Here is a 55,001-nt window from a genome sequence, read left to right as displayed (position 1 = left end):
GGCCCATGGCACGAAGATGTGGTCGTGGTGGAAGCCGGCGACCACGTTGGCGCTGATGCCCTCGTCCGCGAGCGCACGCGCGAAGGCCGCGGTGAGCCCGACCGCCTCGAGCGCGGACAGCACCTCGAGGGTGATGCGCGCCGAGCGGAACTCGTAGGCGAGACCCAGGGCGTCCGCCTGCGCCTCGGGCAGCACCACCGTCATGCCCTCCGACTCGCGGACCGTGACCACCGGATCCCAGCCCTCGGGGACCGTCGGCACGGACGCCCACACGTAGGCCTCGGGATCGAGACGCGCGCTCAGGCCGGCGATGAGCTCGGCGAGGTCGGTGACTGCCATGGGGTCAGCGTAGGGCGGTGCCCCGCGTCACGCGCCCGCGAGCGCGAGCCGCGCTCCCCCGTCGCGCAGGATCGCGGCGGTGACGGCGCCCGGCCCTCCGTGCAGGTGCTCGAAGGCGGCGTTGTAGCACGCGAGCCACGCGGACGCCGCCCACGCGACCTCTCCCTCCTCGCGCGTGAGGGCGCGCCCGCGGGCCGCCTCGTATGCGGCGAGGAGGCGCTCGCCCGTCGCGATGTCCGCGATCGCGCCCGCATCCGGGGCGGCGACGTGGTCGGTGGCGAGCACGCCCGCGAGCACCGCCTCGGGAACGGCGGTGATCGAGTCCCAGTCGTGGACGATCGGCGAGCCGCCCACCCAGCGGACGTTCATCCCGTTGAGGTCCGCGTGCCCCAGCACCGGCGGCAGGGCGCTCGCCCGCAGCCGCGCGCGGGCGGCCCGGGCCATGTCCACGAGCGCGGGCGGCAGGTCCGCCTCGATGCGGTGCGGATCCCACCGGTCCGAGCCCGGCGGCGGCCACACGCGGTCCTCGGCGCCGTGGGCGTAGGCGGTCCACGGCGTCGGCTCGAGCCCCGCGTGCTCGACCCCCGCGAGCGCGGCGACGATGCGCGCCAGCAGCCGCGCGAAGGCCTCCGGCGCGTCGCCCTGCGGCGTCAGGGCGCCCTCCGGACGCCAGTCCTCGGCGGTGAGCCACGCATCGTCCCCCACGCGGTCCGGGCCGGCCAGGAGGGCGGGCGTGTCGATCCCGGCCCGGGCGGCGGCGCGATGCGCGCGTGCCGCGATCGCGAGCCGCGCTCCCCCGTCGCGCCGCTTGACCGCGACGCGGCGGCCGTCGGCGAGCGCGACGCCCCACACCTCGGACATCGAGCGAGCCACGAAGAACGCCTCGCCGGGCGGCGACCCGAGGCGCGCGGCGACCCACGCGGCCACGCCAGGCTCGAGGGTCATGAGCGCACCGTACGCCCCGGCGATCAGCGCGGGTAGGCCGCGATCACGCCCGCGTAGGGGCCGAGGTACGGCGTGGGGTCGGGCTCGCCCGCCACCCACAGCTGCGAGATCTGGCCGTCGAGGTAGAGGGCGTCGTGGACCCCGAGCTCGTCGCGGAACATCGTCGCGAAGTCCCACAGGGTGACGTAGGTGCGCGTGATGACCAGGTAGACGGTGCGCCCGTCGGGGCTGACGCCGACGCCGCTGCGCAGCGCCGTGTTGGTGCTGTGCTCGTTGAACTGCGGGTGGATCTGCCCGTCGAGCAGCAGGGCCGGGCCCGACTGGGTCGCCTGCGCGACGCCCGCCGGGTCGTAGCGGGTGGAGTCGACGACCGCGGCGGTGCCGTCGTCGCGGATCTCGAACACCGCGTTGGGCTTGAGGTGGAAGTTGCCATAGCCGTCCGCGAGGTTGAGCGCGCGCAGCTCCGTGCCGTCCGCGACGAGCAGCCCGCCCGGCGTGAGGTCGTCGGAGAAGATCCCCGCGTTGGTGAGGACCGCGATGCCCGGATGGTGCGCGATATAGGACGCCATATCGGTGCCGTCGGCGCGGCGGGGCCAGTCGACGCGCACGTCCCAGTCCGCGAGGTCGAGCGTCACCACGCCGTACGAGCCGTGCTCGCCGCGGTCGATGATCCGTGTGGGCACGTCGACGCTCGGGGCGGACGATGCGTCGGTCGGGCCGGGCGTGCCGGTCGCGTCCGCCGCGGCGGGCGGGGCCGGCGACGCCCCCGCGTCCGAGGGCGAGGCGCCGTCGGAGGGCAGCAGCGCGCAGCCCGCGAGCAGGAGCGCCGCGAGGGCGGACAGCGAGGCGCGGGCGAGTTCCACGGGTCGAGCGTACTGAGGGAAGCGGACGCGCGGCTCGCACGTTCTCCCTTCGACCATCCACCATCCGAGGAGCGTTCATGTCCGAGACCGCCGCACCCGAGGGCGCATCCCGCCCGCTCACCGTCGCCGTGCTCGGCATGGGCATCATGGGGGCCGCGATGGCGCGGAACCTCGTGCGGGCGGGCCACCACGTGCGGGTCTGGAACCGCACGCACGCGGCCGCGGCCGCGCTCGCCGCGGACGGAGCGACGCCGACGGTCACGCCGGCCGAGGCCGTCGCGGAGGCCGACGTCATGCTGACCATGCTCCACGACGGACCGGTCACGCTCGACGTGGTCCGTCAGGCGGCGCCCGGGCTGCGTCCGGGAACCGTGTGGGTGCAGTGCGCCACGGTCGGCCTCGACCTGCACGCACAGGTCGCCGCCCTCGCGGCGGAGCTCGAGCTCACGCTCGTCGACGCTCCGGTGCTCGGCACGCGCGAGCCCGCCGAGGCCGGGCAGCTCACCGTCCTCGCGGCGGCCTCCGAGGAGACCCGCGAGACGGCCGCCGCGCTGTTCGACGCGGTCGGCTCCCGCACGGTGTGGACGGGCGACGACGCGTCCGCCGGGTCGGCGCAGCGCCTCAAGCTGGTCGCCAACACCTGGGTCCTCGCGGTCAACAACGCGACCGGTGAGGTGATCTCGCTCGCCGAGGGCCTGGGAGTCGAGCCCCGCCAGTTCCTTGAGATCGTCGCCGGGGGCGGGCTCGACATGGGCTACCTGCGCGCCAAGGCGTCGCTCATCCTCGAGGAGCGGCTGTCGCCCGCGTCGTTCGCCGCGGCGACCGCAGCGAAGGACGCCGGGCTGATCCTCGACGCCGCGCGCGGCGCGGGCCTCCACCTCGACGGGCTCGAGGGCGCGCGGGCGCGGCTCGAGCGCGCGACCGGCTCCGGGCACGGGTCCGAGGACATGGCCGCGGCATACTTCGCGTCGTTCGAGCGCTGAGCGGCCCTACCCGGCGATCTGCGCGAGCGCCCACGCCCCCCAAGCCACGGTGCCGAGCGCGACGGTCCACACGAGGCCGCCCGCGGCGACGCCGACCGCGCGTGGCGGCGGCGTCCGGCTGACCCACCGCGCCCCGGCTGCGTATGCCGTCACCACGATGCCGAGGCCCACGAAGGACAGCAGCCCCTCGACGGCACCCGCGACGAGCGCGACCATCGCGGTGACGGCGCCGACCACCACGCACAGCGCGACCGGGATCGCGAGCGACCAGCGCACGTCGGAGCGAGAGAACGCCTGCGCGAGCCCGTTCGCCATCGCGAACAAGACCTGGACGAGCAGGATCCACCGCACGGAGTACACGACGCCGATCGGACCGGGCAGCCAGGCCGCGTCCACGCCGAGCCACGGCGCGAGCACCAGGCCGACGAGCAGCCAGGCGACCCACGTGGCGACGACCGTGACGACCACGAGGATGTGGAGCTCGCCAGCGATCGACAGCCGCCGCGTCGCGGTGCCGGGCACAGCCGCCATGACTCCCCCTCGTCGATGTCGCCCCAGGTATAGCAGCGGTGATGCGCCAGGTGCCACCCCCAGTTGTGGGGGTGCGCGCTACAGGGCGAGCGACAGCAGCGGGCGCAGCAGCCACACCGCGACGAGTCCGACGACGACCGCGAGCGCGAGCACCCCGGATCGCGCCAAACGCACCCGGACCGCCGCCGCGGCTGACACACCGAAGAGCGCCACGACGCACGCGGACGCGATCGCGACGAGCGGGCCGAGCGCCGCGTCGTCCGCGGCGGCGAGGCCGGCGACCACCAGCCCGAGCGCGGCCGGAGGCCAGAAGACGACCCACACCGACCAGCGACGCCCGGTGCGCAGCGCGACCGCGCCACGCAGCGCGAGCACCGCGCCGAGCAGCAGGCCCTGCAGCGCCGTGACTGCCATCGCGATCACGACGTAGCCGAGCGCGACCCACGCCTCCGGGTTCACGCCCATCACCCGTCGAGCATCGCGGCGGCGACGAGCCACCACGCGACGAACGCGGCCCCCAGCAGCCCGAGCGCGAGCACCACCGCCTGCGAGCCCAGCGTGGGCTCGGGGTGAGGCGCGGGGACGAGCCCAACCGGCGCATCGTCGCTCATGACACCCAGCCTGCCCCACACCAGGGGCGACGGTCTACAGCACGTGCGAGAGGAAGTCCCGGGTGCGCTCCTCGCGCGGCGCGTCCAGGACGGCGGCGGGTGCGCCCTCCTCGACCACGACGCCCTCGTCCATGAACACCACGTGGTCGGCGACCTCGCGCGCGAACCCGATCTCGTGGGTGACGACGACCATCGTCATGCCGCCCCGGGCGAGGTCCTTCATCACCGCGAGCACCTCGCCGACGAGCTCGGGGTCGAGCGCGGACGTGGGCTCGTCGAAGAGCATGAGCTCGGGGTCCATCGCGAGCGCGCGGGCGATCGCGACGCGCTGCTGCTGGCCGCCCGACAGCTGCGCGGGGTAGTGGCCCATGCGGTCGGCCAGGCCCACGCGCTCGAGCAGCTCCGTGGCCGTGGCGCGTGCCTCGGCCTTCGAGCGCCCGAGGACCTGGACCGGCGCCTCCATGACGTTCTCGAGGGCGGTCATGTGCGGGAACAGGTGGAAGCGCTGGAACACCATGCCGATCTTCGCGCGCTGCCTGGCGATCGCCGTCGGGTGGAGGCGGTGCAGCCTGCCGGACTCGTCCTCGCGGTACCCGAGCAGCTCGCCGTCGATGCGGACCGAGCCTCCCGTGAGCACCTCGAGCTCGTTGAGGCAGCGCAGCAGAGTCGACTTGCCCGAGCCGGAGGGGCCGAGCACCACGCACACCTCGCCGGAGCGGACCGTGAGGTCCACACCCTTGAGCACGTGCAGGTCGCCGAACATCTTGTGCGCCTGGCGCACGTCGACCATGGGGGTCGAGTGGGGGGCGGCGGTCACGGGGTCACCTCCAGGAAGGGGTCGTCCTTGGTCGTGCCGCCGGCCTTGATGGCCGCCTGACGGCCGAGCCGGGGCCGGCGTGGGCCGCCGCGGCGGGGGCGCTCGGAGCCGGAGCCGCGGCCGTAGTACTGCTCGAGGTAGTGCTGGCCGACCATGAGGATCGACGTGATGAGCAGGTACCAGAACGCCGACACCACGAGCAGCGGGATCGGCATGAAGATGCGGTTGCCGATCGCGTTGGTCGCGAACGTGAGGTCCAGGGTGAACGGCACGGCGAGCACGAGCGACGTGGTCTTGAGCATCGAGATCGTCTCGTTGCCCGTCGGCGGCACGATCACGCGCATCGCCTGAGGGATGACGATCCGGCGCAGGATGGTCGACTCCTTCATGCCGAGCGCGCGGGCCGCCTCCTCCTGGCCCTTGTCGACCGAGCCGAGGCCGGCCCGCACGATCTCCGCGAGGTAGGCCGCCTCGTTGAGCCCCAGACCCAGCAGCGCCGCCCAGAACGCGGTGATGACGGTCGCCGTGTCGAACGTGAGGAACTCCGGGCCGAACGGGATGCCGAGGCTGAGCTTCGGGTACAGCACCGAGATGAGCCCCCAGAACACCAGCTGCGTGTAGACCGGGGTGCCGCGGAACAGCCAGATGTAGAACCAGCTGACCGACTGCAGGACCGGGTTGTCGGAGCGGCGCATGATCGCGAGCGCGATCGCGAGCACCACGCCGATGAGCATCGAGCCGAACGTCAGCACGAGCGTCCAGCCCACGCCGCGGATCACCGTGACGTCGCGGACATACGTGAAGAACACGTCCCAGTGGAAGTTCGGGTTGGTCACCAGCCCGTGCACGGCCATCGCGGCCAGCACGGCGAGGATCGCGGCGGCGATCCAGCGGCCGGGGCGCGGGACGGGGCGGGCGTGGATGCGGTTCGGGACCGGGTCGTGGCCGGTGGCGCTCATCGCTCTCTCCAGGTGTCGTACGCGAGGCGACCGGCGCATCGTCCTCCGTGGGAGGGACGATGCGCCGGCCGACGCCGCTTAGGAGGCCGGGTTGACCTCGGCGGTGGTGAGCATGTCGTCGGACGCGCCCCAGCCGTCGAGGATCTCCTTCAGGGTGCCATCGTCCATGAGGCCCTGCAGGGCGGTGGCGATCGCCTGGGTGGTCGCCGAGCCCTGCGCGGTGACGATGCCCTGCGACGCGGTCGCGAAGGCGTCGCCGAGCTGCTCGAGCTGGCCGCCGGTCTGGGTCACGGCGTAGCCGATGATCGGCGAGTCCGCGAACAGGACGTCCGCCTTGCCGCCCACCACGTTGGTCGCGGCGTCGGCCTGCGAGTCGTAGTTGAGGACGGTGAGCGCGTCGCCGCCCGCGTCCTTGCAGTCGGCGGCCATCTGGTTGGCCTCGTCCTGCTGGACGGTGCCGGTCTGGACGGCGACCGTGGTGCCGCACAGGTCGGAGGCGTCGACGCCCTGGGGGTTGCCGGCCTGGACGGCGTAGGCCTCGCCAACGCTGAGGTAGCTGGTCATGTCGGCGACCTGCTCGCGCTCGGGCGTGATGGTGAAGGAGCTGATGCCCGCGTCGTACTTGGAGCCGATCGAGGGGATGATCGAGTCGAACGCGGCGGACTCGATCTGCGCGTCGAGGCCGAGCGCGGCTGCGATGGCCTCCGAGATCTCGACGTCGTAGCCCACGGGGGTCTGGCCGTCGGCGGCCAGGAACTCGGCGGGCGCGTAGGTGGTCTCCATGGCGACGCGGAGCGTGCCGCGGTCCTTGATGTCCTGCGGCAGGAGCGCGACGGCCGCGTCGTTGACGGCGACGGTGCTCGGGTCGAAGCTCGCGGCCGCCTGCGCGGTCGCGCCGGCGGAGGTGCCGGTGCTCGAGCCGGTCTCCTGCGAGGCGTAGGTGCAGGCGGACAGGGACACGGCGGTCATCGCGGCGATCGCGACGAGGGCAGGCTTGCGCATGGATGCTCCTTCGAGGGTGTGAGGGCGCATGGCTCCGCGGGTCCGGGTGGGGACTCCCAGCAGGTCATGCATCGCTATGCATCATTATGCATGATCGTGGATGGTCACGGTGACATCGGGGCCGTTCACGCCGCCTACCAGGGGCGTCGCTCAGTCGGGGATGCGGGTGTCCTCGCCGCCCTCGGGCATGTGGTCGTTCTCGGGCCGGCGCGCGAGGATCGCGATCGACACCCCGAGGCCGCCCCACACCAGCACGATCGAGACCGTGAGCAGCGCGATGGCGGAGCCGTTCATGAGCGCCCCCTCGGGTCGTAGTCCTCGGTGTGGCGCTCCCCCACGTCGGCGGGCAGGTTGAGCTGCTCGCGCGAGGGCCACGGATGGAAGCGGGAGATATCGCGTCGCCACTTGAGGAACGGCATCAGGAACGCCACGAGGGCGAGGAACACCACGGTGCCCCATCCGAAGACCACGAGGTACCAGGTCGGGTAGCCGCCATAGCCGTCGATGGCGAGCGTGACGGCCTTGTCGACGAACATGTAGATGAGCAGCAGCGCGACGGCGCTCACGAGCCACAGCCACGCCCGGCCAGGACGCAGCGTGGACACGGCCGCGAGGTGGCGCTCGAGCTCGTGGCCGCGCCGGCCGAGCCACACGGCGGCGGCGATCATGGTGATCGCGCCCGCCACGATGCCGAGTTGGTTGGACCAGTTGTCGACCGTGTCGAGGAGGTACAGGCCCGTGGTGGTGCCGAATCCGACGATCGACAGCACCGCGCTGGTGCCGCCCACGAGGACGGCCGCGGTGCGGGGCTTGAGGCCCAGCTTGTCCTGCAGCGCCGCGGACACCACCTGCAGCACCGACACGAGCGATGTCAGCCCCGCGAGGACCAGCGACGCGAAGAACAGGGCGCCGAAGAACGCGCCGCCGGGCATCTCCGCGATGGTGGCGGGGAACGTGACGAAGGACAGGAACGGCCCCGCGATGCCGTCGAGCTCGCCCACGCCGACGCCCTCGCGGTGCGCGAGGAACCCGAGCGTCGCGAACACCCCGATGCCCGCGAGGAGCTCGAACGAGCTGTTGCCGAACGCGACCACCAGGCCCGGCGCGGTGAGGTTCGAGCGGCGACGCCGGTACGAGGCGTAGGTGATCATGATCCCGTAGGCCAGCGACAGCGAGAAGAAGATCTGCCCGTAGGCGGCGATCCACACCTGCGGGTCCTTGAGCGCGGCGAAGTCCGGGGTGAACAGCGCGTCGAGGCCGTCGGCCGCGCCGTCGAGGAACAGCGCGCGGACCACGATGACGAGGAACGTGGCGACGAGCACCGGGATGCCCACGATGTTGAGCCGCTCGACGCCCTTGTGCAGCCCGAGCGCGAGGATGACGATCGTGACGGCCCACATCGCGACCAGCGGGATGATGACCTTCGGCACGAAGCTGGTGCTGAACGTCCCCGCCTCCCCCAGCTGCAGGTAGTCGGACGTGAAGAAGCCCGCCGGGTCGTCCTTGTACGCGAGGGAGAAGCTGAAGAAGAAGTAGCTGAGCGCCCACGCGAGGATCGCCGTGTAGTACAGCCCGATGACGAAGCAGATGGCCACGTGCAGCCAGCCCACGCCCTCCGCGTGGCGGTGCACGCGCTTCATGGCCAGCGGCGGCGAGCCGCGGAACCGGTGGCCGATCGCGTGCTCGAGGAAGAGGATCGGGATGCCCGCCGTCAGCAGGGCGACGAGGTACGGGATCATGAAGGCGCCGCCGCCGTGCTCGTACGCCTGGCCCGGGAAGCGCCAGATGTTGCCGAGGCCGACGGCGGAGCCGATCGCGGCGAGGATGAACGCGGTCTGGCCGGACCAGTGCTCGCGCTTCTCGTGGGTGGGAGGCGGCGGGGCCGCCTCGGTGGGGTGCTCGGCCATGGTTGTCTCCCCTCTCCGGCTCACGCTAAACCGCGGGCGCGCATCGTGCCTGGTGAGCGGGGACGATGCGGCGTGCCACCATGGCGCCATGGACACCGGCCTGATCCGGGCGGCGGGCGCGGAGCTGCGCTACCGCCGTCTCCCGCGCGACGGCGCGCGCACCCTGCTCCTCCTGCACGGCATCACCGACGGCGCGGCCGCATGGTCCCGCGTCGCCGATGCCCTCGCTCCCGGCTACGACCTGGTCATGCCCGACGCGCGGGGCCACGGCGGCTCGAGCCGGGTCGACGCCGCGCCCGACGTCGCCACGTTGGCCGCCGACGCCGCCGCGGTGCTCGACGCGTTGAGCCTGGGTCCGGTGCTGGTGTGGGGCCATTCCATGGGCGCGGAGACGGCGGCCGCGCTGGCCGCCTCGCGCCCGGACCTGGTGGCCGCCGCCGTGCTCGAGGACCCGCCGTTCGGCCGCACCGAGGCGGCGGAGCAGGACGGCCCGGACCCGCACCTCGACGGCTTCGCCGCGCTGCTCGCGGACATGCGGTCGATGAGCGAGGGCGAGCGCCTTGCCGTCGCCACGCGCCAGAACCCCACGTGGGACGCGGCCGAGAACGAGGCCTGGGCGGCGACCAAGGCGCAATTCGACCCGACCATGCTGGCGCTGCTCGCGCGTGGCCTCGGGCTGGGCTGGCGGCACCGCCTCGCGGCGATGCGCTGCCCCGTTCTGCTCGTCACGGGCGACCCGGAGCTCGGGGCGATCGTCACGCCGGAGATCGCGGCGGCGGCGCTCGAGGCGCTGCCCGACGGGAGGGCCGTGCGGATCGCGGGCGCGGGGCACAGCATCCATCGCGACCGGTTCGACCAGACCCTCGCGCACGTGCTCGCGTTCCTCGCGGAGGCGGCACCGGGCCGCTGAAGGCCTGCCGGGCGGCGCATCGTCCCTGGAATCCCTCCCGTCGCCCGCGGTCCGGCGCTAGTCTCGGGCCAAGGCGATCTTCAGGAGGCACGACCATGGCCGGACCGACCAAGGCGCAGATCGAGGCGCGGCTCGCCGAGCTCGAGGCCGAGAACGCCCGGCTGCGCGAGACGGTGGCCGCCGCGATCGCCCCGGCGGACGCCGCATCGTCCCCCGTCGCCGTCGCGACGCGCTCGCGTCACCGAGGACGGGCGTTCCTGGGGATCCTGCTGATCGTGCTCGGCACGATCGTGGCGCCGCTGGCCACCGTCGCGGGCTTCGCGGCACGCCAGGTGAGCGACACGGACGCGTTCGTGAGCACGCTCGCGCCGCTCGCCGAGGACCCGGCGGTGCAGGCGCTCATCGTGGACGAGGCCTCGAAGGCGATCGACAACGCGCTCGACACCGACGCGCTCGTCGAGGACCTGCTCAACTCCGTGATCGACACCAGCGCGACGCCGCGGCTCGAGAACGCGAAGGGCCTGCTGGGGCCGCTGCTCGCGGACCAGGCGCGCGTGGCGATCCGGTCCGCGCTCACGACCGTGGTCGAGTCCGACGCGTTCGCGACCGTGTGGGAGCAGTCGCTGCGGCTCACGCACCAGCAGCTCGTCGCGGTGATGGAGGCGGACGCGGACGGTGCCGTGTCCATCTCCGACTCCGGCGAGGTGTCCATCCAGCTGCAGCCGCTGATCGACCAGCTCAAGCCTGCGCTCGTGGACGCCGGCTTCACCCTCGCGAGCTCGATCCCCGAGGTGAACGCCTCGATCAAGGTCGCGGACGTGCCGGGCGTGGCGAAGGCGCGGCTGGGGTACTCGGTGCTCACCACGGTGGGCAACACGCTGCCGTGGGTGGCGCTGCTGCTCGTGATCGTCGGCGTGATCGTGCACCCGCGACGCCCGCGCGCGGTGATCGTCGCGGGCACGCTGATCCTCATCCTGGGGGCGGTGCTGGGATTCGCGATCGCACTCGGCGGGTCCGTGGTGGCCGCGGCCGTCGCGACCACCGTGCCGACCGCCGCCACCGCCGCGATCTACCACGCGCTCACCGGAGAGGTCGCGGCGGTCATGCTCGCCTACGCGGTGCTGGGCGTGATCCTCATCCTGGCCGGGGTGTTCTCGGGCGGGTCGTCGCTGGCGTCGGGCGCGCGCGGATCGGGGTCGTCGGTGCTGCGGCGCGGGACCATGCTGCTGGACCGCCGCGGGTGGCGTCCCGAGGGCCTCGGCGACGTGCTGCGCCGGATGGGCTGGCTGCTGTGGGTGTGGCTGGGGCTGCTGCTGTGGATCCTCGCCGCGACGCTGCGGCCGCTGTCCGTGTGGGACGTGGTGCTCGGAGGGGTGGTGCTCGCGCTCGGGGCGGCGGTCTTCTTCGTGCTGCGCGGGCCCGTGGACGATGCGGCGGCCTCCGCCGAGGACGAGGTCGCCGAGGCGGCCATCGTCGAGGACGAGCCTGCGATCTGACGCCTGCAAAGCGTCACGACCCTGCCTTGATTGCGGAGCTGGGACGGCCGTAAGCGACACGAACGTGGATGGTTGTCGCGCGCGCTTCACTCCGGCCCTGGCACCGCCGCGGCGCCGGCGCCATCCATACCCCGTCCGTATCTAGCATCTCGATCCTAGAATTGGCCGCGTGAAGACGATCACCATGACGGAGCTCAACCAGCGCATCTCCGCGATCACGCGTGAGATCGCGGAGACCGGCGAGCCCGTGCGCGTCACCAACCGCGGCAAGGTTGTCCTGCGCCTGATCCCCGAGCCCGTCGACGGCGCAAGCCCGATCGAGGCCCTGATCGCCGCCGGGCTCGCGACCGCGCCCACACGGGAGCGTCCGCGCTCCCGCCCGCGGGTCGAGCTCTCGGACGACGCGGATTCCGTGCTCAGCGAGCTCGATCGTGGCTGGTGACCGCACGTGGTACCTCGACACCTCCGTCGCGTTGCGCGTGATGCTCGGGCACGACGCGGGGGCGACCGCCTGGTACGCGTCGACCGAACCGGGCACGGTCGTGTCGTCGCGACTGCTCCACCTGGAGTGCGTCCGCGCTCTGCGCCGTGACGGCCTGGCCACGCGCGTCGCCGACGAGTTCGCCGCGGAGCTCGTCCTGCTCGGCGTCGACAGCGCCCTCGTCGCGGAGGCCGCGAGCATTCGTCCGCACGTCACGACCCTCGATGCCCTGCACCTGGCGTCGGCCATGCGCCTCGGAGCCGCCGCGACGACGATCGTGTCGCACGATCGGACGATGCTGACCGTCGGCGAGGCACTGGGCTTCGCGACCCACGATCCCGTCAGGGGCTGACGGCACCGGCCTGCACTCTCAGGACGCGCCGTCGCCACGGACGTAGAGCGCATGGAACTCCAGGATCTGCGCGACCGTCGCTGGGTTCCGGGTCTCCATGGCGATCTCGCGCGTGCCCAGACGCACGCCTCCCTCCACGAAGTTGTGCGACCCCGTGAGCGCCGTACGGGCGCCATCCTCGCCGAAGAAGACCATCACCTTGGCGTGCAGGTAGTGCTTGCTCGTGTACATCGAGCGATGGCGGGTCCACAGCATCGAGGAGGTGATGAGGGCGCGGTTCACGGGGCTGGCGTTGCGCGGCGGGTTGAACCACAGCTCGTGGTCTCGTTCGCTGATGACCTTGCCCAGCTCCCCGGTCGGGCAGTACTGGGAGACGAGCAGCACGCGCTCCGCCCGCCGCGCCAGCTCGAGCGCCCGGCGGTAGATGATGGAGTCGCCGGGGATGCCCCCGTCCACCAGCACCCGGTCGGTGCCGTACGGCAGCTCGAGCGACTCGTGCCCGCGCTCGTGGTGGTTCATGTGCCGGATCTGGTGGTAGACCGTCTCGAGGTCGTCGGCCAGCCGCGGGTCGGCGATGCGGAGCATGAAATCGGTGTTCTCGATGCCCTTGCGGTCCAGGTTCACCCCGCCGAAGGCGTACGCAACGTCGTCCACCACGCAGAACTTCGTATGCGTCCGGCCCCGCCACGGGAGACCCTTCTCGCGGCCCAGCCAGGTGAAGCGCACGCCTTCGTGGGTGAGCCTCGAGGCCAATTGGTCGGAGGTGCGCCATGCCTTGGTGCGATAGCCGGTGGGCAGGAAGGTGCCGGCGGCGTCCGCGTAGGTGAAGACGTCCGCAGCGACCGACACGTCGACCCCACGCCTCGCGGCCCACACGAGCGCCTCGATGAGGTCGTCCGTGCGGTGGTCGTGCGCGATGGTCAACGTCGTCAGCAGCACGCGCCGCTTGGCGTCGTGGATGCGCCGGGTCGCGTCGGCGACGTAGTCCTCGGCCGGGAGCAGCTGGGGCGACGCAAGGCTGGCCCCGCGATCGTGAGGGTGCTCGCCGTGTGCGGGCGCCGATGCACTGGACAACAGATCCACGCTTCCTCGCTGTGCTGCCAGTCTATGGAGGCGAGGTGTGCGGCGGCGACGCGGGCGCGCGCCGATGGCCGGCACAGCCGGAGACGGGCGACGCGCCGGCCCGGGAACGCGGTCGGCGGCCGGCGGGGTGATCCGCCGGCCGCCGCATCGTGACTTCAGAGCGCGTTAGCGCAGCATTGCACCGAACTTCTCGGACGCCGCCGCGATGATCGCCTCGCGCACGGACAGCACCTCGTCGGCCGAGAGCGTGTGGTCCGCGTCGCGCATCTTCACGTTGATGGCCAAGGACTTCTTCCCAGACCCGATCTGCTCGCCCGTGTAGACGTCGAAGACGCGCGCGTCCTCGACCAGACCGTCACCCGCATCGATGACCGCGGAGACCAGGTCCCCAGCGGCCACGTCAGACGACACCACGAAAGCGAAGTCCTCCTTCGCCAGCACCTGCCCGGAGACGGGCGACGCAGTGACAAGGACGCCTTCAGATTCGGAGATCATCGGATCGAGCAGCAGCTCGAACGCCACCGAACGAGCCGGGAGGCCGAGGTTCTCGCACACCTTCGGGTGCAGCTCGCCCGCCCCGCCGACGATCTCGCCGTCGAGACGGTAGATCGCCACGCGGCCCGGGTGGAACGGAGCCGTCGACTGCCGCTCCCCCACCTCCGACGAGATCTCAAGCACCACGCCGCACGCGCGCTCGACCTTCTCGACCATCGCCATCGCGTCGGTCCAGCGCCACGGCGTGGCGTGGCCGTCCCAGCCGGCGGCGATCTTGTTGCCGGCCATGATGCCCGCGACGCGGCGCACCTGGCCCGGGATGGCCTTGTTGAGCGCCTCGACGTCGTCCGGCGTGATCGAGTCGCCCGAGTAGGTCGCCGGGATGGCGCCCACGAGGCGGCCCAGGTACGCGCGACCGGTCTCGTAGACCGCCACGTCCTGTGCACCGCGACCCAGGTTGACCTTCACCGCGTCCACCAGCGTCTCGATGAGCGCCGTGCGCAGCAGCGGCTGCTCCGCGCTCAGCGGGTTGGCCAGGCGGATGACGTCGCGACGAACATCATCAGAAGGCAGCAGACAGTCGTCGAGCCGCTGCGAGGAGATGAACGGGTAGGTCAGCACCTGCGTCAGCCCGGCCTCGGCCAGCGACCGCGCGACCGACTTCCGCACGATCTGCGAGTGCGTGTACCCACGCCCCGGGGGCGCCACGGGCAGCACCGACGGCAGGTTCTCGAAGCCGCGCAGGCGCGCGACCTCCTCCACCAGGTTGATGGGCGCCTCGAGGTCCGCGCGCCACGTCGGCGGCGTCACGATGAGCACGTCGCCGTCCTGCGTCACGGTGCACCCGACCTGCTCGAGCGAGGACACGACCTCGGACACCGGGTAGTCGACGCCCACGATGCGCGACGGATAGTCGGCATCCATCTCGATCGGAGAAACCGCGGGCACGTTGTTCACGTCCGTGAACACGTCCTCGATCACACCGCCGCCCAGCTCCGCGAGCAGGTTCGCCGCGCGCTGCACCGCCACGGGCGGCAGCGCGGTGTCCACGGCGCGCTCGAAGCGCCGCGAGGCCTCCGAGCCGAGCTTGTGACGGCGCGCCGTGCGCGCGATGGTGATCGGGTCGAAGTGCGCACCCTCGAGCAGCACGTCGACGGTCGAGGCGGACACCTCGGTCAGCGCGCCGCCCATGACGCCGGCGATGCCGATCGCGCGAGCGCCATGCCCACCATCAGAGTCCGTGATGAGCAGGTCCTCGCCGTGGAGCACGCGCGTCGCATCGTCCAGGGTGACGATGCTCTCCGCGGGCCGCGCACGACGCACCACGATCGGCGCGGTCACCGTCGCGAGGTCGTACGCGTGCAGCGGCTGGCCCAGCTCGAGCATGACGTAGTTGGTGACGTCCACCGCGAGCGAGATCGAGCGCATGCCCGCGCCCTCGAGGCGCTGCTTCATCCACGCGGGCACCGGCGCGTTCGGGTCGACACCGCGCACGATGCGCGCCACGAACCTGTCGCAGCCCACGTTGCCGCGCACGGGCGCCTCGTCCTCGATGAGCACGGGGAAGCCCTCACCGGCGGCCCCGGTCACCGGAATACCAGCGGGGTCGGTGAACGATGCGCCGGTCGCGTGCGCGTACTCGCGCGCCACGCCGCGGATCGAGAACGAGTAGCCGCGGTCGGGCGTGACGTTGATCTCGATGGTCTTCTGGTCGAGGCCGAGCAGCGGGATCGCGTCCTGGCCGGGCTCGAGCTCATCGGCCGAGAAGCCAAGGGAGGTGAGCACGATGATGCCCGAGTGGTCCTCGCCGAGCCCCAGCTCGCGCGCCGAGCAGATCATGCCGTCCGACCAGTGGCCGTACGTCTTACGCCCCGAGATCGGGAACGGCCCGGGCAGCGTCGCGCCCGGCAGCACCACGACCACCCAGTCGCCCTCGACGAAGTTGTGCGCACCGCACACGATGCCCTTCGACGACGGGTAGTCGACCTTGTTGTCGGGCTTGTGCCCCGGCCCCTCGGGGTCGTTGAAGGAGCCGACGTCGACGCGGCAGTAGTTGATGGTCTTGCCGTTGGACTGCTCCTCCTTGACCAACGACATGACGCGCCCGACAACCAAAGGCCCCTCGACGCCGGAGCCGTGGATGCCCTCCTCCTCGAGCCCGACCTTCGCGAGCGAGGTGACGATGTCCTCGGGGGTCGCGCCCTCCACCAGGGAGACGGACTCCGCGAGCCAGCTAAGCGGAATCTTCGGCATCAGATCTCCATCCCGAACTGCTGAGAGAAGCGCACGTCGCCCTCGACCATGTCGCGCATGTCGGTGACGCTGTGGCGGAACATCAGGGTGCGCTCGATCCCCATGCCGAACGCGAAGGCGGTGTACTTGGTCGGGTCGATCCCGGCGGCACGCAGCACGTTGGGGTGCGTCATGCCGCAGCCGCCCCACTCGATCCAGCCGGTGCCGCGGCAGGTGCGGCAGTCGGGGTCCGAGCCGCCGCACACGAAGCAGCGGAGGTCCATCTCGGCGGACGGCTCGGTGAAGGGGAAGAACGAGGGGCGCAGGCGCGTCACCGCGTCCGGCCCGAACAGCGACTTCGCGAAGTGGTCGAGCGTGCCCTTGAGGTGCGCCATCGTCAAACCGCGATCGATGGCCAGGCCCTCGATCTGGTGGAACACCGGGGTGTGGGTCGCGTCGAGCTCGTCCGTGCGGAACGTCTTGCCGGGGCACACGACGTAGATGCCGCGGCCCTCGTTCTCGAGCGAGTCACGCCTCTCCAAGGCAGCGCGCACCTGCACCGGCGAGGTGTGCGTCCTCATCAAGAGCCCCGACGACGGCGGGTCGATGAAGAACGTGTCCTGCATCTCGCGCGCCGGGTGGTCGGGATCGAAGTTGAGGGCGTCGAAGTTGAACCACTCCGCCTCCATCTCGGGTCCCTCGGCGACCTCCCAGCCCATGGAGACGAACACGTCGCACATGCGCTCCTGCATCGTCTCGAGCGGGTGCCGCGCACCCACGAGAGCGCGCGAGACGGGAAGCGTGACGTCCACGGCCTCCTCGACCAGCACGCGCGCGTCGCGCTCGGCCTCGAGCTCGGCGGTGCGGGCGGCAAGGGCGCGGCCGATCGCGGCACGCGCGCCGCCCATCGTCTTGCCGGCCTGCGCCTTCTCCTCGGGCGTGAGGCCGCCGATGAGCTTGTTCGCGAGCGTGAGCGCGGCCTTGTCGCCGGTGGCGGCGAGGCGGGCCTCCTTCAGCTCGTCCAGGGAGGTGGCCGCCGCGAACGAGGCGAGCGCCTCGGCGACGGCCGCGTCGACGCCTGCGACGTCGAGCGGGGAGAGTTCAGTCATGGGTGGCCCTTCACAGCCTCGAAAACAACCGGTGGAAGTCTAGCGGGGCGCACGGGCGGGCCGGCGGTGGACGATGCGGTCCTCGCCTGGGGCGTCCGGGCGCGAGTCAGGCCCGGAGGGTCTCTCCGGGCCTAGGTAAACAGGCGGGTGCGGCGCATCGTGCTACCAGGTTAGCCCGATGACGGTGAGAAGCAACGCCATGATCGCCGTCGTGACGATCGGCATGGCGACGCGGAAGCCGACGGGCACCTGGGGGTTCTTCACGAGCAGCACGTTCGTGAGGAACATGAACACCGCGAGGAACGGGCCCAGGTAACCGAACACGATGAGCAGCAGCGGCGCGAACATCGCGACCTTCGCGGCGGTCGGCACGTGCGCGCCCATCTTCAGCACCGGGGTGCCGTCGAGGTACAGCGTCTGGAACCCGGGGATGATGCCGTTGGACGACAGCTTCGCGGTGGAGCCGTTGCGCAGCGGGATGGACCAGCGGCTCTTCGACCGCTTGACGATCTCGCCGCCGATGCGGACCTTGTAGAGCAGACCCAGCACGCCCTCGACCTCGACGGTGCCGCGGGCACCAGGGATGTCGAGCCGACGCGTGTTGTCCATGGGACCTCCTCAGTTGCCGGGAAGGCTACCAGCCGGCGACAGGCCCTCCGGCGCATCGTCCCCGGGCGCGTGCGTCCCGGCGCCGTGGCCGAACGCGTAGGTGCGGCCCTTGCGCACGCGCTTGCCGGACACGAGCGCCTCGTCGGCGGCGGACTGGAGCGTGGCGAGGTCGTGGCCCGCGGCCGTGGTGGTCGCGAAGCCCGCGGTCGCGCCCGCGCCGCAGCCGCCGGCGAAGGACTCGCGGATGGCGAGGGCGACGTCGTCGCGCAGGCGGCGCGCGACCTCGACCGGGGAGCCGCGCTCGCCCAGGCGCATGAGCACGATGAACTCGTCGCCGCCGATGCGCGCGGCGATGTCGCGGCTACGCACCGTCTCGTTGAGGACGTCGCCGACAGCCGCGAGGACCACGTCCCCGGCGTCGTGCCCGTGCTCGTCGTTGACCCGTTTGAAGTCGTCGAGGTCGAGCGCGATGAGGACCACCGCCTCGCCGTCGCGCTGCGCCGACCGCAGGATCGCGCGGCCACGGCGGGCGTACTCGTAGCGGTTGGCGAGGCCGGTCAGCGCGTCGGTCTGGGCGTGCTCGCGCATGCGGCGGATGGGGCGCCACAGCTGCAGCGCGAGGCCGGCCGCCACCACCACCATGAGGACCGAGAAGCTGGTGACCCAGTAGGCCGCGCGCTTGAAACCGCTGACCGCGGGGGCGAGATCGGAGGCGCTGGCGTCGAGGTGGAGCACCCAGTCGAGCCCGGTGGCGGGGTCCATGGTGCGCTCGAGGCTCACGGTGTCGCCGTGGGCGCGGATCGCGCTGGAGCTCGCGATCGCGCTGGGCGCAGCGGTGGGGATGCCGAGGTCGGACGCGTCGGGCACGCCGTCGAGCTGCGCCTGCAGGCGGTGGAGGGTCGCGCGCTGGCCAGCCGGGGCGGCGACCACCTTGCCGTCGCCCGTGAGGATGAAGGCGTGCGCGTCGGAGCCGATCGGGATGTCCTCGAGGAGGCTGCCGAGGCGGTCGAGGTCCAGGTCGGCGCCGACGACGGCCACCGCGGCGCCCGCGGGGTCGCGGACCGCGAGGACCGGCGAGACGACGATCTCGTCGGTGCGCGACGAGATGTACGGGTCCGTCCAGGCGACCGCGGTCGAGCCCAGGGCCCGCTGGTACCAGGGCCGGGACGTGGGGTCGTAGGCGGTGGACCCGTCGGTGCGGTCGGTCTCGTCGAGCTCGGCGTCGTACTCCACGCGCGTGATGGCGGCGCCGCCGGCGGCGGGGTCGGGCGTGACCTCGACGAGCGAGTAGCCGTCGGGCGCGGTCGCGAGGGAGACCAGGTGGCCGTCCGGCTCGGCGACGAAGATGCTGCCGACCGCGGGCTCGCGGTCGAGGCGGTCCGCGAGGGCGCGCAGCAGCTCGTCGTCGGTGGGGAGCGTGCCGTCGCGGCGGATCTCGGACGCGGTGCCCTCGACCACGTCGGAGGCGGCGCCCGCGAAGGTCGCGACGCGCTCGGACATGAGGTCGCCGACGTAGGTGTACGTATCCTCCGCGGCGGCGGACAGGGTGCGGTCGGCGATGACGGCGCTCAGCACCGACGCGACCATCTGGATCACCAGGACCGCCGCGACCATGACGACCGCGGCGACGACGCCGCGCGATCGCGCCATGCGCAGCCTCAGCCGTCCCCTTGTCACGGCACCATTGTCCGTGGTCCGCACGCGTGTCGGGGCTCGCGGCGGGGTGGTCTTCGTCACAGGGTGCCGAGGTTCTGTCCACCCTGCGAGACGGGTTCCTCCCCTGGTGGGGCGCCGATCGCCCGGTTATCCCCAGGCTGGCCTGTGGAGAATGTCCGGATTGCCGGCGGTTGCCCGAGCGGGCGTCAGGCCCGTTGGGCGGTCGCCGACGCGTACAGGCAAACGGCGGCGGCGGTGCCGAGGTTGAGGCTCTCGGCGTGGCCGTGGATCGGGATGCGCACCACGGCGTCGACGAGGTCGAGCTCCTCGGGGCGCAGGCCCCAGGCCTCGTTGCCGAACACCCACGCGGTGCGTCCGGCGAGCGACTCCGAGCCGCCCGCGCCCGAGCCGGAGCCGGCGTCGCCCAGGAGGTCCTCGCCCGATCCGTCGGCGGCCAGCACGGTGAGCCCGGCGGCACCGAGCGCGGCCACCGCCTCGGCCAGCGGCGCGCGCGCCACGGGAAGATGGAACAGGGATCCCGCCGTGGAGCGGATCACCTTGGGGTTGCCGGGGTCGACCGACTCGCCGGCGAGCACCACGGCGTCGGCGCCCGCCGCATCGGCCACGCGGATCACGGTGCCCGCGTTGCCGGGGTCACGCACGTTCGACAGGACGGCGACCAGACGCGGCGCGGCCGCCACGACGTCGTCGAGCGACGTGCCGGTGGACTCGACGACCGCGACGACGCCCTGGGCGTCGGCGCTCATGGCCTCGAGCACCGCATCGGTGCCGACGTGGACGTACAGCCCGGCGGCGAGCGCCTCCGAGGCGATCTCGGGGTAGCGCAGCGCCGCGTCGGGCGACAGGTAGACGTCGCGCACGCGGTCGGCGGCGAACCGCACCGCCTCGCGCACCGCCTGCGGTCCCTCGACGAGCCACACGCCCGCCCGGGAACGCGCGGAACGCCCCGCCAGGGCCGCGACTCTCTTGACCCGTTCGGCCTTCGGATTCGAAAGCGTCACGGTGAGGTCAGCAGGCCCGGCGGGGCGTTCCGTCATGCGGGTGATCCCTTGAGGAGGACGTCTTACGCGGCGGGCGCGTTGACGTCGGCGGGGAGCGCCTTCTTCGAGGTCTCGACCAGGGTCGCGAACGCGGCCTCGTCGTTCACCGCGAGCTCGGCGAGCATGCGGCGGTCGACCTCGATGCCAGCGGCCTTGAGGCCCTGGATGAAGCGGTTGTAGGTCATGCCGTTCGCACGGGCCGCAGCGTTGATGCGCTGGATCCAGAGCTTGCGGAAGTCGCCCTTGCGCTTGCGGCGGTCGTTGTACGAGTAGACGAGGGAGTGGGTGACCTGCTCCTTCGCCTTCCGGTAGAGGCGCGAACGCTGACCGCGGTAACCCGCGGCGCGCTCGAGGGTAGTACGGCGCTTCTTCTGGGCGTTGACCGCCCGCTTGACGCGTGCCATTTCAGTTCTCCTAAAGGTACGTGTGTGGGGGCGGGGCTTACTTGCCCAGCAGCTTCTTGATCTTCTTCGAGTCGGCGTCCGACAGGATCTGGTCCTGGGCCACGCGGCGCTTGCGCGAGGAGTGCTTCTCCTCGAACTTGTGGACGTTCATCGCCGAGGCGTGCTTCACCTTGCCGGTGCCGGTGAGCTTGAAGCGCTTCTTGGCACCCGAGTGGGTCTTGTTCTTGGGCATTGCTGCCTCTCCTTCTAGGTCTGGCTGGGCCCCGGTGGAGCCCAGCACGGATCACGGGCGACCAGCGCCCGAAGCCTGTGTGCGTCTCGCGACGTCTACTCGGCCGCCGACTCCTCGACGGCCTCGGCGACCTCGTCGGTCACCTCGGGTGCCTCGTCGGCCACCTCGGCACCCTTCGGCGCCTTGCGGTCCTTCTCGTCGCGCGCGGCCTGCTCGGCGGCCTTGCGCTCCTCGCGGACCTTGCGCTGCTCCTCCTTGGCCTCCGCCTTCTTCTTCAGCGGACCCAGGACGAGCGACATGTTGCGCCCCTCGTGGCTCGGCGCGTTCTCGACCACGCCGTACTCCTGGAGCTCCTCCGCGAGCTTCATCAGCAGGCGTCGGCCCATCTCGGGACGGGACTGCTCACGGCCACGGAACATGATCGTGACCTTGACCTTGTCGCCACCCTTGAGGAACCGGACGACGTGACCCTTCTTGGTCTCGTAGTCGTGCTCGTCGATCTTGAGACGGAACCGCATCTCCTTGATCTCGGTGTTCGCCTGATTGCGACGTGCCTCGCGCGCCTTGACCGCAGCCTCGTACTTGAACTTGCCGTAGTCCATGAGCTTGACGACGGGAGGACGCGAGTTGGGCGCCACCTCGACCAGGTCGAGCTCGGCGTCCTGCGCCAGACGGAGGGCATCCTCGATGCGGACGATGCCGACCTGCTCGCCCTTCGGACCGACCAGGCGGACCTCGGGGACTCGGATGCGCTCGTTGATGCGCGGCTCGTTGATAGCGGCTCCTTCTCGTTGCTGACGTGTGCGACCTCCCGGCCGGCGCCCTGCCCCCAGAAACGGGAAAAGGCCCCTGCCCGAAACACGAGCAGAGGCCACCGGAGGCACGGAACACCCCACCGCGAAACCTCGCGGCGAAGGCCGTGACCGAGACCCTGGTCCTTGACGGTCCGAGGGTGGGAGGTGGACTCCACTTGCGTGTTGCGACGTCTGCCGCAACCGGTCGATGCACCAGAATAGCAAGCATGTGCCCAGAAGACCAGGAAGCAGGTCCCGGCATGCCCGCCGGTGCCGCAGACATGCCCCCTCCGACGGACGATGCGGGGGTCGCCGAGGCGGCCCGTGACATCGCCGAGGTGAGCGCGGTGGAACTTATCACGACCGTGAGCGTTCATCTTCTCAGCGCGGCCGCACTGCGGTGCGGGCTGGCGGAGGACGGCGAGAAGCACCAGGACCTCGACGAGGCGCGGACGATCATCAACGCCCTCGCGGGGCTCGTCACCGCCGCTGCCCCGGACCTCGGCGACACGCATGCGCGCGCGCTTCGTGACGGTTTGCGAAGCGTACAGTTGGCATTCCGGGAGGCCTCGGCGATCCCGGACCGGCCCGGGGAGGGACCCGGCGAGAAGTACACGGGGGCGGTCACGTAGTGGCGAATGGGGAGGACGTCCGGCGCGGAGCCGATCTCGGCAGCCGCGCCGGTTCGCTGAGCGCGTCCACAGGGACCGCCACCAGCCCCCCGCGGACGCGCCTCCCCTTCTACCCCGTCACCGAGCCGACTCCCCACGACGTCGTCGACACCGACGAGATCCCGGTGGTCGGCGGCGCGGCCGTCGCGGAGCCCCGCAAGGGGCGCTCCTCGCGCGCCGCGGGCGTCGACGAGACCCACCGGTTCGGCGAGGACGACGACGCCGACCCCATGGTGGCCCCCGACGGCGCCGAGGCCGCCGACGACGAGCCCTTCGCCGCCCATCCGCCGCGCCCCGTCGGCCTCATCATCGTGGTCGCGATGATGACCGTCACGCTGCTCGCCGCGGCCGCGCTCATCGCCTACCTGTGGCGCGTCTCCGACGCGTGGGAGGTGCGGGTCGCCGAGCTCACCGAGGTGGGCCACAGCCTCGGCACCGACCTCACCGCCGAGCGCGACACGCTCGCCGCGACGCAGCAGCAGCTCGACCTCGTCACGCAGCAGCTGTCGGCCTCGAAGGACACGGTGAGCCGCCTCCAGGCCGAGAACGCGCAGTGGGGCGACGACGCCGCCTACGCGCAGGAGCAGATCGACGGCCTCCAGTCGATCATCACCTCGGCGTCCTCCGTCGCGAGCTCCCTGAGCCGCTGCGTCGAGGGCCACGAGAAGCTCGTCGACTACCTGCGCTCCCCGGACGACTTCGACAAGAAGGAGATCCGCGCGTACGAGAAGAGCGTCGACGAGCTGTGCGCGGCCGCCACCGCGGCGAACGTCTCCTTCCAGCAGTCGGTGGCGGGATGAGCCGAGCGCGTACCGCCGGCGCCGCGCTCGCCGCCACCCTGGCGCTCGCCCTCGCGGGCTGCGCCACCCTGCCCCAGGCCCCGGGCGCGATGCCCGACGACTTCGTCCCCGCATCGTCCGCCTCGCCGGGCGACGGCCCCGGCGCCCTGTCCCCCGACGGCTTCACGGCCGCCCAGCGCATGACGGTGCGCGTGCGCAACGTCGGCTGCGGGTTCATCGCGACCGGCACCGGTTTCGCGCTCGACTCGCACACGCTGGTCACCAACCGGCACGTGGTCGACGACGCCAAGCGCATCACCGTGACCACCTACGACGGGCGCTCGATCGCGGCGACGGCCGCGACCACCACCGCGGTCGCCGACATCGCGATCGTCACCACCGAGGAGTCGCTGGGCTCGGCCTTCGCGGTGCGCGCCGACGCGGACCCCGCGGAGGGCGACGTCATCACGGTGGTCGGGTACCCGAACGGCGGGCGCCTCACCACCTCGACGGGCGTGGTGCTCGGCACCACGAGCGACCCGCTGGGCGGCGCCGTCGGCACCGTGCTCGCGACGAGCGCGAAGGTGTCGCAGGGGTCCTCGGGATCGCCGGTCCTCGACGAGGAGGGCCACGTCGTGGGCGTCATCTACGCCAAGAACTTCTCGGACCAGAGCTTCATCGTGCCCATCTCCACGCTCAACACGCTGCTGAGCGAGGCCTCGCTGTTCGTGCCGGAGGCGTCCTGCGTGAGCACCAACGCGGGGGCGCGGTGACCGAGGGGCCCGTCGAGCCCCCGGCGGCGCCCGCGGCGCCTCGCCGCCGGCGCGGGCTCGCGATCGGCCTCGCCCTCGCCCTCGTCGCCGTGGTCGCGCTCGCGGTGCCGCTCGCGCTGCTCGCGACGGCTCGCTCCACGTGGGAGGGCCAGAACGCCGACCTGCGGGGCCGCGTGCGGTCGCTCACCGACCAGGTGTCGGACCAGAACACGCGCCTGGCCAGCCTCGAGCAGACGCGCGCCGAGCTCGCCGCGCTGAAGAAGGAGTACTCCTCCGCGGTGAACTCGGGCGCGCAGGGCACCGAGCTGGTGACGGAGCTCGAGGACATCGTCGACGCGTACCAGCGCTGCGTCGACGCCCAGCAGGAGCACTTCGACGTCCTGCGGCACCCGGACCGCTACATCGCGTCGAGCGTCGACGCATCGGAGTCCTCGATCGTCGACTACTGCGACAAGGTGCATGCCGCGTACGACGCCTTCCAGGCCAAGCATGGGTGAGCCGAGGGCGGCGCGCACCGGCCTGATCGCCGCTCTCGCCGCCCTCGCGCTCGCCGCGTGCGTGCCGCTGTCCCCGCCGCCGTACGCGACCCCGACGCCCGTCGCGGCCTCCTCCGCCGCATCGTCCGGGGACGGCTTCACCCACGCCGAACGGATCACGCTGCGCGTCTGGGCGACCACGTGCGACTCCTACCGCAACGGAACCGCGTGGATGCTGGACCGGACCCACGCCGTCACCAACCGGCACGTCGTGAAGGGTGCGACCGACCTCGAGCTGACCGACTACCAGGGGCGTCACTACCACGCCACCACGGCCGCCTACTCGACGAGCGACGACCTGGCGCTCATCACGATCGACGGCACCTTCCCCGACGCCGCGACGATCGCGACCGACGAGCCCTCCCCGGGCGACGACCTCACGGTGACCGGCTACGCGCTCGGCGGGCCGCTCGCCTCCGTCACGGGGCCGTACGTCGGGCTGCGAGACGACGAGCTCGACCCGGGAGGACCGCAGATCTACTACCTGCGGGTGCTCGCCAAGGAGGGCAACTCGGGCTCCCCCGTCACGGACGCCGCGGGCGATGTCGTGGGCGTGGTGTTCTCGTCCGACTCGCACGAGTACGCGGGCGCGGTCACGCTGCCGCGCCTCGAGGCGTTCCTCGCGGACGAGGCGCGGCTCACCGAGGTGCGCGCCGCCTGCTGAGCGGCGCGGCGAGCGCCGGGTTCAGGCCTGCGCGAGCCGCAGCTCGAGGCTGTCGATGCGCTGGGCCACCACGGCCGCGCGCGCGAGCTGCGCCTGCACGCGCTCGAGGATCGCGTCGAGCTCCGGCTGCGTGAGGCCCGGGACGAGGCGCAGGACCACGGCGACCTCGGCGCCACGGCCGGGCACCGCGTCGACGCCGCGCAGCAACTCGTCGAGCGCGACGGCCTCCTGGACGGCCGCGCGGACGTCCTCCGCCACGGTGCCGTCGACTACCGCGGGGCGCCACGGCTCTCCCTGGCCGAGCGCCCAGACGGCCGGGCGCGGGATGAGCACCGTCTCCATGCCGGGATTGAGCACGAGCGCGCTCCAGCCCTCGGCGACCGCGGCGAGCGCCGCGCGCGGGCCCTCCGCCGGGATGGGCCGGGCGCGGTCGCTCCACGCCTTGACCGCGTCCACGTCGGTGAAGATGGGCAGCGCGGTGCGGCCGTCGGGCATCTCGACGGCGACGACGCCGGTGGAGGCGACCTCGTCCTGCTCGAGCCCGTGCTTGCCGACCACGCGCTTCTCCCCCGACGCCATCACGGGGATGAGCACCCGCGCGTAGGCGAGCGCGTCGACCACGTCGGCCATCTCGGCCTTGCCGTGGGAGTAGCGGATCAGGGCCTGCGCGAGGCGCGCGTCCGCGCTGCCGTCGTCGTCGGAGAAGATCGACTCGGGGATCTCCTTCAGGGGCTCGTCCTCGCTCATGGGCCCAGCCTACGGCCCGCCGCCGACACCGTCAGGGACGGCCCGCCACGTCGAGCGCCTGCGGGAGCGTGAAGTTGCCGTGGTACAGCGCCTTGCCGACGATCGCGCCCTCGATGCCGATACCCGTGAGGGTGCGCAGCGCCGCGATGTCCTCGAGCGAGCTGATGCCGCCGCTCGCCACCACGGGCGCGTCGGTGGCCTCGCACACCTGGGTGAGCAGCTCGAGGTTGGGGCCCGAGAGCATGCCGTCCTTCTTCACGTCGGTGACGACGTAGCGGGCGCAGCCGGCGGCGTCGAGGCGCGCGAGCACCTCCCACAGGTCGCCGCCCTCGCGGGTCCAGCCGCGGCCCGCGAGCGTGGTGCCGCGCACGTCGAGCCCGACCGCGATGCGGTCGCCGTGCCGGTCGATCGCGCGGGCGGTCCACTCGGGGTCCTCGAGCGCTGCCGTGCCCAGGTTGACGCGCGCGCAGCCGGTGGCGAGGGCGCGCTCGAGCGACTCGTCGTCGCGGATGCCGCCGCTCATCTCGACCTTGACGTCGACCGCCTTGACGACGCTCGCGAGGAGCTCCGCGTTGGAGCCACGCCCGAACGCCGCGTCGAGGTCCACCAGGTGGATCCACTCGGCGCCGCCGTTCACCCAGTCGAGCGCCGCGGCCAGCGGGTCGCCGTACGAGGTCTCGGAGCCGGCCTCGCCCTGCGTGAGGCGAACGGCCTGGCCGTCGGCGACGTCGACGGCGGGCAGGAGCTCGAGGCGGGGCGTTTCGGTCATGGTCTCGCTTTCGTGGGAGCGCGGCGTGCCAGGGAGCACGCTGTCATGGGGGCCGATGCGGCGGCCTCCAGGCTACCCGTCCCGGCGGGTGGGACGATGCGTCAGGAGCCCGCGACGGTGAACGTCGCCTCGGCGCCGCCGTAGTTCGCCTCGACCGGCAGGCCGGCGCCGTCGACGGTGACCAGGTAGGTGCCGGGCTTGAGGCCGGAGGTGTCGAGGACCGCCTCGCCGTCGCCGTGCACGAGCGTCAGGTCGACGGTCGCGACGTCGCGGAACACGGTCCCCGTCCGCGTCACGACGGCGGGGACCGTGCCCTGCGCCCACGCGGCGGCGCCGGGCTGGCCGGTGTCGTGGCACCCGTCGAGCGCCCGCGACAGCGCGATGGACACGGCCTCCCCCGGCGCGACCGCCTCCGGCGCGACCGAGAGCTCGGGTCCCACGCACGAGGCCGCCGCGCCCCCGGTGGCCGCGCAGCCCGCGAGCGGTACCGCGACGGCCAGCACCAGCATCGTCACCAGGGCTTTCATGCGCACAGCCTGGCACGCGCGCGGGGCACGGGTCTAGAGCGACTCGACCCAGTTGCGCAGCAGCTGGAGCCCGGCCTCGCCCGACTTCTCGGGGTGGAACTGGGTCGCGCTGAGCGGCCCATTCTCGACGGCCGCCACGAACCGGTCCGCGCCGGTGCCGGCACCCGCGGTCGACCACGTGACGAGCGGCGCCGCGAAGCGGCCCGTGTCCTCCGTGGTGCCCAGGGGGAACTCGCGCGCGCCGTACGAGTGCACGAAGTAGAACCGCTCGTCCTCGACGCCCGCGAACAGGCGTGAGCCCTCCGGCGGCTCGACGGGCGCCCAGCCCATGTTGGGCACCACGGGCGTCTGGAGCAGCTCGACGACGCCGGGCCACTGGTCGAGGCCCTCGGACTCGACGCCGTGCTCGACGCCGCGCTCGAACATCACCTGCATGCCCACGCAGATGCCCAGCACCGGGCGGCCGCCCGCGAGGCGGCGGCCGACGATCTGGTCGCCGCGCGCGTCGCGCAGCCCGTCCATGACGGCCGCGAACGCCCCCACGCCGGGCACCACGAGGCCGTCGGCATTCTCCGCGACGGCGCGGTCGGAGGTGAGCTCGACCCGCGCGCCCACGTGCTCGAGCGCGCGCGTGGCGGAGCGGACGTTGCCGAAGCCGTAGTCGAAGACGCAGACGAGCGGCGCCGTCATTCGCCCTGCCCCTTCTTGAGCGCCTTGGTCTCCCTGAGCAGCTCCCGGTACGCCTTGACGCGGCCGATGTCGGTCGAGTGGATCTTCTCGTCGTGCGTCTCGGCGACCTGGTCGAGCGTCTGCACGCCCGTGAGCAGCGACGTCACCACGCCGGGCGAGTCCGCGAGCACGAGCCCGGCGGGCAGCTCCTCCGCGACCGCGCCACCCTTCCACGACTGCACGCGCACGTTGCCGGCGCGGCTCTCCGCGAGGAGGAACTCCGATCCCTTGAGGAAGCCGGACACCGCCCGGGCGGACCGCTCCGCGGACTCGGGCGACGCATCGTCCAGGACCGCGACCGGGCCGCCCGAGGTCTCGAGCACGCGCCCGCGCACCTTCGTCAGCGCGCACAGCGCCGTGAGGAATCGGGGGCTGGGGATCGGCGTGAGCAGGAGGGCGACGTCGCTCACAGGGCCCCCTTGGTCGAGGGGATGCCCTGGACGCGGGCGTCCTTCTCCACCGCGAAGCGCAGCGCCCGCGCGAGCGCCTTGAACTGGGCCTCGACGATGTGGTGCGGGTCGCGGCCGGCGAGCACGCGCATGTGCACGCAGATGCCCGCGTGGTGGGCGATCGACTCGAGCGCGTGGCCCGTGAGCGAGCCCGCGAAGTTGCCGCCGATGAGGTGGGTGGCCTGGCCGACTGGCTCGCCCGTGTGCACGAAGTACGGGCGTCCGGACACGTCGACGACGCACTGGGCCAGCGCCTCGTCCAGCGGCACGAGCGCGTCGCCGAAGCGGGAGATGCCCGCCTTGTCGCCGAGGGCCTGCTTGAGCGCCTCGCCGATGCAGATCGCGACGTCCTCCACGGTGTGGTGGGAGTCGATGTGCACGTCGCCGGTCGCGCGGACCGTGAGGTCCATGAGCGAGTGCTTGCCGAGCGCGGTGAGCATGTGGTCGTAGAACGGCACGCCCGTCGAGATCTCGGTGCGGCCCGAGCCGTCGAGGTCGAGCTCGACCAGGACCGACGACTCGCTCGTGGCGCGCTCGATCCGACCGGTGCGGCCCGTGCGGGCCTGGGACTCGCTCATGCGGTGACCTCCAGCAGTGCGCCGCGGAACAGCGCCATCTCCTGCGGCGTGCCGATCGACACCCGCAGCCATCCCTCGGGGCCCGTCACGCGGATCAGGACGCCGCGCTCGAGCAGGCCCTGGAATACCCTCTCACGATCCTCGAACGGGCCGAACAGCGCGAAGTTCGCGTCGCTGTCCGCGACCGTGAAGCCCTGCTCGCGCAGCCACGCGACGGTCTCGTCGCGCTCGGCGCGGATCTCGTCGACCTGGGCCTGCAGCTCGCGGTGGTGGGCCAGCGCGGCGCGCGCGGTCGCCTGCGTGACCGCGCTGAGGTGGTACGGCAGGCGGACGATGCGCAGCGCGTCGATCACGTCCTCGTGCGCGGCGAGGTAGCCGACGCGGCCGCCCGCGAGCGCGAAGGCCTTCGACATGGTGCGGCTGACGGCGAGGTGCGGGTGCTCGGGCAGCAGCGTCGCGGCGCTCGGCACGCCCTTGCGACGGAACTCCGCGTACGCCTCGTCCACCACCACGAGGCAGCCGCCGGGGACGTCCGCGGCCGCCGCGAGCAGCGCCTCGACCTGGTCGAGCGGCAGCGCGGTGCCGGTGGGGTTGTTCGGGCTGGCGACGATCACCATGACCGGGTGGCGCTCACGGATCGCGGCGGCGGCGGCCTCGACGTCGAGCGTGAAGTCGTCGCGGCGCGGCAGGGTGACGTAGTCGGTGAGGGCGTCGCGCGCGTACTCGGGGTACATCGAGTAGGTGGGCGCGAAGCTCATCACCGTGCGGCCGGGGCCGCCGAAGGCCTGGTGCAGGTGCAGCATGACCTCGTTGGAGCCGTTGGCCGCCCAGATGTGGCGGGCCTCGAGGAAGTCGACGTGGCTCTCGGTCGCCAGGTAGGCGGCGAGGTCCTCGCGCAGGCCCAGGAAGTCGCGGTCCGGATACCGGTTGAGGCCCTCGGCGGCCTTGTGCACCGCCGCCGCGATCGCGTCGACGACGGCGTTCGGGGGCGCGTACGGGTTCTCGTTGACGTTGAGGCGGGCGGCGACCTCGAGCTGAGGGGCGCCGTAGGGCTCGAGCCCGGCCAGGTCGGGGCGGATCGGCAAGGTCATGGGGAGAGTCTAGAAGGCGCTCACACCTGCCCGGACAGCGTCATCACCAGGAGCGCGGCGTTGAGCGCGACGATGAGCGCCACGACGGTCCACGCGACCGCCTGCACGGCGCGCGTGTTGACGTGCTCCCCCATCACCGCGCGGTCCGACGTGAGGCGCACCAGCGGGATCGCCGCGAACGGGATGCCGAGGCTGAGCACCACCTGCGACACCACGAGCGCCCACGTCGGGTTCGCCCCCGCGCCGAGCACCACGAGCGCGGGCAGCAGCGTGAGCGTGCGGCGCAGCCACACCGGGATGTGGCGGTGCAGCAACCCGCCCATGATCGCCGAGCCCGCGTAGCAGCCGACCGAGGTCGAGGCGAGCCCCGAGGCGAGCAGGCCCACCGCGAACGCCCCGGCGATCCACGGCCCGAGCGCCGCCTCGATCGCGGCGTGCGCGCCCTCGATCGAGTCGGTGCCGCTGGCCCCGCGCAGGCTGCCCGCCGCGAGCAGCAGCATCGCGATGTTGACCGATCCCGCGATGACCAGCGACAGGCCGACGTCCCACTTCGTGGCGTGCAGCAGGCGGCGCAGCCGGCCCGCGTCGTGGCCGACGCCGTGGCGGTCGCGCGACAGCGAGCTGTGCAGGTAGATGACGTGCGGCATGACGGTCGCGCCGAGCATCGACGCGGCGAGCAGCACGGTGCCCGGGCCCTCGAAGCGGGGCACGAGGCCGCCCGCGGCGCCCGCCCAGTCGGTGTCGGACACCACGAGCCCGGCCATGAAGCCGATCGCGATCACCGCGAGGAGCGCCATGATGACCACCTCGAAGCGCCGCTGCCCGTGCCGGGTCTGCACGGCGAGCAGGCCGAGCGACACGAGGCCCACGATGAGCCCGCCGAGCACGAGCGGCAGGCCGAACAGCAGGTGCAGCGCGAGGGCGCCGCCGATCACCTCCGCGAGGTCGGTCATCGCCGCGACCACCTCGGCCTGCGCCCAGTACGCGAGGCGGCCGCGGCGCCCCAGGCGGTCGCGCAGCAGCTCGGGCATCGAGCGCCCCGTCACGAGGCCGAGCTTGGCCGACGTGTACTGGATCAGGACCGCCATGAGGTTCGACGCGACGAGGACCCACACGAGCAGGTAGCCGTACTCGGCGCCGGCGGTGAGGTTCGCGGCGACGTTGCCGGGGTCGACGTACGCGACGGCCGCCACGAACGCGGGGCCGATCAAGGTGACGATGCGCCGGACCGGTCCCCGCGCGCGTCCCGACCTCGCGCGGTTCCGCTCGACCACCGTGCTCGACACCCGTGCTCCGTCCGTCCGTGCGCGACGCCCCACGGGCGCCGTCGCTCGAAGTTAGGCTAGCCGAACTTTCGGCGCGCGTGGGCGGGACGGGCGCATCGTCCTCACGATGGACCGAGACCCCGTGGCGCGGGGGCATGCCGATCCGGCTTGTCGGACCCCCGCCCTACCATCGGGGGATGGTCGAGACCGTCCCCACCACCGCCGCAGCGCCCCTCCGTCTCGACGCGGAGGCGGCGCTGCGGCGCCTCGTGGGCCGCGACGACGCGGCGCTGCGCGAGGACCAGTGGACCGCGATCGAGGCCCTCGTGTCGCGCCGCGCGCGGGCCCTCGTGGTCCAGCGCACCGGCTGGGGAAAGTCGGCCGTCTACTTCGTCGCCACGCGCCTGCTGCGCGACCGCGGCGCCGGGCCCACCGTCATCGTGTCGCCGCTGCTCGCCCTGATGCGCGACCAGATCGCCGCGGCCGCGCGTGCCGGCATCCGCGCGGCCACGGTGAACTCCGCGAACGTCACCGAGTGGGAGGACGTCCACGCGGCCATCGCGCGCGGCGAGATCGACGTGCTGCTGTGCTCACCCGAGCGGCTCAACAACCCGGCCTTCCGGGACGAGGTGCTCCCCCGCCTCGCCGCCGACGCCGGCCTGGTGGTGATCGACGAGGCCCACTGCATCTCCGACTGGGGACATGACTTCCGCCCCGACTACCGGCGCATCCGTACCCTGCTCGCGGACCTGCCCGCCGACATCCCCGTGCTCGCGACCACGGCGACGGCGAACGCCCGCGTCACCGCCGACGTGGCCGAGCAGCTCGGCGTGACGGGCGACGACGCGGGCATGGAGGTGCTGGTGCTGCGCGGCGCTCTCGACCGCGAGTCCCTGCACCTCGCGGTCATGGAGCTCCCGGACCCCGCCGCCCGGGTGGCATGGCTCGCACAGTCGCTCGGGTCGATCGACGGCTCGGGCATCGTGTACTGCCTCACGGTCTCCGCCGCGGAGGAGGTCGCCTCACAGCTGCGGTCCGCCGGCCTGGAGGTCGCGTCGTACACCGGTCAGACCGACCCGGCGGAGCGCGAGCGGCTCGAGGGCGACCTCAAGGACAACCGCGTCAAGGCTCTGATCGCGACCTCCGCGCTCGGCATGGGCTTCGACAAGCCCGACCTCGCGTTCGTGGTCCACCTCGGCGCGCCGTCCTCGCCCATCGCGTACTACCAGCAGGTGGGGCGCGCGGGCCGCGGCGTGGACCGGGCGACGGTGGTGCTGCTGCCCGGGCGCGAGGATCGCGCGATCTGGGAGTGGTTCGGGTCGCAGGCCTTCCCTGCCGAGGAGACGGTGCGCACGACCTTGGCCGCTCTCTCCTCCGACGCTCCCACGTCGATCCCGGCCCTCGAGGCGCGGGTCGACCTCCGGCGCGGACGGCTCGAGGCCATGCTCAAGGTGCTCGACGTGGACGGCGCGGTGCGGCGCGTGCAGGGCGGGTGGATCGCCACCGGGCAGCCGTGGTCCTACGACGCGGAGCGCTACGCCCGGGTCGCCCAGGCGCGACGCGCGGAGGAGGAGACGATGCTCGCCTACCAGCGGCTGTCCCCCGGCGCCCCCGACGGCTGCCGCATGGCCTTCCTCCGCCGGGTGCTCGACGATCCCGAGCTCGAGACCGGATGGACCTGCGGACGCTGCGATGGGTGTGGCGGCGTCGTCCTGCCGGCCGCGCCCAGCGACGATGCGGTGGCAGAGGCCCAGGCGGGGCTCGACCGGGTGGGCGTGGAGCTGGTTCCACGTCGGCAGTGGCCCACGGGGCTCGCCACGCTCGGGCTGGACCTCAAGGGACGCATCCCGGCGGACGCGCAGGCCGAGCCCGGGCGCGCGGTCGCCCGGCTCGACGGGCTCGGGTGGTCGGTGCAGCTCCGCGATCTGCTCGAGGCCGGAGACCCCGACGGGCGCCCGCTCGACGGGGAGACCCCGGTGCCGCTGCGCACCGCCGCCGTGCGCGTGCTGCAGGACTGGGACGCGATCTGGGGCCCGTCGGCCGAGGACCCCGACGCACGTCGCACGGTGCTGGACGGGGTCGTGATGGTGCGCTCGGCGACACGGCCGGTGCTGGTCGAGCATCTCGCGGGCGGGTTGGCACGCTGGCTGGGTGTGCCGACCGTGGGCGCCGTCGGCCCCGCGGCCGACCGTCCCGGACCCGACCGGCATGACGTCAACTCCGCGATCCGCCTCGCCGGCGTGGCACGCCGGCTCACGCTCGAAGGCGGCCCCGACGCCGGTGCCCGGATCGCCGGCCGTCGCGTGCTGCTCGTCGACGACATGACGGACTCGGGCTGGACGCTCACGGTGGCGGCTCGTCTGCTCCGCCAGGCCGGCGCGGCGGCGGTCCACCCGTTCGTGCTCGGCCAGAGGTGACGCGGGCCAGCCTCTCCCGTCGCCGGCACGAGGGTAAGGCTCGCGGGGACGATGCCGCGCATCGTCCGCGGTGATGACCGGCCGTGACCTAGGTCCCGACACGGGACCAGGGTCCCGGCATAGGACTGAGGTGACCGGCACCCGTCCGGGCGCCGGCGATCCACCCACGAAGGAGTGAGCGATGGATGCGTTCCGCGCGGCAGTGGTCCGTGCTTTCGGAGAACCGCTGGACGTCAGCGACGTCCCCCTGCCCGAGCCCACGGGCTACGAGGCCCTGGTCAAGGTGACGCACACCGGCGTCTGTCACACGGACCTCCACGCCGCTCACGGCGACTGGCCGGTCAAGCCCGCGCCGCCGTTCGTGCCGGGCCACGAGGGCGTCGGCGCCGTCGTCGCGGTCGGCGAGCGCGTCACCCGCATCGCCGTCGGCGACGTGGTCGGCAACGCGTGGCTGTGGTCCGCATGCGGCGAGTGCGAGTACTGCGAGCAGGGCTGGGAGACCCTGTGCCCGAAGCAGCGCAACGGCGGCTACTCGGTGAACGGCTCGTTCGGCGAGTACATGGTCGTGGACTCGCGCTACTGCCCGATCCTGCCCGCGGGCGTGGACCTCGCGCAGGCGGCCCCGATCCTGTGCGCCGGCGTCACGGTCTACAAGGGCCTCAAGATGACGGACACGAAGCCCGGCGACTGGGTGCTCATCTCGGGCATCGGCGGGCTGGGCCACATCGCGGTGCAGTACGCCGTGGCGATGGGACGGCGCGTCGTCGCGGTCGACATCGACGAGCGCAAGCTCGCGCTGGCGATCAAGCACGGCGCCGAGCTGGGCGTCAACGCGGCGACGTCCGAGGACGCGGCGGCGGAGATCCGCGCCATCACGGGCGGCGGGGTGCACGGCGCGCTCGTCACCGCGGTCAACGGCAAGGCGTTCCCGCAGGCGCTCACCTCGCTGCGGCGCGGCGGCACCGTCACGCTGGTGGGCCTGCCGCCCGAGTCCTTCCCGGTGGACATCTTCTCGGTGGTGCTCAACGCGTGGACCATCCGCGGCTCGATCGTGGGCACGCGGCGCGACATGGAGGAGGCGATCGACTTCTTCGCGCGCGGCAAGATCGTGCCGACGATCACGACCCTCCACCTCGACGACATCAACGCCGTGTTCGACGACATGCTCAAGGGCGACATCGACGGGCGCATCGTGCTCGAGATGGGCTGAGCCGGCCGCCGGGGACGACGAAGGGGCGCCGCTCGCGCGACGCCCCTTCGTTCCGTGCCCGAAGGCTCAGGACTCGCGGGTCAGCGTGCCGCAGTCCCACGTGGTGAAGACCTGGCCCTTGCTGAGCGAGATCTCCCACACGGCGCGCTTGCCCATGTTGTAGCCGAGGCTCTTGCCCGCACGCATGGACGCGTCCTGGTCGAGCTGCATGTAGCACTCGGTGGTCGAGGTGGTCGTCTTGTAGACGCCGGGCGCGATGTCGGCGCCGACCAGGTACATGCCGTCCTGCGTGATGGACGTGCGGCCGGAGCCGGCGCCCGTGCCGTCGGACAGCGTCCAGCCGTTGCAGCCCTCGGTGTAGAAGTAGTCGTCGGTCGGCAGGACCGTCATGTAGACGCGGTAGGGGGCGTTGACCCAGCCGTGCGGGTTGGTCTTGCCGTCCTCGCCGCGCTCCCAGTAGCAGTAGTCGCTGCCCGTGCGGTAGTACGTGCCCGCCTTGATCTGGGTACCGACGGCATAGCGGCCGTCCTCGACCGCGACCTTGGCGCGCGGCGCGACGGTCTTCGTCTGCACGGTCGTCTTCACGATGGTCTTGAGGTCGTCGCGGTGGTAGGACACCTTGACCGAGAGCTTCTTGCCCGCGTCACGGTTGACGACCGCGTAGGACTGGTGGGTCGCGCCCGAGATCACGACGCCGTTGCGGAGCCACTGGTAGCTCGCGCGCACGTTGCCCGGGTAGATGGTGCCGACCCGCGCCGTGAGGGTCTTGCCGGCCTGGGCGGTGCCCTCGATCGTCGGGCGCTGCGCGCAGATGACGCCCGTGGTGATCGTGTCGGTCGGCTTCGACGTGCGGGTCGCGGCCGCGTACCCGCGGTGCGTGCCGACGATCTTGACGGAGATTCGCGAGCCGCGGTCGTCGCACGTCAGGCGGTAGGTCGCCTTGGTGGCGCCCGCGATCGCGACGCCGTTGCGCTTCCACTGGTACGTGAAGGTCGCGGAGGGCTTCCACGACGCGACGGTGGCGGAGAGCGTCGAGCCGACCTTCTTGGTGCCCGAGATCATCGGGGTCCGGACGGACGTGAACTTCGGCAGGGTCGTGGTGGCCGTCTGCACGGTGCCGGCGACGGTCACGGTGCTGGGCGCGAGGGCCGTCGCAGTGGTGCTGGCGTCGGCCGCCGCGGGCACGAGGATGGTGAGGCCGGCCGCGACCGCGAGCGAGGTCGCGAGCAGCCGTCCAGAGAGGCGCTTGGGCGCCTGGAGATGAGTCATCGATGTTCCCCCTGAGGAATACGCCATTGTGGCGATGGGAGGACTATCCCAGGTTTTGGCACCGGGTTTATGCATTGGTGTGAATAAGCCGACATCGGCGTGTCTACCAGTGGAGACACGAGAACGATGTCATGCCGTGGTGGCCCTCGATGCATGTCCGTGGGCGGGTGCGCGCACCCCGGCCGGACGGCGCATCGTCCCCCGCCGCGGACCGTGCGTCAGCCGTCGAGGCGCGCGCGGATCGCCTCGCCGTGGGCCGGAAGGTCCTCGGCGTTCGCGAGCGCGACCACCTTCTCCCCCACCTCCGCGAGGGCGTCGGCCGAGTAGTCGATGAAGGACACGGCCTTGAGGAACGCGGTGACCCCGAGGCCCGACGCGAACCGCGCCGTGCCGCCCGTCGGCAGCACGTGGTTGGAGCCGGCGAGGTAGTCGCCGAGCGGCACCGGCGAGTGCTCGCCCACGAAGATCGCGCCGGCGTTGCGGATGCGCCGGGCGACCGCGCGGGCGTCGGAGGTGTGGATCTCGAGGTGCTCGGCGCCGTACGCGTCGGCGACCGCCACGGACTGGTCGATGCCCGAGGTGAGGATGATCGCGCTCTGACGCCCGGTGAGCGCCTCCTTGGTGCGCGCGAGGTGCTTGGTGGCGTCCGCGAGGGCGCCGAGCTCGCGCTCGACCGCCTCGGCGAGCTCGACGGAGTCGGTGATGAGGACCGAGCCGGCCATCGGGTCGTGCTCCGCCTGGCTGAGCAGGTCCGCTGCCACGTACCGGGGCGTGGCGGTCGCGTCGGCGATGACCGCGATCTCGGTGGGGCCCGCCTCCGCGTCGATGCCCACCACGCCGTTGACCGCGCGCTTGGCCGCCGCGACGTAGACGTTGCCCGGGCCGGTGATGACGTCGACGGGATCGCACAGGCCCTCGACGCCGTGCGCGAGCATCGCGATCGCCTGCGCGCCGCCGACGGCGTAGACCTCGGTCACGCCCAGCAGCGCGCACGCCGCGAGGATGGTCGGGTGCGGCAGCCCGCCGAATGCCTTCTGAGGCGGGCTCGCGACCGCGATCGACGGCACGCCGGCCGCCTGCGCGGTCACCACGTTCATCACGACCGAGCTCGGGTAGACGGCAAGGCCGCCGGGCACGTACAGGCCCACGCGGCCCACGGGGATCCAGCGCTGCGACACCACCGCGCCGGGCGCGAGCTCGACGTCGACCGGCGGCGGGACCGTCGCACGGTGGTACCGGCCCACGCGGTCGATGGCCTCCTCGAGGCCCGAGCGCACGGCGGGGTCGAGCGTCTCGAGCGCCTGGTCGATCGCTTCCAGCGGCACCCGCAGGTGCTCCGGCACCACGCCGTCGAAGCGCTCGCCGAGCTCCTTCAGCGCCGCCTCGCCGCGCGTGCGGACGTCGGCGATGATCGGCTCGACGACCGCGAGCGCGTCGCCCACGTTGACGTCGGCGCGCGGCACCACGGCGAGCAGCTCGCGGGCGGTCAGGTCCTGGTCGCGAAGGTCGATCCTGGTCAGCACGCGCTCCACTCTAGTGGGGACGGCGTCATGGCAGGCTTGGCCCATGGAGTGCGTCGAGTGGGAGGAGCGCGCGCGGGCGGACGATGCGTCGGCGCCGGTGCGCGCGCGGCGTGTCCGGGGTGTCGCGCTGGCCGGGCTGGGGCTGGTCGCCGTGGTGGCGGCCGCGATGCTCAGCGTGCTCTGAGCTCCCCCTCCCCGGGCGCCGCGCGCCCGATCCAGCCCAGGTGCGTGTGCTGGAACGCGTCGGGGTGCTTGAGCCCGTAGCCGAGCGCGCGGTCGAGCCCGATGTGGACCGCCCACGCGAGCGCAACGATCGCCCAGGCGTCGGCACCGGTGAGCGCGAACACCGCCGCGCAGACGACCGCGCCCGCGTACGAGTGGCCCGCGTTGTAGAGCGCCGCCCCGACACGCGGCCCCGCCGCATAGCCGAGCGCGCTGAGGTCGAACGCGAGGAAGAGCGCGACCGGCCACCACCAGGCGAACCCGAAGGCGAGCGGACCCGCGGCGGCGGCCGCGAGCGCGATCGCGCCGCCCTCGAGTCGCTGCCAGCGGATGACCGTCATGACCCGAACCTAGGCGATCGCGGTCGCGCGCCACCCATGCACCGCGCGGAGAGCCTTGCTACACGCCGACGAGGCAGTTGGGGCCGAGCGCCGCCTTGAGGTCGCCGTACAGAGCCGAGGACCGGGCCACCCGGAACTCGTTGCCCAGGCGCATCGTGAGCGGCTTGTCGGGCCCGGTGAGCACCATCCGCACCTCGATCGAGCCGGGGTGCGCGCGCAGGATCCCCTTGACCTGGTCCACGAGCGGCGCGGTCACGCGCGCCGCCGGCACCGTGATCGCGACGGGCGAGGTGTCGACCTGGTTGATGTTGGGGATACGCACGTCGATCGCGGAGAACTGGAGCCCGCCGTCGCCGCGCTCGCGCCCACGCACCTTGATCGCGAGCACCGCGTCCTCGGCGAGGTCGCGCCCGAACGTCTCGTAGACCTTCGAGAAGAACGAGATCTCCGTCTCGCCCGACATGTCCTCGAGAGTGAGGATCGCGTACGGGTTGCCCGACTTCGCGATGCGGCGGTCGACGCGGGTCACCAGCCCCGCGAGCGTGATCTGCGAGCCGTCCTGCACACCGTGCGACGGGGTCGCGTTGAGGATCTGGTGCGAGGCCTCGGCGCGGATCACGTGGTCCAGGCCCGACAGCGGATGGTCGGAGACGTAGAGGCCGAGCATGTCGCGCTCGAGGTTGAGCTTGGTCTTCTTGTCCCACTCGTCGAGCGTGGGCACCTCGACCGTGACTCCCCCGCCGAGGTCCTCGACGTCGGCGAACAGGTCGAACTGGCCCGTGGCCTCCTGGCGCTTCACACCGATGACCGAGTCGATCGCCTGCTCGTGCACCGCGTTGAGGGCGCGGCGCGAGTACCCCATCGAGTCGAAGGCGCCGGCCTTGATGAGCGAGTCGATGGTGCGCTTGTTGCACACCGTCGCGGAGACCTTGTCGAGGAAGTCCTGGAAGGACGTGAAGGCGCCCTTCTCGGTGCGCGCCTTGACGATCTCCGCGACCACGTTGGCGCCCACGTTGCGCACGGCGGTGAGACCGAAGCGGATGTCGCCGCCGACGGCCGCGAAGGTCGCCTTGGACTCGTTGACGTCCGGCGGCAGCACCGTGATGCCCATGCGCCGGCACTCGGCCAGGTACAGCGCGGACTTGTCCTTGTCGGTGCCCACCGAGGTGAGCAGCGCCGCCATGAACTCGGTCGGGTAGTGCGCCTTGAGGTACGCGGTCCAGAAGGACAGGACGCCGTACGCGGCCGTGTGCGCCTTGTTGAACGCGTAGTCCGCGAACGGGAGCATCGTCTCCCACAGCGCGTTGATCGCCTCGAGGGAGAAGCCGCGCTCGAGCGCGCCGTTCTTGAAGGGCTCGAACTCCTTGTCGAGGATCTCCTTCTTCTTCTTTCCCATGGCGCGACGCAGCAGGTCGGCCGCGCCCAGCGTGTACCCGGCGACGATCTGCGCGATGCGCTGGACCTGCTCCTGGTACACGATGAGGCCGTAGGTGATCCCGAGGACCTCCTTGAGCGGCTCGTCGAGCTCGGGGTGGATCGGCTGGATCTCCTGCCGCCCGTTCTTGCGCTCCGCGTAGTTGGTGTGAGAGTTCATGCCCATCGGGCCGGGGCGGTACAGCGCCAGGACGGCGGAGATGTCCTCGAACGTGTCGGGCCTCATCTGACGCAGCAGCTGGCGCATCGCGTTGCCGTCGAGCTGGAACACGCCGAGCGTGTCGCCGCGGGCGAGCAGGTCGAAGGTGCCCTCGTCCGCGAGCTCGAGCTCCTCCAGGACCAGCGGCTCCTTGCCGTTGTCCACGATGTTCTCGAGCGCGTCGTCGAGGATGGTGAGGTTGCGCAGGCCCAGGAAGTCCATCTTGACCAGGCCGAGCGTCTCGCACGTCGGGTAGTCGAACTGCGTGATCACCGCGCCGTCCTGCTCGCGTCGCATGATCGGGATGATGTCGATCAGCGGGTCGGACGACATGATGACGCCGGCCGCGTGCACGCCCCACTGGCGCTTGAGGCCCTCGAGGCCCTGCGCGAGCTCGAACACCTGCTGCGCGTCGGGATCCTGCGCGAGCAGCGTGCGGAAGTCCTCGCCCTCGTAGTGGCGCGGGTGGGCGGTGTCGGTGACGCCGATCAGGGGCATGTCCTTGCCCATGATCGCCTCGGGGTACGCCTTGGTCAGCTGCTCGCCGAGCGAGAACGGCTTGCCGAGCACGCGCGTCGAGTCCTTGAGCGCCTGCTTCGCCTTGATGGTGCCGTACGTGACGATCATGGAGACGCGCTCCTGGCCGTACTTCTGCGTGACGTACTGGATCACCTCGCCGCGCCTGCGCTCGTCGAAGTCGATGTCGAAGTCGGGCTTGGACTCGCGCTCCGGGTTGAGGAAGCGCTCGAAGTACAGCTGGTGGACGATGGGGTCGATGTCCGTGATCTTCATCGCGTACGCGGCCATCGACCCGGCGCCGGAGCCGCGGCCCGGTCCGACGCGGATGCCGTTGTCCTTGGACCACTGGATGAAGTCGGCGACCACCAGGAAGTAGCCCGGGTAGCCCTTGCCCGCGATGACCTCGATCTCGAAGTTCGCGCGCTCCTGCACGTGGGCGGGGATCTCGGGGCCGAAGCGCTCGTGCAGGCCCTTCTGGACCTCCTTGACGAACCACGAGTGCTCGTCCTCGCCCGGAGGGCAGTCGAAGACCGGCATGTAGTCGGCCTTGGTGTTGAAGGACACCTCGCACTGCTCGGCGATCGCGAGGGTGTTGGTGAGCGCCTCGGGGTAGTCGCCCCAGATGTCCCACATCTCCTCGGACGACTTCACGTAGTACCCGTCGCCCGAGAACGCGAAGCGCTTGCCGCCGTTGTCGTACGTGGGCTCGCTCAGCGTCGATCCCGACTGCACGCACAGCAGCGCCTCGTGCGCGGTCGCGTCCTCCTTCTTGGTGTAGTGGAGGTCGTTGGTCGCGACGAGCGGGGCGCCGATCGCCTTGGAGATGCGCAGCAGGTCCTCGAACACGCGCTTCTCGATGTCGAGGCCGTGGTCCATCAGCTCGACGTAGTAGGAGTCCTTGCCGAAGATGTCCTGGAACTCGGCGGCGGCCTTGAGCGCCTCGTCGTACTGTCCCAGGCGCAGGCGGGTCTGCACCTCGCCCGACGGGCAGCCGGTGGTCGCGATGATGCCCTTCGAGAAGCGCTGCAGCAGGTCGCGGTCCATGCGCGCCTTGTAGAAGTGCCCCTCGAGCGACGCGTAGGACGCCAGCCGGAACAGGTTGTGCATGCCGGCGGTGTCGCGCGCCCACATGGTCGCGTGCGTGTAGGCGCCGCCCGAGCTGACGTCGTCGGACTCCTGCCCGCGCTCGCCCCAGCGCACGCGGGTGCGGTCGCCGCGCGCGGTGCCCGGCGTGAGGTACGCCTCGAGCCCGATGATCGGCTTCACGCCGGTGGCCTGCGCCTTGTTCCAGAACTCGTACGCGCCGAACAGGTAGCCGTGGTCGGTGGTCGCGATCGCCTTCTGGCCGAGCCGCTCGGCCTCGCTGAACAGGTCGCCGATCTTCGCCGCACCGTCCAGCATCGAGTACTCGGTGTGGACGTGGAGATGAACGAAATCCTTACCCGGCATGGGGACGATTCTAGGAGCCGCCACCGACAGCGACGGGACGATGCGCGGGTCGGGTCGGGGTGTCGAGGCGCGTCGCGCCTCGTCAGGCCCCGGGATGCCCCGCGACGCGATCCGCGGCGAGCTCGACCGTCGGCAGCGCGGCGGTCGGATCGCCCCGCAGCTCGGGGGTCCCGGCCGTGATGGGCGCGGTCGTGGCGGCCGCGATCGGCGCCTCGACGGGAGGCGCCGCCTCCGTGGCGGCGTCCGCGCATCCCCCGAGCGCCAGCACCGCCCCCACCGCCACCGCGAGCCCCACGCGCATGGTCTCCCCCTCCGTCGTCGCGGACCGAACCTATCCGCGCGGCGTCGCGCCTGCATATCCCCCACTTGTGGGGGTGGTGGACGGAACGGGATCCGGTGTCGGCGGGGCCTGGAAGAATGTCCGGGTGAGCGAGCAGACCCGGCCCCGACGCAACTCCCGGCGCGGGCGCGGCGGACCGCGAAGGGACGAGGCGCATCGTCCCCGGGTGAGCACGCGCGCCCTGGCCGCCGCCGCCGAGCGCCGGGCCGCCGTCGAGGTCCCGGCCATCGCCTACCCGGCGCAGCTGCCGGTCTCCGCGCGCCGCGAGGAGATCGCCGCCGCGATCCGCGACCACCAGGTGGTGATCGTCGCCGGCGAGACCGGCTCGGGCAAGACCACGCAGCTGCCCAAGATCTGCCTCGACCTGGGACGCGGGCGCGCGGGGCAGATCGGCCACACGCAGCCCCGGCGCATCGCCGCGCGCTCGGTCGCCGAGCGGATCGCCGAGGAGATCGGCACGGAGCTCGGCGGGATCGTCGGCTACCAGGTGCGCTTCACCGACCAGAGCTCGGAGAACACGCTCGTCAAGGTGATGACGGACGGCATCCTGCTCGCGCAGATCCAGCGCGACCCCGACCTGCTGGCCTACGACACCCTCATCATCGACGAGGCCCACGAGCGCAGCCTCAACATCGACTTCCTCCTCGGCTACCTCACCAACCTGCTGCCGCGCCGCCCCGACCTGAAGATCGTCATCACCTCGGCGACCATCGACTCCGACCGCTTCGCGCGCCACTTCGCGCCCGGCGGCCCGCTCGCGGCGGACGCGCCGGACGATGCGCCCACCGCCCCGGTCGTCGAGGTCACCGGCCGCACCTACCCGGTCGAGATCCTCTACCGCCCGCTCGAGGGCGAGTCCAGGGGCGAGGAGCGGGACCTGGTGACGGGCATCGTCGACGCGTGCGACGAGCTCATGACGTGGGGCGACGGCGACGTCCTCGTGTTCCTGTCCGGAGAGCGGGAGATCCGCGACGCCGCCGACGGCCTCGAGGCGCACCTGGGCGACCGCGCGCGCGACCCGCGCCACCCCCGCCGCGTCGAGATCCTGCCGCTCTACTCGCGCCTCAGCGCCGCCGACCAGCACCGCGTCTTCGAGCGGCACACGGCCCGGCGCATCGTGCTGGCGACCAACGTCGCCGAGACCTCGCTCACGGTGCCCGGCATCAACTACGTCGTCGACCCCGGCACGGCGCGCATCTCGCGCTACTCCAAGGCCACCAAGGTCCAGCGCCTGCCCATCGAGCCGATCTCGCAGGCCTCGGCCCGGCAGCGCTCGGGCCGCGCCGGCCGCCTCGCCGACGGCATCGCGATCCGCCTGTACTCCGAGGAGGACTTCGCGGGCCGCCCCGCCTTCACCGAGCCCGAGATCCTGCGCACGTCGCTCGCGAGCGTGCTGCTGCAGATGATCTCCGTGGGCGTCGTGGCGAGCCCCGAGGACGTCGCCCGCTTCCCGTTCGTCGAGCCGCCGGACACGCGCGCGATCCGCGACGGCGTGCAGCTGCTGAGCGAGCTCGGCGCGATCACGACGAGCGACGGCCGCACGGCGCTCACCGACATCGGCCGCATGCTCGCCCGCCTGCCGATGGACCCGCGCCAGGCCCGCATGATCGTCGAGGGCGCGCGCCACGGCGTCGCCCGCGAGGTCGCCGTCATCGCCGCCGCGCTGTCCATCCAGGACCCCCGCGAGCGCCCGACCGAGCGCCGCGAGGAGGCGGACCTCCTGCATCGTCGCTTCGCCGATCCCACCTCCGACCTGCTGTCCTACCTCAACCTCTGGGAGCACGTGCGCGAGCGCCAGCACGCGCTGTCGGGCAACCAGTTCCGGCGCCTGTGCCGGTCCGAGATGCTCAACTTCCTGCGCGTGCGCGAGTGGCAGGACCTGGTCCAGCAGATCCGCGAGTCCGCCAAGGGCCTCGACATCGAGATGCCCTACCGCAAGCCATCCCCCGTGGACGATGCGGAGGGCACCGGGGCGCTCAGGCACGTCTGGGACGACGACGCGATCCATCGGTCGATCCTCGCGGGCCTGCTGTCGCAGGTCGGCGCGCAGGACGTGCTGCAGCTCAAGGCGAGCTCCTTCACCCATCTCAAGGGCGAGGCGCGCGCGAAGGAGATGCGGAAGGCGCGCAAGCGCGCGTCCAACGAGTTCATCGGCGCGCGCGGGATCCGGTTCGCGATCAACCCCGGCTCGCCGCTGTCCAAGAAGCCGCCGGAGTTCCTGATGGCCGCCGAGCTCGTGGAGACGTCGCGGCTGTGGGCCCGCGACGTCGCGCGCATCGACCCCGCGTGGGCCGAGGACCTCGCGGGCGACCTCGCCAAGCGCACGTACTCCGAGCCGCACTGGTCCTCCAAGCGTGGCGCCGCGATGGCCTCGGAGAAGGTGCTGCTGTACGGCGTGCCGATCGTCGCCGACCGGCCCGTGCTGTGGGCCAAGGTGAACCCGGACGAGGCGCGCGACCTCTTCATCCGCCACGCCCTGGTGCAGGGCGAGTGGACCACCCACCACGGCTTCTGGCGCCGCAACCAGCGCGTGCTCGAGGACGCGGCCGAGGTGGAGGCGCGCTCCCGCACCCGCGGCCTCATCGCGGACGAGGAGACGCTGTTCGCGTTCTACGACGCGCGCCTGCCCGCGTCGATCGTGTCGGCGCGCCACTTCGACCGCTGGTGGCAGGGCGCCCGCCGCGAGGACCCGGAGCTGCTGAGCCTCACGCTCGACGAGCTGGTGCCCGAGAGCGCCGCCGTCGACCCCTCCCAGTTCCCGGAGCGCTGGCCCCAGCTCGACCTCGAGCTGCCGCTCACGTACCAGTTCGAGCCCGGCACCGCCGCGGACGGGGTCACCGTCCACGTTCCCGTGGGAGTGCTCGCCCGCCTCGTGCCGGACGGCTTCGACTGGCTCGTGCCGGGGATGCAGCCCGAGCTGGTGACGGCGACGATCCGCGCGCTGCCCAAGCCCGTGCGGCGCCTCCTGGTGCCCGCGCCGGACGCCGCGCGCGACATCGTCGCGTGGATGGGCGAGCACCTGCCCGCGTGGGCCGACGTGGTCCGGGCCGGCGACATGGCCGAGCCGTTCCGCGACGCGTTCACGCGCGCGGTGCTGGCGCTGCGCGACGTCGACATCCCCGCCGACGCGTGGGACGGCCTCGAGGAGCGGCTGCCCGCGCACTTGCACATGACGTTCCGCGTGGTCGAGCCTCGCGGCCGGGGCGGCGACCGCATCCTCGACGAGTCCCACGACCTGCTGCTGCTCCAGCGCTCGCTCGCCCCCGAGGCCCAGGCCGCGGTCCGCACCGCGGTGCAGCGGGCCGCGGACGCGGCCGCGCGCCGGTCCACGCCCGGCCCCGCGGCCGTCGTCGCCGCCGCCTCCTCGGGGGACGATGCGCCCCGCCCCGCGAGCGCCGCGGTCGCCGAGGTCGAGGCGCTGGCCGGATGGCCGGCGCTCGACGCGCTTCCCGACGAGGTCGAGGGCACCGTGCACGGCGTGGTCGCGCGCGGCTACCCGGCGATCGTCGAGGAGAAGGGCCCGCGGGCCTCGCTGCGCGTCCTCGCCGACTCCGTGGGCCGCGACGCCGCCCACGCGCACGGCGTGCGCCGCCTCCTGCTCACCGAGGTCGGCCTCGCGACCCGGCGCGTCACCACGCGCTGGACGCCCGCCGAGTCGCTCGCGCTCGGCGCGTCGCCCTACCGGTCCACCGACGCGCTCGTCGACGACCTCCAGGCCGCCGCGATCGCACGCCTCACCCCCGAGGCCGGGAACGTGCGCGATCGCGCGACCTACGAGGAGCTGCGCGAGCGCGTCCGCGCCGGCCTCGAGGACGCCGTCCTCGACGTCGCCCGCCAGGCCGCCGCCGCGCTCGCCGCCGCGCGCGAGCTCGACGTCGCGGTCCGGGGCGCCACCTCGCTGTCGCTGCTGTCGACGCTGCAGGAGCTGCGCGAGCAGTCCGCGGCGCTCGTGGGCGACGGATTCGTCCGGGCGACCCCGCCCGAGCGCCTGCCCCACCTGGCGCGCTACCTCAAGGCCGGCGCGCATCGTCTCGAGAAGGCGCAGGCCGACCCCGCCAAGGACGCGCAGCTCGCGTGGCAGGTCGCGCAGTCCGTCGAGCAGTACGACACCGTGCGCGCGTCCCACGCCAAGGGCCGCGTGACGCCCGAGACGGCAGCCGCGCTCGACGGCGTGCGGTGGATGATCGAGGAGCTGCGCGTGTCGCTCTTCGCGCAGCGGCTCGGCACGGACGGACCCGTGAGCGAGCAGCGGATCCGGAAGGCTCTCGCCGCCGTCGGCGCGGACCACGCGCGATAGTCTCTGCCCACACAGTCCAGGGAGGGGTCAGGGTGCCCAAGATCGACGCCGCCACCGTGGTGGAGCACCGCGCGGCGAGGCGCGCCGCGCTGCTCGACGCCGCCGTCGCCCTGATGCACGAGCACCCCGACACGATCCCCACGCTCGGCGACGCGGGGCGCCGCGCTGGCCTGTCGCGCTCGTCGGTCTACCACTACTTCTCGTCGAGCCAGGACCTGCTCACGGCCGTGGTCGAGGAGACGTTCCCCCGCTGGCAGCGACGCTTCGACGCCGCCTACGCCGCCGCTGCCACGCCCGCGGAGCGGGTCCGCGCCTACGTGCGCGAGAACCTCGCGCTGGTGGCGGACGGCGAGCACGCGCTCGCCCGCACCCTGTCCGCCGTGGTGCCGAGCGACCAGCTCGCGCCGCGCTCCGCGGCGTTCCACGCGACACTCGTCGAGCCTCTGCGCGCGGCGATCGAGGAGCTCGGCGACCCCTCCCCCGCGCTCACGACCGAGCTCGTCAACGCGATCGTGCTCGCGGGCGCCCGGCGGGTCGAGACGGGCGACCCGCTCGAGGAGGTCGCTCAGGCCGTCGCACGGCTCGTCGAGCCGTACCTCGCGCGCGGCTGAGCGACTTGCCGCGCCGGCCGCCCGAGGCCTAGAGTCCCCCTAGTTGTCGACACCATGTCGAGAAGATGGCGACCCGCACGGGCTCGCCCGACCGCACGCTGGAGCCCCACGATGACCGACGCCCCTGCCGCCCCCGCGCCCGCCTGGCTGCGCTGGGCCGAACGCGCCGTCGCGGCGCTCGCCCTCGCGGTCGTCGCGTGGGCGCTCGCGACCGAGTCGGGCGGCATCGTGCACGCCCACCCGGCCTACCCGATCCTGCTCGGCGTCACCGTGCTGGCCGCCGCGGCGGTGCTGATCCTGTCGCTGCGTGCGCGCTCCTCCCGCGCGGGCTGGCGGCGCGTGCTGCGCGTCGGCGGCACCGTGGTCGCGCTCGGCTGGGTCGCGGGCCTCGCGTGGCTGCGCCCGGCCACCGCGGAGGAGCCCGCGCTCGCCGCGATGAGGTCGGACGGCGCGGTCACGGTGGTCGAGAGCGCCACCCGGATCGTCATGGCGCCCCACGACGGTTCCGGCACCGCCGTGCTGTTCCAGCCGGGCGCCCTCGTCGACGCCCGCGCGTACGCCGCCGTGCTGCGCCCGCTCGCCGAGGCCGGTCACACCGTCATCATCACCAAGCAGCCGCTCGGGATCGCGTTCCTCGACGTCGGCGCGCTCGACGCCGCCCGGCAGGAGCGCCCCGAGCTCACGCGCTGGGTGGTCGGCGGCCACTCGCTCGGCGGCGTGGTGGCCTCGATGGAGGCCGACGCGGACGACTCCGCCGACACCCAGCCCGTGGTCGGCCTGCTCCTGTTCGCCTCGTATCCCGCGGGCGACCTCAGCACGTCCCTCACGGCCGCGGTCGAGTCCATCTCGGGCAGCGAGGACGGCCTGTCCACGCCCGCCGCGATCGAGGCGTCCCGCGACGACCTCCCCGCGGACGCGCACTTCACTGTTGTCGACGGCGCGGTCCACGCGTTCTTCGGCGACTACGGCACGCAGGCCGGCGACGGCACGCCGACGATCTCGCACGATGAGGCGCGCGCCCGCATCGGCGCCGCCGCGGTCGCGTTCGTCGACTCGCTCGCCGGCTGATCGCGTACGCACTGCGAGGCTCTCAGCGCGCGACGACGTCCTTGTACGCGTCGTGGTGCGGGATGCCCTCGTCGAGGTAGCCATCGCCGTGCGCGACGTAGCCCAGCCGCGCGTAGAACGGCATCGCCTGGTCCTGGGCGCTCAGCTCGACGCGCACGCACCCATCCACGCCGTGCCGGGCCAGCGCCTCGGCCTCGAGCGCCCCCATGAGCACGCGTCCGGCGCCGGTCCCGCGCGCCGCGGCGAGCACCGCGAGCCGGCCGATGTGGGGGTTCGCGGGGTCCATCGCGCCGTGATCGGCATGGAACTCGTCGGTGTGCGGCGCGAGGAGACGGCCGGTGCCCAGGACCGCGCCGTCGTCGGCGTGCACGAGGACGTGGACGGTGCGCGCGTCGTCGTCCTGGGCGTCGCGCTCCATGTCGGGCGACACGCCCTGCTCGTCGACGAAGACGGCGAAGCGCACGGCGAGCGCCTCCTCGAGCCCTTCGCGCGAGGCGACGACGGAGACCTGCATCAGCCGCGCAGGATCTCGAGCGCGGCGGCCAGATCCTCCGGGTAGTGCGACGTCACGCGCACCTCGCCGCCGCGCGTGGGGTGCTCGAACGCGAGCTCGTGGGCGTGCAGCCACTGGCGCGTGAGCCCGAGCCGCGTGGCCAGCGTCGGGTCGGCGCCGTACGTGAGGTCGCCCGCGAGCGGGTGCCGCATCGCCGCCATGTGCACGCGGATCTGGTGCGTGCGCCCCGTCTCGAGGTGGATCTCCAGCAGCGACGCCGCGGGGAACATCTCGAGGACCTCGTAGTGCGTCACCGACGGCTTGCCGCCCTCGACGACCGCGAACTTCCAGTCGGAGCTGGGGTGACGCCCGATGGGCGCGTCGATGGTGCCCTCGGTCGGGTCGAGGTGGCCCTGCGCGACCGCGTGGTAGATCTTCTCGACGGTGCGCTCCTTGAAGGCGCGCTTGAGGACGCTGTAGGCGGGCACGCTGCGGGCGACCACCATGAGGCCGGACGTGCCGACGTCGAGGCGGTGGACGATGCCCTGGCGCTCGGGCGGCCCGGCCTCGGCCAGGCGGTAGCCGGCTGACGCGAGCGCGCCCACCACCGTGGGGCCGGTCCAGCCCGGCGACGGGTGCGCCGCGACGCCGATGGGCTTGTTCACGACGACGATGTCCTCGTCCTCGTACGCGACCTCGAGGCCGCCCTCGATGGGCGGCTCGGGCGCGGCCGGGCGTTCGTCGGGGATGTCGACGGCGAGGATGCCGTCGTGCAGCCGGTCGGAGCGGCCCACGGCCCGTCCGTCGAGCATGACGTTGCCGCCGTCGAGGATGTCGGCCGCCTTGGTGCGCGACAGGCCCAGCATGCGCGCGAGCGCCGCGTCGGCGCGCTCGCCGACGAGCGCGTCGGGGACGGGCAGGTAGCGGGTGTCAGCCACGCTCGTGGGCCGGGTCGTCCGTCGCGGCGTCGTCGCCGCTCGGGGAGGCGTCCGCGGGCCCGTCCGAGGCCGGTGCCGTCGCGTCGCCCGCGGCGGCCGGCGCATCGTCCACGGGGGCGTGCTCGGGCTCGAGGATCGGCTTCGACGCGAGGCCCGCGATGACCAGGGCGATCGCGGCGCCGACGATGGCGATGTCCGCCACGTTGCCGATGAACTGGTCGCCGTAGTTGATCATGTCGACCACGTGGCCCTCGCCGAAGGACGGCTGGCGCAGGAGGCGGTCGATGAGGTTGCCCAGCGCGCCGCCGAGCGCGATGCCGAACAGCACGACGGGCCAGCCCGGGCGGGCGCGGCGCGCGTAGTAGACGATGCCGACGGTCACGACCGCCGCGACGATGGTGAGGATCCACGTCGACGACTCGCCGAGGCTGAACGCCGCCCCGGAGTTGAACACGAGCTCGATGGACAGGAGGTCACCGAGCAGCGGGTGCTTCTCGTACGGCACGAGGGCCGTGAGCGCCCACTGCTTGGTGAGCTGGTCGAGCGCGACGACTCCCGCCGCGGTCAGCCAGAACGCGGGCCTCCAGCTCAACGACGCTCCTCGCGCTGCTTGCACGTGACGCACAGGCTCGCGCGCGGGAACGCCATGAGGCGCGCCCGGCCGATGCCCTGGCCGCACGACTGGCAGGCGCCGTAGGTGCCGTTCTTGATGCGGCGCAGCGCCTCGACGCTCTGCTCGAGCATCTCGCGCGTGTTGTTGACGATCGACATCTCCTGCTCGCGCTCGAGCGCGGTGGAGCCGGCGTCGGCCTGGTCGTCACCGGCGCCCTCGGAGGTGTGCAGCAGGTCGTCGAGCTCGCTCTCGGTGACGCCCAGCTCGGCCACGAGGCGCTCGACGTCGGCGTTGAGCACCTCCACGACCTGGCGCAGGTCCGAGATCTTCCAGGCCTCGTCGCCCTCGCGGACGGGAAGCTTCTTCACATCCGCCGGCTTCAGCTCGGCCGGGTCCACCACCACGATGGTCACATCGGTGCTGCTCATGATCGTCCTCGTCTCTGCCTGGTGAAAGGAGGGTAGTCCCCCGTGGAGCACATAGCAAAGCGCCGCGCCCGAAGGGCGCGGCGCCTCGCATGGCGGGATGTCAGTCGCGCTGCTCGTCCGAGCCGTCCTCGGCGCTGCGCCACGGGCTCTGCGGCGTGTACGGCGTGCCGAACTGGGTCGACTGCGGCTGGTACGGCTGCTCGGCGAGCTTCGGCGTCATGCCCGTGACGGGCGCGAACGGGTAGGCCTCGCCGGACTCGTCCTCGGTCGCCTCGGCCGCGTCCTCGTCCGTCGTCTCGGCGTCGTCGCCCGACGCGTCCTCGACGGCCTCGTCGGTCTCGGCGGGCGCCTCGGCGGCGAAGTCCTCCTCGACCGACTCCTCGACCGGGGTCTCCTCGGCGGCTGCCGGGGCCTCGTCGAGCAGGTCCTCGCCCACGAACGTCGCGACCGGCGCGGGGGCGGTGCCCTCCGCGTGGTCGAGGTCGCCGAGCAGGTTGCTCAAGTACGACTTGAGGCGGGCGCGGTAGTCACGCTCGAAGCGGCGCAGGTCGTCGATCTTCGACTCGAGCAGCGAGCGCTCGGTCGACAGCTCGTCCATGCGGGCCTTCGCGTCGGTCTCGGCGCGCTCGACGATGGACTCGGCCTTGGCCTTGCCCTCCTCGACGAGGCGCTCCTTCTCCTCCTCGCCCGCGGCGACGTACTCGTCGTGGAGCTTCTGCGCCATCGCGAGCATGCCTGTCGGGGTCGGCGGGTTGACGTCCGTCGCGGCGGCGAGCAGCCCCGTGTCGGTGGTGGCCTCGGTCGCGGCGGGTGCCGGCGCGGCGCCACCCTGCTCGACGCGCGCGGCGAGCTCGTCGCGCTCCTTGGTCAGCTGGGAGATCGTGGCGGCGACCTCGTCGAGGAAGTCGTCCACCTCGTCCTGGTCGAAGCCCTCCCGATACTTGGTCTTCGAGAAGGCCTTGTTGAGGACGTCCTCGGCGGTCAGCAATGCCATGTCGACTTCCACCTCTGACTGGTCGGGGCCGGAGGTCCGGCCTAGCGGGTATTTCGTCACTGTACCGACTGATGTATCGGCACGCACTTGAGAGTCGTGGCTCAGAGGCTCGCGGCGATCGCCCCGACCCACTGGTACAGCAGGGACACCGCGAGGAACACGATGAGGAACGCGAGGTCGATGCGCACCTGCCCGAGCGACAGCGGCGGCACCACACGGCGCACCGCCTTGATGGGAGGGTCGGTCAGCGTGAGCACGCCCTCGACGGCGACCAGCGCCGCGCCGGTGGGGTGCCAGTCGCGCGCGAAGGCGAGCACCAGGCTGATGACGATGCGCGCGAGCAGCGCGAGCATGAACAGGAACAGCACGAACTGCAGCGCGCCGATGAAGAAAGCCACGCGGCGAGCCTACCGGGCGATCCGCCCGGCGCGTTAGCCCTGGTTGTTGTAGAAGGCCTGGTCCTGGTGCGGCTCGTCGTCGATCCCGATCTCCACGTGGGCGGGCGAGATGAGGAACACCGAGGTGGTGACGCGCTCGAGCGACCCGTGCAGGCCGAACGACAGGCCGGCCGAGAAGTCGACGAGGCGCTTGGCGTCCGCGTCCGACATCTCGGTGAGGTTCATGATGACCGGCACGCCCATGCGGAACGCCTCGCCGATGAGGCGGGCGTCGTTGTAGCTGCGCGGCTTGATGGTCTGGATGCGACGCAGGTCGGCGGCGGGCACCGCGGCCTCGCGCGGCGTGCGGGCCTGCTTGGGCGCCGCCTTCGGAGCCTGCTGACGCACCTCGGAGACGTCGTGCAGGTGCGTGACGGGCGCGAGCTCGGGCTCGGCGTAGTCGTACTCCTCCTGCTCGTTCACGTCGAAGCCGAGGTACTGGATCGCCTTGCGCAGTGCGCTCATCATGACCCCCTGGTCGTGGTGCAAATCAACATGATCACCGTAGGGCCGCGATCGACCGCGTCAGCGGACCGACACGCCGCACACGATGACGCCGGCGTGCCGCCCGGTGACGCCGTCACGGCGGTGCGAGAAGAGCGTCGGGTCCTCGGCGGTGCAGGCACGATGCCGGATGACGGCGGTGAAGCCGAGCTCGCCCAGGCGTGACTCGGCGGCGCGTGGCAGGTCGAGGGCCGGGGTCCCGGCGCGCGTCGCGGAGCGCGCCGTGGGGTGGCGCGCGGCGACCGCGTCGCGCAGGTCGAGCGGCACCTCGTAGCAGCGGCCGCAGATCGCGGGCCCGATGCTGGCGGACAGCCCCGCGCGGCCTCGCCGCTGGACGGGGGTGCGCATGTCGAGCAGCGCCGCGACGGCGGAGTCCACCGCTCCCCTGCGGAGCCCCTCGCGACCCGCGTGGACGGCCGCGACCGCGCCCGTCACGGCATCGTGCAGGAGGATCGGCATGCAGTCCGCGGCGATCGCGCCGAGCGCGACGCCGGGCGTCCGGGTGACGACCACGTCGCCGGGCTCGGGCTGCTGCCCCGGACGCGTCACCTCGACGACGCGGATCCCGTGCTCCGCCGTGAGGAAGGACACCGGGGCGCCGGCGACGACCGAGACGGCCGCGCGGTTGCGCGCGACCGCCTCGGGTGCGTCGCCGACGTGGGTGGCGAGGTTGAGCGACTCGTACGGCGCCGCCGACGTGCCGCCCGCCCTCGCGGTGAAGAATGCGCGAACCGGCAGGCCGGCGTCGAGCATGCCTCCCTACCGGAGGAAGTCAGGCACGTCGAGCGTGTCCGCGACCGGGCGGGGGGCGGGTGCGGGGATCGCGGCCGTGGCGGGCGCGGGCTCCGCGGCGACCGGCGCGGGGCCGGCGGGGAGGACGTCGGTCTCGACGGGTGCGTCCACGGGCTCGAGCTCCTCGGCCTTGGGGGCCGGGGTCGACTCGATCGCGCCCAGCGCGCCGGCGTGCGTGCGGTGCGTCGGGGCGCCGCCGTCGAAGCCGGCCGCGATGACGGTGATGCGGAGCTCGTCGCCCAGCGAGTCGTCGATCACGGTGCCGAAGATGATGTTGGCCTCGGGGTGGGCCGCCTCGCGCACCAGGCGGGCCGCGGTCTCGACCTCCTTGATGCCGAGGTTCGAGCCGCCGGAGATCGACAGCAGCACGCCGTGCGCGCCCTCGATCGACGCCTCGAGCAGCGGCGACGCGATGGCGCCTTCCGCGGCCTCGAGCGCGCGGGACTCGCCGCGGGCGCTCGCGACGCCCATGAGCGCGGTGCCGGCGCCCTGCATGACGGACTTGACGTCGTTGAAGTCGACGTTGATGAGGCCCGGCGTCGTGATGAGGTCGGTGATGCCCTGGACGCCGCCCTGGAGGACCTGGTCGGCGGCCGCGAAGGCGCCGAGGACGCTCAGCTGCGCGTCGGAGATGTCGAGCAGGCGGTCGTTGGGGATGACGATGAGGGTGTCGACCTCCTCGCGCAGGCGGTCGATGCCGGAGTCCGCCTGGTCCGCGCGGCGGCGGCCCTCGAAGCCGAACGGGCGGGTCACCACGCCGACGGTGAGCGCGCCGAGCGAGCGCGCGATGCGCGCGACGACGGGCGCGCCGCCCGTGCCGGTGCCGCCGCCCTCGCCCGCGGTGACGAAGACCATGTCGGCGCCGCGGAGGGCCTCGGCGATCTCGTCCTCGTGGTCCTCGGCGGCCTTCTTGCCGACCTCGGGGTCGGCGCCCGCGCCGAGGCCGCGGGTGAGCTCGCGGCCGATGTCGAGCTTCACGTCCGCGTCGGACATGAGCAGCGCCTGCGCGTCGGTGTTGATGGCGATGAACTCGGCGCCCTTGAGGCCGACGTCGATCATGCGGTTCACGGCATTCACGCCGCCGCCGCCCACGCCGACGACCTTGATGTGCGTGATGTAGTTCTGCGGTGCGGCCATGTGCCTTCCCTTTCAACCTTAACCCTCAAGTTGAGGGTTATAGTTATGTCAAGTCGTTCATTGATGAAGGTACGGGCGCGCGGACGGATCGCTCCGGCCGACACGCGCGTTTCGCGAAGATTATCGGCGCGCCCGCGCGACGCGGCGCGCCCGCGCGACGCTCAGTCGCGCGTCGTGGGCAGCGTGGGCGCCGACACGTCGATCACCGACGCCGCCTTGCCCTGGTCGGACGCGAGGAGCACCTGGAGCACGCGCGCCTTGAGCGGCGAGTCGTCCGCGCTCCCCCACTCGACCTTGGGCCCGTCGCGCAGCACGAA

General features: G+C 72.5%; 59 protein-coding genes (2 of these 59 cut by a window edge). 16 read left to right on the top strand and 43 right to left on the bottom strand.

The genetic code is table 11. The annotated features are described in order from the left end of the window. The 3 genes in view from AOM04_RS12520 to AOM04_RS12510 are tightly spaced (at most 27 nt apart) and all read right to left on the bottom strand, a layout consistent with a single transcriptional unit that may run on beyond the window. Nucleotides 1-339, bottom strand: the 5' portion of a protein-coding gene (locus tag AOM04_RS12520; RefSeq protein WP_062465122.1) for an ACT domain-containing protein. The gene continues 57 nt to the left of window position 1, outside the view; 339 of the gene's 396 nt are visible here — the first part of the coding sequence; its start codon is at nt 337-339; its stop codon lies beyond the left edge, outside the window. A 27-nt stretch (nt 340-366) separates the two neighbouring features. Next, nucleotides 367-1,284 carry a phosphotransferase gene (locus AOM04_RS12515; protein WP_062465121.1) on the bottom strand — a complete coding sequence of 306 codons (918 nt, stop codon included), beginning with the start codon at nt 1,282-1,284 and terminating at the stop codon, nt 367-369. A gap of 23 nt (nt 1,285-1,307) precedes the next feature. Further along, entirely contained in the window at nt 1,308-2,147 is an 840-nt protein-coding gene (locus AOM04_RS12510) for a phosphodiester glycosidase family protein (RefSeq protein ID WP_062465120.1), read from the bottom strand. Nucleotides 2,148-2,224: 77 nt separating this feature from the next. Between AOM04_RS12510 and AOM04_RS12505 the strand changes: the two genes are divergently transcribed. Further along, complete coding sequence (locus AOM04_RS12505) at nt 2,225-3,130, top strand: NAD(P)-dependent oxidoreductase (RefSeq protein ID WP_062465119.1); 906 nt, start codon at nt 2,225-2,227, stop codon at nt 3,128-3,130. A gap of 6 nt (nt 3,131-3,136) precedes the next feature. Here the strand turns inward: AOM04_RS12505 and AOM04_RS12500 are convergent, their stop codons facing one another. The 8 genes from AOM04_RS12500 to AOM04_RS12475 form a co-directional block, all read right to left on the bottom strand. After that, nucleotides 3,137-3,661 carry a hypothetical protein gene (locus AOM04_RS12500; protein ID WP_062465118.1) on the bottom strand — a complete coding sequence of 175 codons (525 nt, stop codon included), beginning with the start codon at nt 3,659-3,661 and terminating at the stop codon, nt 3,137-3,139. 78 nt (nt 3,662-3,739) lie between these two features. Further along, nucleotides 3,740-4,129, bottom strand: coding sequence for a hypothetical protein (locus AOM04_RS12495; RefSeq protein ID WP_062465117.1), 390 nt, complete (start codon nt 4,127-4,129; stop codon nt 3,740-3,742). Beyond that, a complete protein-coding gene (locus AOM04_RS14690) occupies nt 4,126-4,272 on the bottom strand; it encodes a hypothetical protein (protein ID WP_156160742.1) in 147 nt (48 codons plus the stop codon). The genes AOM04_RS12495 and AOM04_RS14690 overlap by 4 nt, the downstream gene beginning before the upstream one ends. A 34-nt stretch (nt 4,273-4,306) precedes the next feature. Beyond that, entirely contained in the window at nt 4,307-5,062 is a 756-nt protein-coding gene (locus tag AOM04_RS12490) for an amino acid ABC transporter ATP-binding protein (RefSeq protein ID WP_062465148.1), read from the bottom strand. A 23-nt stretch (nt 5,063-5,085) separates the two neighbouring features. After that, a complete protein-coding gene (locus AOM04_RS12485; RefSeq protein ID WP_062465116.1) occupies nt 5,086-6,048 on the bottom strand; it encodes an amino acid ABC transporter permease in 963 nt (320 codons plus the stop codon). A 78-nt stretch (nt 6,049-6,126) separates the two neighbouring features. Beyond that, nucleotides 6,127-7,050: an ABC transporter substrate-binding protein gene (locus AOM04_RS12480; RefSeq protein WP_062465115.1), complete on the bottom strand. Its 924-nt coding sequence runs from the start codon at nt 7,048-7,050 to the stop codon at nt 6,127-6,129. A gap of 150 nt (nt 7,051-7,200) precedes the next feature. Then, on the bottom strand, nt 7,201-7,344 hold the full coding sequence (locus AOM04_RS14685; RefSeq protein ID WP_156160741.1) for a MetS family NSS transporter small subunit: 144 nt from the start codon (nt 7,342-7,344) through the stop codon (nt 7,201-7,203). After that, nucleotides 7,341-8,957, bottom strand: a complete 1,617-nt coding sequence (locus AOM04_RS12475; RefSeq protein WP_082104642.1) for a sodium-dependent transporter — start codon at nt 8,955-8,957, stop codon at nt 7,341-7,343. The genes AOM04_RS14685 and AOM04_RS12475 overlap by 4 nt, the downstream gene beginning before the upstream one ends. A gap of 88 nt (nt 8,958-9,045) precedes the next feature. Between AOM04_RS12475 and AOM04_RS12470 the strand changes: the two genes are divergently transcribed. From AOM04_RS12470 to AOM04_RS12455, 4 genes are all read left to right on the top strand, one after another. Then, the gene (locus tag AOM04_RS12470; protein WP_062465114.1) at nt 9,046-9,867 is read left to right on the top strand and encodes an alpha/beta fold hydrolase; all 822 of its coding nucleotides are present in this window, start codon (nt 9,046-9,048) and stop codon (nt 9,865-9,867) included. Between the two features lie 95 nt (nt 9,868-9,962). After that, on the top strand, nt 9,963-11,363 hold the full coding sequence (locus AOM04_RS12465; protein ID WP_062465113.1) for a hypothetical protein: 1,401 nt from the start codon (nt 9,963-9,965) through the stop codon (nt 11,361-11,363). 169 nt (nt 11,364-11,532) lie between these two features. Further along, nucleotides 11,533-11,805 carry a type II toxin-antitoxin system Phd/YefM family antitoxin gene (locus tag AOM04_RS12460; protein WP_062465112.1) on the top strand — a complete coding sequence of 91 codons (273 nt, stop codon included), beginning with the start codon at nt 11,533-11,535 and terminating at the stop codon, nt 11,803-11,805. Next, nucleotides 11,795-12,196: a PIN domain-containing protein gene (locus AOM04_RS12455; protein WP_062465111.1), complete on the top strand. Its 402-nt coding sequence runs from the start codon at nt 11,795-11,797 to the stop codon at nt 12,194-12,196. The genes AOM04_RS12460 and AOM04_RS12455 overlap by 11 nt, the downstream gene beginning before the upstream one ends. 18 nt (nt 12,197-12,214) lie before the next feature. Here AOM04_RS12455 and AOM04_RS12450 read toward each other — a convergent pair whose 3' ends face one another. The 9 genes from AOM04_RS12450 to infC all read right to left on the bottom strand — a co-directional run bounded on the left by AOM04_RS12450 (nt 12,215) and on the right by infC (nt 21,952). Beyond that, nucleotides 12,215-13,279: a phospholipase D-like domain-containing protein gene (locus AOM04_RS12450; protein WP_169816446.1), complete on the bottom strand. Its 1,065-nt coding sequence runs from the start codon at nt 13,277-13,279 to the stop codon at nt 12,215-12,217. A gap of 165 nt (nt 13,280-13,444) precedes the next feature. Beyond that, entirely contained in the window at nt 13,445-16,027 is a 2,583-nt protein-coding gene (pheT, locus tag AOM04_RS12445) for a phenylalanine--tRNA ligase subunit beta (RefSeq protein WP_062465109.1), read from the bottom strand. Continuing rightward, nucleotides 16,027-17,115, bottom strand: a complete 1,089-nt coding sequence (pheS, locus tag AOM04_RS12440) for a phenylalanine--tRNA ligase subunit alpha (RefSeq protein ID WP_062465108.1) — start codon at nt 17,113-17,115, stop codon at nt 16,027-16,029. The genes pheT and pheS overlap by 1 nt, the downstream gene beginning before the upstream one ends. A 162-nt stretch (nt 17,116-17,277) precedes the next feature. Then, nucleotides 17,278-17,724: a hypothetical protein gene (locus tag AOM04_RS12435; protein WP_062465107.1), complete on the bottom strand. Its 447-nt coding sequence runs from the start codon at nt 17,722-17,724 to the stop codon at nt 17,278-17,280. Between the two features lie 9 nt (nt 17,725-17,733). Beyond that, nucleotides 17,734-19,401: a sensor domain-containing diguanylate cyclase gene (locus AOM04_RS12430; protein WP_156160739.1), complete on the bottom strand. Its 1,668-nt coding sequence runs from the start codon at nt 19,399-19,401 to the stop codon at nt 17,734-17,736. A gap of 185 nt (nt 19,402-19,586) precedes the next feature. Continuing rightward, nucleotides 19,587-20,438 carry a TrmH family RNA methyltransferase gene (locus AOM04_RS12425; protein ID WP_062465105.1) on the bottom strand — a complete coding sequence of 284 codons (852 nt, stop codon included), beginning with the start codon at nt 20,436-20,438 and terminating at the stop codon, nt 19,587-19,589. A gap of 26 nt (nt 20,439-20,464) precedes the next feature. Further along, nucleotides 20,465-20,845 carry a 50S ribosomal protein L20 gene (gene rplT / locus AOM04_RS12420; RefSeq protein ID WP_062465104.1) on the bottom strand — a complete coding sequence of 127 codons (381 nt, stop codon included), beginning with the start codon at nt 20,843-20,845 and terminating at the stop codon, nt 20,465-20,467. Between the two features lie 37 nt (nt 20,846-20,882). After that, complete coding sequence (rpmI, locus tag AOM04_RS12415) at nt 20,883-21,077, bottom strand: 50S ribosomal protein L35 (RefSeq protein ID WP_062294442.1); 195 nt, start codon at nt 21,075-21,077, stop codon at nt 20,883-20,885. Between the two features lie 95 nt (nt 21,078-21,172). Continuing rightward, on the bottom strand, nt 21,173-21,952 hold the full coding sequence (infC, locus tag AOM04_RS12410) for a translation initiation factor IF-3 (RefSeq protein ID WP_369401365.1): 780 nt from the start codon (nt 21,950-21,952) through the stop codon (nt 21,173-21,175). 200 nt (nt 21,953-22,152) lie between these two features. Between infC and AOM04_RS12405 the strand changes: the two genes are divergently transcribed. The 5 genes from AOM04_RS12405 to AOM04_RS12385 are packed head-to-tail and all read left to right on the top strand — an operon-like array spanning nt 22,153 to nt 25,294. Continuing rightward, complete coding sequence (locus AOM04_RS12405; protein WP_174447676.1) at nt 22,153-22,503, top strand: DUF1844 domain-containing protein; 351 nt, start codon at nt 22,153-22,155, stop codon at nt 22,501-22,503. Beyond that, complete coding sequence (locus AOM04_RS12400) at nt 22,503-23,342, top strand: hypothetical protein (RefSeq protein WP_062465102.1); 840 nt, start codon at nt 22,503-22,505, stop codon at nt 23,340-23,342. Before AOM04_RS12405 ends, AOM04_RS12400 begins: the two co-directional genes overlap by 1 nt. Further along, a complete protein-coding gene (locus AOM04_RS12395; RefSeq protein WP_062465101.1) occupies nt 23,339-24,094 on the top strand; it encodes a S1 family peptidase in 756 nt (251 codons plus the stop codon). The genes AOM04_RS12400 and AOM04_RS12395 overlap by 4 nt, the downstream gene beginning before the upstream one ends. Continuing rightward, nucleotides 24,091-24,591, top strand: a complete 501-nt coding sequence (locus AOM04_RS12390) for a hypothetical protein (protein WP_062465100.1) — start codon at nt 24,091-24,093, stop codon at nt 24,589-24,591. The genes AOM04_RS12395 and AOM04_RS12390 overlap by 4 nt, the downstream gene beginning before the upstream one ends. Beyond that, a complete protein-coding gene (locus AOM04_RS12385) occupies nt 24,584-25,294 on the top strand; it encodes a trypsin-like peptidase domain-containing protein (RefSeq protein WP_062465099.1) in 711 nt (236 codons plus the stop codon). Before AOM04_RS12390 ends, AOM04_RS12385 begins: the two co-directional genes overlap by 8 nt. Before the next feature lie 21 nt (nt 25,295-25,315). Here the strand turns inward: AOM04_RS12385 and AOM04_RS12380 are convergent, their stop codons facing one another. From AOM04_RS12380 to AOM04_RS12345, 8 genes are all read right to left on the bottom strand, one after another. Beyond that, complete coding sequence (locus AOM04_RS12380) at nt 25,316-26,041, bottom strand: SseB family protein (RefSeq protein ID WP_062465098.1); 726 nt, start codon at nt 26,039-26,041, stop codon at nt 25,316-25,318. A 31-nt stretch (nt 26,042-26,072) separates the two neighbouring features. Continuing rightward, nucleotides 26,073-26,810 (bottom strand): bifunctional 1-(5-phosphoribosyl)-5-((5-phosphoribosylamino)methylideneamino)imidazole-4-carboxamide isomerase/phosphoribosylanthranilate isomerase PriA, encoded by a 738-nt coding sequence (priA, locus tag AOM04_RS12375; protein ID WP_062465097.1) that lies wholly within the window; start codon nt 26,808-26,810, stop codon nt 26,073-26,075. Nucleotides 26,811-26,911: 101 nt separating this feature from the next. After that, nucleotides 26,912-27,337, bottom strand: a complete 426-nt coding sequence (locus tag AOM04_RS12370) for a hypothetical protein (RefSeq protein ID WP_156160738.1) — start codon at nt 27,335-27,337, stop codon at nt 26,912-26,914. A 33-nt stretch (nt 27,338-27,370) separates the two neighbouring features. After that, entirely contained in the window at nt 27,371-28,027 is a 657-nt protein-coding gene (hisH, locus tag AOM04_RS12365) for an imidazole glycerol phosphate synthase subunit HisH (protein WP_062465095.1), read from the bottom strand. Further along, nucleotides 28,024-28,476 (bottom strand): hypothetical protein, encoded by a 453-nt coding sequence (locus AOM04_RS12360; RefSeq protein ID WP_062465094.1) that lies wholly within the window; start codon nt 28,474-28,476, stop codon nt 28,024-28,026. The genes hisH and AOM04_RS12360 overlap by 4 nt, the downstream gene beginning before the upstream one ends. Next, nucleotides 28,473-29,093: an imidazoleglycerol-phosphate dehydratase HisB gene (gene hisB, locus AOM04_RS12355; protein ID WP_062465093.1), complete on the bottom strand. Its 621-nt coding sequence runs from the start codon at nt 29,091-29,093 to the stop codon at nt 28,473-28,475. The genes AOM04_RS12360 and hisB overlap by 4 nt, the downstream gene beginning before the upstream one ends. After that, complete coding sequence (locus tag AOM04_RS12350) at nt 29,090-30,184, bottom strand: histidinol-phosphate transaminase (protein WP_062465092.1); 1,095 nt, start codon at nt 30,182-30,184, stop codon at nt 29,090-29,092. The genes hisB and AOM04_RS12350 overlap by 4 nt, the downstream gene beginning before the upstream one ends. A 20-nt stretch (nt 30,185-30,204) precedes the next feature. After that, nucleotides 30,205-31,470, bottom strand: coding sequence for an Nramp family divalent metal transporter (locus tag AOM04_RS12345; protein ID WP_062465091.1), 1,266 nt, complete (start codon nt 31,468-31,470; stop codon nt 30,205-30,207). Between the two features lie 176 nt (nt 31,471-31,646). On the opposite strand from AOM04_RS12345, the gene AOM04_RS12340 reads away from it, so the two are divergent. Further along, entirely contained in the window at nt 31,647-33,866 is a 2,220-nt protein-coding gene (locus AOM04_RS12340) for a RecQ family ATP-dependent DNA helicase (RefSeq protein ID WP_156160737.1), read from the top strand. Nucleotides 33,867-34,047: 181 nt separating this feature from the next. Continuing rightward, entirely contained in the window at nt 34,048-35,076 is a 1,029-nt protein-coding gene (adhP, locus tag AOM04_RS12335; RefSeq protein ID WP_062465089.1) for an alcohol dehydrogenase AdhP, read from the top strand. 66 nt (nt 35,077-35,142) lie between these two features. On the opposite strand, the gene AOM04_RS12330 is transcribed toward adhP, so the two are convergent. Next, a complete protein-coding gene (locus tag AOM04_RS12330; protein ID WP_062465088.1) occupies nt 35,143-36,345 on the bottom strand; it encodes an Rv1352/Rv1906c domain-containing protein in 1,203 nt (400 codons plus the stop codon). Nucleotides 36,346-36,563: 218 nt separating this feature from the next. Further along, nucleotides 36,564-37,868 carry a histidinol dehydrogenase gene (gene hisD, locus AOM04_RS12325; RefSeq protein ID WP_062465087.1) on the bottom strand — a complete coding sequence of 435 codons (1,305 nt, stop codon included), beginning with the start codon at nt 37,866-37,868 and terminating at the stop codon, nt 36,564-36,566. Nucleotides 37,869-37,911: 43 nt separating this feature from the next. Between hisD and AOM04_RS14680 the strand changes: the two genes are divergently transcribed. Continuing rightward, complete coding sequence (locus AOM04_RS14680) at nt 37,912-38,052, top strand: hypothetical protein (RefSeq protein WP_156160736.1); 141 nt, start codon at nt 37,912-37,914, stop codon at nt 38,050-38,052. Here the strand turns inward: AOM04_RS14680 and AOM04_RS12320 are convergent. The 3 genes from AOM04_RS12320 to AOM04_RS12310 all read right to left on the bottom strand — a co-directional run bounded on the left by AOM04_RS12320 (nt 38,039) and on the right by AOM04_RS12310 (nt 42,333). Further along, nucleotides 38,039-38,431, bottom strand: coding sequence for a DUF4260 domain-containing protein (locus AOM04_RS12320; RefSeq protein ID WP_062465086.1), 393 nt, complete (start codon nt 38,429-38,431; stop codon nt 38,039-38,041). The two genes, AOM04_RS14680 and AOM04_RS12320, sit on opposite strands and share 14 nt — an antisense overlap. A 58-nt stretch (nt 38,432-38,489) precedes the next feature. Further along, on the bottom strand, nt 38,490-42,032 hold the full coding sequence (gene dnaE, locus AOM04_RS12315; RefSeq protein ID WP_062465085.1) for a DNA polymerase III subunit alpha: 3,543 nt from the start codon (nt 42,030-42,032) through the stop codon (nt 38,490-38,492). 82 nt (nt 42,033-42,114) lie between these two features. Next, nucleotides 42,115-42,333: a hypothetical protein gene (locus tag AOM04_RS12310; protein ID WP_062465084.1), complete on the bottom strand. Its 219-nt coding sequence runs from the start codon at nt 42,331-42,333 to the stop codon at nt 42,115-42,117. 205 nt (nt 42,334-42,538) lie between these two features. Here AOM04_RS12310 and hrpA point away from each other — a divergent pair, with 205 nt between their 5' ends. The 3 genes from hrpA to AOM04_RS12295 all read left to right on the top strand — a co-directional run bounded on the left by hrpA (nt 42,539) and on the right by AOM04_RS12295 (nt 48,348). Next, the gene (hrpA, locus tag AOM04_RS12305; RefSeq protein ID WP_062465083.1) at nt 42,539-46,669 is read left to right on the top strand and encodes an ATP-dependent RNA helicase HrpA; all 4,131 of its coding nucleotides are present in this window, start codon (nt 42,539-42,541) and stop codon (nt 46,667-46,669) included. A gap of 32 nt (nt 46,670-46,701) precedes the next feature. Continuing rightward, nucleotides 46,702-47,280 carry a TetR/AcrR family transcriptional regulator gene (locus tag AOM04_RS12300; RefSeq protein WP_062465082.1) on the top strand — a complete coding sequence of 193 codons (579 nt, stop codon included), beginning with the start codon at nt 46,702-46,704 and terminating at the stop codon, nt 47,278-47,280. Nucleotides 47,281-47,391: 111 nt separating this feature from the next. Continuing rightward, on the top strand, nt 47,392-48,348 hold the full coding sequence (locus AOM04_RS12295; RefSeq protein ID WP_062465081.1) for an alpha/beta hydrolase: 957 nt from the start codon (nt 47,392-47,394) through the stop codon (nt 48,346-48,348). Nucleotides 48,349-48,370: 22 nt separating this feature from the next. On the opposite strand, the gene AOM04_RS12290 is transcribed toward AOM04_RS12295, so the two are convergent. The 10 genes from AOM04_RS12290 to AOM04_RS12245 form a co-directional block, all read right to left on the bottom strand. Next, a complete protein-coding gene (locus AOM04_RS12290; protein ID WP_062465080.1) occupies nt 48,371-48,862 on the bottom strand; it encodes a GNAT family N-acetyltransferase in 492 nt (163 codons plus the stop codon). Further along, nucleotides 48,862-49,779: an RluA family pseudouridine synthase gene (locus AOM04_RS12285; RefSeq protein ID WP_062465079.1), complete on the bottom strand. Its 918-nt coding sequence runs from the start codon at nt 49,777-49,779 to the stop codon at nt 48,862-48,864. The genes AOM04_RS12290 and AOM04_RS12285 overlap by 1 nt, the downstream gene beginning before the upstream one ends. Then, a complete protein-coding gene (lspA, locus tag AOM04_RS12280; protein ID WP_228373719.1) occupies nt 49,772-50,371 on the bottom strand; it encodes a signal peptidase II in 600 nt (199 codons plus the stop codon). The genes AOM04_RS12285 and lspA overlap by 8 nt, the downstream gene beginning before the upstream one ends. Further along, on the bottom strand, nt 50,368-50,820 hold the full coding sequence (locus AOM04_RS12275; protein WP_062465077.1) for a TraR/DksA family transcriptional regulator: 453 nt from the start codon (nt 50,818-50,820) through the stop codon (nt 50,368-50,370). Before AOM04_RS12275 ends, lspA begins: the two co-directional genes overlap by 4 nt. 100 nt (nt 50,821-50,920) lie before the next feature. Then, nucleotides 50,921-51,814, bottom strand: a complete 894-nt coding sequence (locus AOM04_RS15025) for a DivIVA domain-containing protein (RefSeq protein ID WP_082104636.1) — start codon at nt 51,812-51,814, stop codon at nt 50,921-50,923. Nucleotides 51,815-51,915: 101 nt separating this feature from the next. Beyond that, nucleotides 51,916-52,212, bottom strand: a complete 297-nt coding sequence (locus tag AOM04_RS12265; protein WP_082104635.1) for a YggT family protein — start codon at nt 52,210-52,212, stop codon at nt 51,916-51,918. Between the two features lie 33 nt (nt 52,213-52,245). Further along, nucleotides 52,246-52,716: a cell division protein SepF gene (locus AOM04_RS12260; protein WP_082104647.1), complete on the bottom strand. Its 471-nt coding sequence runs from the start codon at nt 52,714-52,716 to the stop codon at nt 52,246-52,248. Nucleotides 52,717-52,776: 60 nt separating this feature from the next. Further along, a complete protein-coding gene (gene pgeF / locus AOM04_RS12255) occupies nt 52,777-53,508 on the bottom strand; it encodes a peptidoglycan editing factor PgeF (protein WP_062465076.1) in 732 nt (243 codons plus the stop codon). Between the two features lie 6 nt (nt 53,509-53,514). Beyond that, a complete protein-coding gene (gene ftsZ / locus AOM04_RS12250; protein ID WP_062465075.1) occupies nt 53,515-54,684 on the bottom strand; it encodes a cell division protein FtsZ in 1,170 nt (389 codons plus the stop codon). Between the two features lie 161 nt (nt 54,685-54,845). Then, a protein-coding gene (locus AOM04_RS12245) for a cell division protein FtsQ/DivIB (protein WP_062465074.1) crosses the window boundary here: on the bottom strand, nt 54,846-55,001 show its 3' portion. It continues 756 nt past the right edge of the window; 156 of the gene's 912 nt are visible here — the last part of the coding sequence; the start codon falls outside the window, past its right edge — the gene reads right to left on this strand; the stop codon is at nt 54,846-54,848.

The organism is Demequina soli, assembly GCF_000971195.1.
Classification (GTDB): domain Bacteria; phylum Actinomycetota; class Actinomycetes; order Actinomycetales; family Demequinaceae; genus Demequina; species Demequina soli.
This window is presented reverse-complemented; position numbering and strand designations above follow the sequence as displayed.

Bases quoted from the DNA above. Each gene is read 5' to 3' on its own strand.
- AOM04_RS12515 (WP_062465121.1), bottom strand. From the start codon at position 1,284: ATGACCCTCGAGCCTGGCGTGGCCGCGTGGGTCGCCGCGCGCCTCGGG.
- AOM04_RS12505 (WP_062465119.1), top strand. From the start codon at position 2,225: ATGTCCGAGACCGCCGCACCCGAGGGCGCATCCCGCCCGCTCACCGTC.
- AOM04_RS12500 (WP_062465118.1), bottom strand. From the start codon at position 3,661: ATGGCGGCTGTGCCCGGCACCGCGACGCGGCGGCTGTCGATCGCTGGC.
- AOM04_RS14690 (WP_156160742.1), bottom strand. From the start codon at position 4,272: ATGAGCGACGATGCGCCGGTTGGGCTCGTCCCCGCGCCTCACCCCGAG.
- AOM04_RS12490 (WP_062465148.1), bottom strand. From the start codon at position 5,062: ATGGTCGACGTGCGCCAGGCGCACAAGATGTTCGGCGACCTGCACGTG.
- AOM04_RS12485 (WP_062465116.1), bottom strand. From the start codon at position 6,048: ATGAGCGCCACCGGCCACGACCCGGTCCCGAACCGCATCCACGCCCGC.
- AOM04_RS12480 (WP_062465115.1), bottom strand. From the start codon at position 7,050: ATGCGCAAGCCTGCCCTCGTCGCGATCGCCGCGATGACCGCCGTGTCC.
- AOM04_RS14685 (WP_156160741.1), bottom strand. From the start codon at position 7,344: ATGAACGGCTCCGCCATCGCGCTGCTCACGGTCTCGATCGTGCTGGTG.
- AOM04_RS12475 (WP_082104642.1), bottom strand. From the start codon at position 8,957: ATGGCCGAGCACCCCACCGAGGCGGCCCCGCCGCCTCCCACCCACGAG.
- AOM04_RS12470 (WP_062465114.1), top strand. From the start codon at position 9,046: ATGGACACCGGCCTGATCCGGGCGGCGGGCGCGGAGCTGCGCTACCGC.
- AOM04_RS12465 (WP_062465113.1), top strand. From the start codon at position 9,963: ATGGCCGGACCGACCAAGGCGCAGATCGAGGCGCGGCTCGCCGAGCTC.
- pheT (WP_062465109.1), bottom strand. From the start codon at position 16,027: ATGCCGAAGATTCCGCTTAGCTGGCTCGCGGAGTCCGTCTCCCTGGTG.
- pheS (WP_062465108.1), bottom strand. From the start codon at position 17,115: ATGACTGAACTCTCCCCGCTCGACGTCGCAGGCGTCGACGCGGCCGTC.
- AOM04_RS12435 (WP_062465107.1), bottom strand. From the start codon at position 17,724: ATGGACAACACGCGTCGGCTCGACATCCCTGGTGCCCGCGGCACCGTC.
- AOM04_RS12425 (WP_062465105.1), bottom strand. From the start codon at position 20,438: ATGACGGAACGCCCCGCCGGGCCTGCTGACCTCACCGTGACGCTTTCG.
- rplT (WP_062465104.1), bottom strand. From the start codon at position 20,845: ATGGCACGCGTCAAGCGGGCGGTCAACGCCCAGAAGAAGCGCCGTACT.
- rpmI (WP_062294442.1), bottom strand. From the start codon at position 21,077: ATGCCCAAGAACAAGACCCACTCGGGTGCCAAGAAGCGCTTCAAGCTC.
- AOM04_RS12405 (WP_174447676.1), top strand. From the start codon at position 22,153: ATGCCCCCTCCGACGGACGATGCGGGGGTCGCCGAGGCGGCCCGTGAC.
- AOM04_RS12395 (WP_062465101.1), top strand. From the start codon at position 23,339: ATGAGCCGAGCGCGTACCGCCGGCGCCGCGCTCGCCGCCACCCTGGCG.
- AOM04_RS12385 (WP_062465099.1), top strand. From the start codon at position 24,584: ATGGGTGAGCCGAGGGCGGCGCGCACCGGCCTGATCGCCGCTCTCGCC.
- AOM04_RS12380 (WP_062465098.1), bottom strand. From the start codon at position 26,041: ATGAGCGAGGACGAGCCCCTGAAGGAGATCCCCGAGTCGATCTTCTCC.
- priA (WP_062465097.1), bottom strand. From the start codon at position 26,810: ATGACCGAAACGCCCCGCCTCGAGCTCCTGCCCGCCGTCGACGTCGCC.
- AOM04_RS12370 (WP_156160738.1), bottom strand. From the start codon at position 27,337: ATGAAAGCCCTGGTGACGATGCTGGTGCTGGCCGTCGCGGTACCGCTC.
- hisH (WP_062465095.1), bottom strand. From the start codon at position 28,027: ATGACGGCGCCGCTCGTCTGCGTCTTCGACTACGGCTTCGGCAACGTC.
- hisB (WP_062465093.1), bottom strand. From the start codon at position 29,093: ATGAGCGAGTCCCAGGCCCGCACGGGCCGCACCGGTCGGATCGAGCGC.
- AOM04_RS12350 (WP_062465092.1), bottom strand. From the start codon at position 30,184: ATGACCTTGCCGATCCGCCCCGACCTGGCCGGGCTCGAGCCCTACGGC.
- AOM04_RS12340 (WP_156160737.1), top strand. From the start codon at position 31,647: ATGGTCGAGACCGTCCCCACCACCGCCGCAGCGCCCCTCCGTCTCGAC.
- adhP (WP_062465089.1), top strand. From the start codon at position 34,048: ATGGATGCGTTCCGCGCGGCAGTGGTCCGTGCTTTCGGAGAACCGCTG.
- AOM04_RS12330 (WP_062465088.1), bottom strand. From the start codon at position 36,345: ATGACTCATCTCCAGGCGCCCAAGCGCCTCTCTGGACGGCTGCTCGCG.
- AOM04_RS14680 (WP_156160736.1), top strand. From the start codon at position 37,912: ATGGAGTGCGTCGAGTGGGAGGAGCGCGCGCGGGCGGACGATGCGTCG.
- AOM04_RS12320 (WP_062465086.1), bottom strand. From the start codon at position 38,431: ATGACGGTCATCCGCTGGCAGCGACTCGAGGGCGGCGCGATCGCGCTC.
- dnaE (WP_062465085.1), bottom strand. From the start codon at position 42,032: ATGCCGGGTAAGGATTTCGTTCATCTCCACGTCCACACCGAGTACTCG.
- AOM04_RS12310 (WP_062465084.1), bottom strand. From the start codon at position 42,333: ATGCGCGTGGGGCTCGCGGTGGCGGTGGGGGCGGTGCTGGCGCTCGGG.
- AOM04_RS12295 (WP_062465081.1), top strand. From the start codon at position 47,392: ATGACCGACGCCCCTGCCGCCCCCGCGCCCGCCTGGCTGCGCTGGGCC.
- AOM04_RS12290 (WP_062465080.1), bottom strand. From the start codon at position 48,862: ATGCAGGTCTCCGTCGTCGCCTCGCGCGAAGGGCTCGAGGAGGCGCTC.
- AOM04_RS12275 (WP_062465077.1), bottom strand. From the start codon at position 50,820: ATGAGCAGCACCGATGTGACCATCGTGGTGGTGGACCCGGCCGAGCTG.
- AOM04_RS15025 (WP_082104636.1), bottom strand. From the start codon at position 51,814: ATGGCATTGCTGACCGCCGAGGACGTCCTCAACAAGGCCTTCTCGAAG.
- AOM04_RS12260 (WP_082104647.1), bottom strand. From the start codon at position 52,716: ATGAGCGCACTGCGCAAGGCGATCCAGTACCTCGGCTTCGACGTGAAC.
- pgeF (WP_062465076.1), bottom strand. From the start codon at position 53,508: ATGCTCGACGCCGGCCTGCCGGTTCGCGCATTCTTCACCGCGAGGGCG.
- ftsZ (WP_062465075.1), bottom strand. From the start codon at position 54,684: ATGGCCGCACCGCAGAACTACATCACGCACATCAAGGTCGTCGGCGTG.